The 57,671-nt window shown below is 43.4% G+C and carries 46 protein-coding genes, 1 tRNA gene and 2 pseudogenes (1 of these 49 running past the window's edge); 26 read left to right on the top strand and 23 right to left on the bottom strand.

The features are described 5' to 3' along the window. The first annotated feature begins 201 nt into the window (after positions 1 to 201). From C9I89_RS16320 to C9I89_RS16365, 11 genes are all read left to right on the top strand, one after another. Entirely contained in the window at positions 202 to 468 is a 267-nt protein-coding gene (locus C9I89_RS16320; RefSeq protein WP_107284386.1) for a hypothetical protein, read from the top strand. A gap of 50 nt (positions 469 to 518) precedes the next feature. Beyond that, complete coding sequence (locus C9I89_RS16325; protein ID WP_107284387.1) at positions 519 to 797, top strand: RebB family R body protein; 279 nt, start codon at positions 519 to 521, stop codon at positions 795 to 797. 60 nt (positions 798 to 857) lie between these two features. Beyond that, entirely contained in the window at positions 858 to 1,049 is a 192-nt protein-coding gene (locus C9I89_RS16330; RefSeq protein ID WP_107284388.1) for a RebB family R body protein, read from the top strand. 18 nt (positions 1,050 to 1,067) lie between these two features. Continuing rightward, positions 1,068 to 1,349: a hypothetical protein gene (locus C9I89_RS16335; protein WP_107284389.1), complete on the top strand. Its 282-nt coding sequence runs from the start codon at positions 1,068 to 1,070 to the stop codon at positions 1,347 to 1,349. 205 nt (positions 1,350 to 1,554) lie between these two features. Further along, a complete protein-coding gene (locus C9I89_RS16340; protein ID WP_107284390.1) occupies positions 1,555 to 2,607 on the top strand; it encodes a hypothetical protein in 1,053 nt (350 codons plus the stop codon). Between the two features lie 51 nt (positions 2,608 to 2,658). Then, positions 2,659 to 3,978 (top strand): hypothetical protein, encoded by a 1,320-nt coding sequence (locus tag C9I89_RS22850; protein WP_245905507.1) that lies wholly within the window; start codon positions 2,659 to 2,661, stop codon positions 3,976 to 3,978. Between the two features lie 82 nt (positions 3,979 to 4,060). Continuing rightward, positions 4,061 to 5,251, top strand: a complete 1,191-nt coding sequence (locus C9I89_RS16350) for a DUF6765 family protein (protein ID WP_107284391.1) — start codon at positions 4,061 to 4,063, stop codon at positions 5,249 to 5,251. A gap of 433 nt (positions 5,252 to 5,684) precedes the next feature. Beyond that, positions 5,685 to 5,822 (top strand): hypothetical protein, encoded by a 138-nt coding sequence (locus tag C9I89_RS22560; protein WP_170107720.1) that lies wholly within the window; start codon positions 5,685 to 5,687, stop codon positions 5,820 to 5,822. A 33-nt stretch (positions 5,823 to 5,855) separates the two neighbouring features. Continuing rightward, positions 5,856 to 7,190, top strand: a complete 1,335-nt coding sequence (locus C9I89_RS16355; RefSeq protein ID WP_107284392.1) for a hypothetical protein — start codon at positions 5,856 to 5,858, stop codon at positions 7,188 to 7,190. 172 nt (positions 7,191 to 7,362) lie between these two features. Then, entirely contained in the window at positions 7,363 to 7,569 is a 207-nt protein-coding gene (locus C9I89_RS16360; protein ID WP_107284393.1) for a hypothetical protein, read from the top strand. Between the two features lie 252 nt (positions 7,570 to 7,821). After that, the gene (locus C9I89_RS16365; RefSeq protein WP_107284394.1) at positions 7,822 to 8,958 is read left to right on the top strand and encodes a hypothetical protein; all 1,137 of its coding nucleotides are present in this window, start codon (positions 7,822 to 7,824) and stop codon (positions 8,956 to 8,958) included. Between the two features lie 137 nt (positions 8,959 to 9,095). Here the strand turns inward: C9I89_RS16365 and C9I89_RS16370 are convergent, their stop codons facing one another. Then, complete coding sequence (locus C9I89_RS16370; RefSeq protein ID WP_107284395.1) at positions 9,096 to 10,631, bottom strand: helix-turn-helix domain-containing protein; 1,536 nt, start codon at positions 10,629 to 10,631, stop codon at positions 9,096 to 9,098. 471 nt (positions 10,632 to 11,102) lie between these two features. On the opposite strand from C9I89_RS16370, the gene C9I89_RS16375 reads away from it, so the two are divergent. From C9I89_RS16375 to ald, 3 genes and pseudogenes are all read left to right on the top strand, one after another. Continuing rightward, positions 11,103 to 11,783 (top strand): HAD family hydrolase, encoded by a 681-nt coding sequence (locus C9I89_RS16375; RefSeq protein WP_107284396.1) that lies wholly within the window; start codon positions 11,103 to 11,105, stop codon positions 11,781 to 11,783. A gap of 350 nt (positions 11,784 to 12,133) precedes the next feature. Continuing rightward, a pseudogene (locus C9I89_RS16380) lies at positions 12,134 to 12,389 on the top strand (hypothetical protein). Between the two features lie 624 nt (positions 12,390 to 13,013). Then, positions 13,014 to 14,129 carry an alanine dehydrogenase gene (gene ald, locus C9I89_RS16385; RefSeq protein ID WP_107284397.1) on the top strand — a complete coding sequence of 372 codons (1,116 nt, stop codon included), beginning with the start codon at positions 13,014 to 13,016 and terminating at the stop codon, positions 14,127 to 14,129. A gap of 327 nt (positions 14,130 to 14,456) precedes the next feature. Here the strand turns inward: ald and C9I89_RS16390 are convergent, their stop codons facing one another. From C9I89_RS16390 to C9I89_RS16400, 3 genes and pseudogenes are all read right to left on the bottom strand, one after another. Beyond that, on the bottom strand, positions 14,457 to 15,104 hold the full coding sequence (locus C9I89_RS16390; protein WP_107284398.1) for a murein L,D-transpeptidase catalytic domain family protein: 648 nt from the start codon (positions 15,102 to 15,104) through the stop codon (positions 14,457 to 14,459). Positions 15,105 to 15,720: 616 nt separating this feature from the next. Then, positions 15,721 to 18,033, bottom strand: a pseudogene (locus C9I89_RS16395) (chitinase C-terminal domain-containing protein); the annotation flags it as partial. A gap of 628 nt (positions 18,034 to 18,661) precedes the next feature. After that, on the bottom strand, positions 18,662 to 19,294 hold the full coding sequence (locus tag C9I89_RS16400) for a YccT family protein (protein ID WP_107284400.1): 633 nt from the start codon (positions 19,292 to 19,294) through the stop codon (positions 18,662 to 18,664). A gap of 218 nt (positions 19,295 to 19,512) precedes the next feature. Between C9I89_RS16400 and C9I89_RS16405 the strand changes: the two genes are divergently transcribed. Next, entirely contained in the window at positions 19,513 to 20,271 is a 759-nt protein-coding gene (locus tag C9I89_RS16405; protein ID WP_107284401.1) for a sulfite exporter TauE/SafE family protein, read from the top strand. 105 nt (positions 20,272 to 20,376) lie between these two features. Here the strand turns inward: C9I89_RS16405 and C9I89_RS16410 are convergent, their stop codons facing one another. Both C9I89_RS16410 and C9I89_RS16415 read right to left on the bottom strand, forming a co-directional pair. Next, positions 20,377 to 21,567: a class I SAM-dependent methyltransferase gene (locus C9I89_RS16410; protein ID WP_107284402.1), complete on the bottom strand. Its 1,191-nt coding sequence runs from the start codon at positions 21,565 to 21,567 to the stop codon at positions 20,377 to 20,379. Between the two features lie 114 nt (positions 21,568 to 21,681). Further along, positions 21,682 to 23,082, bottom strand: a complete 1,401-nt coding sequence (locus C9I89_RS16415) for a methyl-accepting chemotaxis protein (protein ID WP_107284403.1) — start codon at positions 23,080 to 23,082, stop codon at positions 21,682 to 21,684. A 95-nt stretch (positions 23,083 to 23,177) separates the two neighbouring features. Between C9I89_RS16415 and yccX the strand changes: the two genes are divergently transcribed. Continuing rightward, positions 23,178 to 23,450, top strand: a complete 273-nt coding sequence (gene yccX / locus C9I89_RS16420; protein ID WP_107284404.1) for an acylphosphatase — start codon at positions 23,178 to 23,180, stop codon at positions 23,448 to 23,450. A gap of 28 nt (positions 23,451 to 23,478) precedes the next feature. On the opposite strand, the gene tusE is transcribed toward yccX, so the two are convergent. The 3 genes from tusE to C9I89_RS16435 all read right to left on the bottom strand — a co-directional run bounded on the left by tusE (position 23,479) and on the right by C9I89_RS16435 (position 25,851). Further along, positions 23,479 to 23,808: a sulfurtransferase TusE gene (gene tusE, locus C9I89_RS16425; RefSeq protein ID WP_107284405.1), complete on the bottom strand. Its 330-nt coding sequence runs from the start codon at positions 23,806 to 23,808 to the stop codon at positions 23,479 to 23,481. A gap of 136 nt (positions 23,809 to 23,944) precedes the next feature. Next, a complete protein-coding gene (locus C9I89_RS16430; RefSeq protein WP_107284406.1) occupies positions 23,945 to 24,610 on the bottom strand; it encodes a Bax inhibitor-1/YccA family protein in 666 nt (221 codons plus the stop codon). 335 nt (positions 24,611 to 24,945) lie between these two features. Continuing rightward, a complete protein-coding gene (locus tag C9I89_RS16435; protein WP_107284407.1) occupies positions 24,946 to 25,851 on the bottom strand; it encodes an SPOR domain-containing protein in 906 nt (301 codons plus the stop codon). A gap of 193 nt (positions 25,852 to 26,044) precedes the next feature. Between C9I89_RS16435 and C9I89_RS16440 the strand changes: the two genes are divergently transcribed. Both C9I89_RS16440 and C9I89_RS16450 read left to right on the top strand, forming a co-directional pair. After that, a tRNA-Ser gene (locus C9I89_RS16440) sits at positions 26,045 to 26,135 on the top strand. A 793-nt stretch (positions 26,136 to 26,928) separates the two neighbouring features. Further along, the gene (locus C9I89_RS16450; protein ID WP_107284409.1) at positions 26,929 to 28,164 is read left to right on the top strand and encodes a RidA family protein; all 1,236 of its coding nucleotides are present in this window, start codon (positions 26,929 to 26,931) and stop codon (positions 28,162 to 28,164) included. A 208-nt stretch (positions 28,165 to 28,372) separates the two neighbouring features. Here the strand turns inward: C9I89_RS16450 and C9I89_RS16455 are convergent, their stop codons facing one another. The 5 genes from C9I89_RS16455 to C9I89_RS16475 all read right to left on the bottom strand — a co-directional run bounded on the left by C9I89_RS16455 (position 28,373) and on the right by C9I89_RS16475 (position 34,004). Beyond that, positions 28,373 to 28,732 (bottom strand): VanZ family protein, encoded by a 360-nt coding sequence (locus tag C9I89_RS16455; protein ID WP_170107721.1) that lies wholly within the window; start codon positions 28,730 to 28,732, stop codon positions 28,373 to 28,375. Positions 28,733 to 28,932: 200 nt separating this feature from the next. Then, positions 28,933 to 29,838: a UTP--glucose-1-phosphate uridylyltransferase GalU gene (galU, locus tag C9I89_RS16460; protein WP_107284411.1), complete on the bottom strand. Its 906-nt coding sequence runs from the start codon at positions 29,836 to 29,838 to the stop codon at positions 28,933 to 28,935. A gap of 135 nt (positions 29,839 to 29,973) precedes the next feature. Further along, the gene (locus tag C9I89_RS16465) at positions 29,974 to 31,254 is read right to left on the bottom strand and encodes an O-antigen ligase family protein (protein ID WP_107284412.1); all 1,281 of its coding nucleotides are present in this window, start codon (positions 31,252 to 31,254) and stop codon (positions 29,974 to 29,976) included. An 86-nt stretch (positions 31,255 to 31,340) separates the two neighbouring features. Then, positions 31,341 to 32,468, bottom strand: a complete 1,128-nt coding sequence (locus C9I89_RS16470; protein WP_170107722.1) for a glycosyltransferase — start codon at positions 32,466 to 32,468, stop codon at positions 31,341 to 31,343. A 51-nt stretch (positions 32,469 to 32,519) separates the two neighbouring features. Then, on the bottom strand, positions 32,520 to 34,004 hold the full coding sequence (locus tag C9I89_RS16475) for an undecaprenyl-phosphate glucose phosphotransferase (RefSeq protein WP_107284414.1): 1,485 nt from the start codon (positions 34,002 to 34,004) through the stop codon (positions 32,520 to 32,522). A 521-nt stretch (positions 34,005 to 34,525) separates the two neighbouring features. On the opposite strand from C9I89_RS16475, the gene C9I89_RS16480 reads away from it, so the two are divergent. The 3 genes from C9I89_RS16480 to C9I89_RS22350 all read left to right on the top strand — a co-directional run bounded on the left by C9I89_RS16480 (position 34,526) and on the right by C9I89_RS22350 (position 38,139). Then, entirely contained in the window at positions 34,526 to 35,080 is a 555-nt protein-coding gene (locus C9I89_RS16480) for a polysaccharide biosynthesis/export family protein (protein WP_107284415.1), read from the top strand. Positions 35,081 to 35,082: 2 nt separating this feature from the next. Then, positions 35,083 to 37,323, top strand: coding sequence for a GumC family protein (locus C9I89_RS16485; RefSeq protein ID WP_107284416.1), 2,241 nt, complete (start codon positions 35,083 to 35,085; stop codon positions 37,321 to 37,323). Between the two features lie 360 nt (positions 37,324 to 37,683). Then, positions 37,684 to 38,139 carry a hypothetical protein gene (locus tag C9I89_RS22350; RefSeq protein WP_146155079.1) on the top strand — a complete coding sequence of 152 codons (456 nt, stop codon included), beginning with the start codon at positions 37,684 to 37,686 and terminating at the stop codon, positions 38,137 to 38,139. Positions 38,140 to 38,178: 39 nt separating this feature from the next. Here C9I89_RS22350 and C9I89_RS22565 read toward each other — a convergent pair whose 3' ends face one another. Next, positions 38,179 to 38,373 (bottom strand): hypothetical protein, encoded by a 195-nt coding sequence (locus C9I89_RS22565; protein WP_170107723.1) that lies wholly within the window; start codon positions 38,371 to 38,373, stop codon positions 38,179 to 38,181. 112 nt (positions 38,374 to 38,485) lie between these two features. On the opposite strand from C9I89_RS22565, the gene C9I89_RS16495 reads away from it, so the two are divergent. The 5 genes from C9I89_RS16495 (at position 38,486) to C9I89_RS16515 (ending at position 50,192) form a co-directional block, all read left to right on the top strand. Beyond that, on the top strand, positions 38,486 to 39,028 hold the full coding sequence (locus tag C9I89_RS16495; RefSeq protein ID WP_146155080.1) for a hypothetical protein: 543 nt from the start codon (positions 38,486 to 38,488) through the stop codon (positions 39,026 to 39,028). Then, positions 39,021 to 41,192: a lipopolysaccharide biosynthesis protein gene (locus C9I89_RS16500; RefSeq protein ID WP_107284419.1), complete on the top strand. Its 2,172-nt coding sequence runs from the start codon at positions 39,021 to 39,023 to the stop codon at positions 41,190 to 41,192. Before C9I89_RS16495 ends, C9I89_RS16500 begins: the two co-directional genes overlap by 8 nt. Positions 41,193 to 41,251: 59 nt before the next feature. Further along, the gene (locus tag C9I89_RS16505; protein ID WP_107284420.1) at positions 41,252 to 42,829 is read left to right on the top strand and encodes a nucleoside/nucleotide kinase family protein; all 1,578 of its coding nucleotides are present in this window, start codon (positions 41,252 to 41,254) and stop codon (positions 42,827 to 42,829) included. 378 nt (positions 42,830 to 43,207) lie between these two features. Further along, the gene (locus C9I89_RS16510) at positions 43,208 to 47,401 is read left to right on the top strand and encodes a metallophosphoesterase (RefSeq protein ID WP_107284421.1); all 4,194 of its coding nucleotides are present in this window, start codon (positions 43,208 to 43,210) and stop codon (positions 47,399 to 47,401) included. Between the two features lie 226 nt (positions 47,402 to 47,627). Continuing rightward, positions 47,628 to 50,192, top strand: a complete 2,565-nt coding sequence (locus C9I89_RS16515) for a hypothetical protein (protein ID WP_107284422.1) — start codon at positions 47,628 to 47,630, stop codon at positions 50,190 to 50,192. 187 nt (positions 50,193 to 50,379) lie between these two features. Here the strand turns inward: C9I89_RS16515 and C9I89_RS16520 are convergent, their stop codons facing one another. The 8 genes from C9I89_RS16520 to punC form a co-directional block, all read right to left on the bottom strand. Next, positions 50,380 to 50,616, bottom strand: coding sequence for an HP1242/YdcH family protein (locus C9I89_RS16520; protein WP_107284423.1), 237 nt, complete (start codon positions 50,614 to 50,616; stop codon positions 50,380 to 50,382). Between the two features lie 258 nt (positions 50,617 to 50,874). Further along, the gene (gltS, locus tag C9I89_RS16525) at positions 50,875 to 52,098 is read right to left on the bottom strand and encodes a sodium/glutamate symporter (RefSeq protein ID WP_107284424.1); all 1,224 of its coding nucleotides are present in this window, start codon (positions 52,096 to 52,098) and stop codon (positions 50,875 to 50,877) included. Positions 52,099 to 52,913: 815 nt separating this feature from the next. Next, entirely contained in the window at positions 52,914 to 53,252 is a 339-nt protein-coding gene (locus C9I89_RS16530; RefSeq protein ID WP_107284425.1) for a hypothetical protein, read from the bottom strand. 283 nt (positions 53,253 to 53,535) lie between these two features. After that, positions 53,536 to 54,207: an arginine ABC transporter permease ArtM gene (gene artM, locus C9I89_RS16535; protein ID WP_107284426.1), complete on the bottom strand. Its 672-nt coding sequence runs from the start codon at positions 54,205 to 54,207 to the stop codon at positions 53,536 to 53,538. Next, complete coding sequence (artQ, locus tag C9I89_RS16540) at positions 54,204 to 54,893, bottom strand: arginine ABC transporter permease ArtQ (RefSeq protein WP_107284427.1); 690 nt, start codon at positions 54,891 to 54,893, stop codon at positions 54,204 to 54,206. Before artQ ends, artM begins: the two co-directional genes overlap by 4 nt. 1 nt (position 54,894) lies before the next feature. Beyond that, a complete protein-coding gene (locus tag C9I89_RS16545) occupies positions 54,895 to 55,626 on the bottom strand; it encodes an arginine ABC transporter substrate-binding protein (RefSeq protein ID WP_107284428.1) in 732 nt (243 codons plus the stop codon). Positions 55,627 to 55,821: 195 nt separating this feature from the next. Beyond that, on the bottom strand, positions 55,822 to 56,550 hold the full coding sequence (artP, locus tag C9I89_RS16550) for an arginine ABC transporter ATP-binding protein ArtP (protein WP_107284494.1): 729 nt from the start codon (positions 56,548 to 56,550) through the stop codon (positions 55,822 to 55,824). A gap of 606 nt (positions 56,551 to 57,156) precedes the next feature. Then, positions 57,157 to 57,671, bottom strand: the 3' end of a protein-coding gene (gene punC, locus C9I89_RS16555; RefSeq protein ID WP_107284429.1) for a purine nucleoside transporter PunC. Its footprint extends 694 nt past the window's final position; only the last 515 of its 1,209 coding nucleotides appear in the window; its start codon lies beyond the right edge, outside the window — the gene reads right to left on this strand; its stop codon occupies positions 57,157 to 57,159.

Consider the following 57,671-nt stretch of genomic DNA (forward strand, 5'->3'; position numbering starts at 1 on the left):
GAGGGGGGGAATGGGGGTAAAAGCGGGGGCTAAGCTGGAATCCATTTATCCGCAAATAAGGGCAGATAAGTCAGAAAAAGCCAATAGTAATAGCGATCAGCCAAAAGAGACCGATGCAAAAGGTTTTTCCAGACTGGTCGGTAAATTCAGGAAAAAAAGCTAGAACAAATCAGACATATTAATGAAAAGAGAGAGGCAACTATGTCAGAACCCGCATCACAGGAAACATTCGATGCAGAGGCATATTTGAGCCGCATAATGGAGTTTTCTCAGCAGCAAATAGAGAAAACAGAATCGTTGATTCAGCAAACGCAGGAAAAATTAGATAATTTTTCAGCGTCAGAACAATCCGTGGCGGCCAACTTAGATAAACAAATGGAAAGTATGGTTAATTCGGTGAATACCGAACTCGATAAAGCAATGAAGTCAGTCGATAACAAACTGGATAAGTTAAATAGTAATCAATAAATAGTGTTTCCAAATCGGAACAGGAAGTTTAACAACTCAGGAGAAAAATGATGGCGGGAAAAAATACAACAGTTAACGATCAGATCACAGATTCGGTTACCCAGGTCAATACCAATACGCTGGCCAGTACCCCGGCGATGGCAATGTCTAACTTATACACCGCGATGGGGCAAGCTCTGGCCACTGGTAGCCATAATACAACAATGGCCCAACAGCAAGCGAACGTAACCATGCAGGCAGCAACGGTTCAGGGGGTAAATTCACTGACATCTATCGGAAGTGCGGTGATTGGACGGGCATCGGAAGGGGTGCTGGAAAAAGACAGCTGATACCCAATCAACAAGGTAAATTGTCACAATTTACCTTTTTTCATGGAGTTGGTATAGATAATGTCAGGAAGCCAAAGTCAAAGTAACAATCAATCAATCCCGCATAAGCTTGCGGAAGCTGTATCTGAAGATGCGATCAGTTTGATGCTAGAGAATGCGATAGCCAGTCAGCAGGGGATGCAAACGATAGCGAACACTGCGATATCGACAACGTTGGCACTGATTATTAAAAAAGGCAGTAGTGGTGGGTAACCCTCAGGTTAATACAACATGGCTAGTACAGAGAAGAATAAAACAGCGACCACCAATGCTCAGCTTGCCATTGCCCAGTCAACAACTATGGCTGTACAAGACGCTGTCGATAATCTCAGAAACCTCAATACATTAACCTCGACTGCAATGGGGATTGCTCTGGCCCAGCTCCTGGCTACCGGGGACCCTAAATATTCGAAAGTAATTGAAGAATCGCAAAAAGTGGCAGCGAAAGGTGTGCAGCATATGGCTGAAGTGGGTAAAGAAGCCGCAAAAATTCTGCAAGATTTTTCAAAATAAGACCTTCTAAGATCTATTATCCAATATCATCATTTTTATCTATTTATTCTTAATTAAATCTGACCAGTTTATCGTGGATTTGCCAGAGATAAATTAATGTGATGCCATCACAATCATACTATTACGGCAATAAAATGGTATCTGTCGGTAAAATTCCATTCATATTATTAATTGTTGTCGGTAAACCAGCTGGAGGTACTTCCGAGTGAAAAAACCTGCATCCTTTGAAGTCACACCAGAAATGGTGCGTGCCATATATGGTGCTCAACGCTTGCTTTCGCATATAGCAACCGATGGCGATTCATCACTGGAGCGTGATATCGCAGATCAAATTGTTAAAGCCAAATACCGGCTGATCGCTGATTGTTGGGGACCCGATGCTGAAAGTGAATTTTTATTTAACTACGATTTGCTGGCTAAACTGGCATACCCTGTAACCCTAGAAAGTCTGGATGCTATTCTCCCGGAGCAAACGGAAGGTGATAGCGAAGACAAGCGATTGAAAACCAAAGCTGAAATGACCGTGCGCAATTACCGGCGTATTACGTTTTATTCCTTAATAATGTTGGTTTTTTTGCAAGCCTATTGGTTGTGTGGCGCAGAGTTGAGGGGGAATTTAATCAAACTGCAGAGTGGCTATTATGAATTGGTTGCGCAACCGGAAAAGTTAGAGAACAAGTCATTTCTTGAACTGCATATTCTTGAACAAGAGATTATTGCAAATTACCAGGTCTTGAAACGATGGAACTTGTTTTATGTGCCTGATGAACAAGATTCAACGTCGTACTTCGCAATTTCAGCAGATCCCAAAACCGAGGTTCCGGCAGGATTTATTCTTGAGCAGTTGAATACCTCGTTTTATTCTCATTTAGTCGCGGCTAATTTCGTCTTAAATACATTTCAAAGCTATCTCTTGCCCTTGCTGTATGGGTTGTTCGGGGCATTGATTTTTGTATTACGGGGATTACTAAATGAAATTCGCATGCTTACCTACACGCGTCACACCGAATTAAGGTATCGGCTCAGGTTAATCTTAGGTGCCCTGGCCGGCATGATCATAGGATGGTTCTTTAAACCCGATGAAGCCGAAGCTCTGGCGTCTCTATCTCCCATGGCCATGGCTTTTCTGATGGGATACAACGTCGATGTGCTTTTTTCTATGATGGACAAAGTGGTGGATTCAATTAGGCGGCAGACAGTACAGCAAGGGGGGCCTACATCGATACCGTCTGTTGCAAAAGATAATACACGCGAATAACTCGAATTAATTGCAGTTTACGAAATGGACAGAGGCCGCCGAGAGGGAAACATGACTAAAATATATCAGCGTGTTCGCATACGTAAGGTTCGTCGTTCAGTCCGGTTACGTGTCGCTCAACCACGGTTTGTTCGTCAATACCGCATTGTTCAGAGCCAATCAAATAGTCGCCCCATTGAGCAACATGTGCTCGATAACCAAAGTGAAATAGATAAGGCTGAATTGACAAATAAAACGCAGGAAAATGAGTCGAAGCCAGAGCAAGAAGAACAGAGTCTGGCGTCTTTTACTGCCGAGCAAAACCCGTACCTGCAATACCTCCAGCAGATCCCCAATATGCTGTTTGCCATCCCGGATCTACTAATCACCGAGCCACAAGACATTCAATCTGAAAAAACATTACCGCAGCCAACCGATACCGAGAGTGAAAAGCCGGTAGAAGAGAATAGTGTTCAACCGCCGTTACCCCCCAACAATGTTGAAGACCTAGCGGTGCGCCCGGCATCAATTAAAGCCTCTGAACCAAAACCTGAAATTAACCGGATTTGCGCAGATAATGACCGAGTTGGTATAAAAAGCAAATGGCATAGTGATGGTCAGAAGCCATTGCACAACTTGTTTGGCGATGAGCAGAAACGACATAGTTTACTGAATCAACCAGCGAGAGAGACTATTATGCCAAACCTCACTTTCAGGGCGGGAACCGCCATTGACGGAACTCGATTCGCCCTTCTTACTGATCAAGGTGATATCACCGATCCATTCGATAATGCTTACAAAATTTCTTATCGCGACAGAGGGCTTACTGAAAACAGCTACCAGTTACCAACATGGGAGGCTGCATATACGGCAAGCTCTAAGCCATTTGAAATGATCCCGGAAAGCCGCGAGTTGCCGCAAAGCGTGCAGGATGGATTTACTACGATGGTCGCAGCGTTGATCAAAGGAGTAGATGTATTTTTTTGTGATTACAATCTGGCGATCTCTGATGACCACCCGATGTGTAACGAAATTATGGATAAGTACCGTAATACAGACTTTGTCTTGTTCTCTTGTGCAGATATTGTCGGCAGCGATCCTAGCCAGCAACCTTATTGCGTTTCTTATGCGGCACCTCGCTATGACAGCAAAACCAATCCTGCGGTTCAGCACCGTATTTATTGTAAAACCGAAGCGTTTGCGTTTCTTCAGGCGGTAAATGCCATTGTTCATCAACGTACCATTGACCAGTACGCAGGCGGCAATATTCGTGAAGAGCACCGGGATCCGTTAATTAATGCCAGTGATGCGACCCGCGAGTTGAATCAATTTATCGACGTGATTGGGCGGTTGCAGGGTGAGGTTAAAGCCTTGCCGGGTGCCTCGTCGTGATCAGCAAATAGTCGATCAGACAGAAGAACGACTCTGATAACAGCGCAATCATGTTATACAAACTTGAGGTAGCGAGCACAGAATGACTTACGATTTTCACTACTACGGCACCTACTGCGCTGCACGCCTTGCAGGAATGGAACACCCGAGCGCTCTGAAACTGGCATATGCCTGTCAGGGCGTAGCGGAATTTCAGCCAGATTCGCACTGGTTATCACCACTAAAGGCAGGAGATTATCAGTTTACGCCTGTCAGTACAGCGCTACCGAAAACCTTAACCGGCACACTTACTACACCGCCTAATCCAGATGGGAATAGCTCTGATGTGAATGACCCCGACCATGTGGATATCCCCAATGCACCATGGTTAGCTTTTTATTATCTGCCAGCAGAATTACCACAACATTTTGCGGGGGGGCATTTGAGTCAGCCTTTCGACCAGGCCGATGAGCGCGGAAATAATGGAAGGGGTTATTACCATCCGTTAAAAGATGTCGACTGGCAGAACCGCTGTCTGAGAAGGCAGTGCAATAAATCTTCAACCACTGGTAACGTAAGAGATCAGCATACTAACCAGCGGCAAAAGAAACGGCCCGTTTTACAGTGCCAGCAAAACAGCGAGCTGGCTCGGCACATGATTAATGACAGCATTGGTAAGCAGCAGCAACACGGTTTGCTCAGTATTCCGTTGCTGGGTGTACGGTTGTTCAGTTACCAGAACACCTGGTTTTACCATAATAGGCTGCCGCAACGGCTAAATACGTTGCAACAAGAGCTGGCATACCACACCACGGATGTGCTGGATGCCTTTATATGGACGCGTTATGTTATTCAGTGTTATCTCGCAAACCAACGAATAAGCGAAAAGCCAGACAACCCGTATCATTATTTCAGCCAGATAGAGCAGGTTGCTCAAGTTCTGCAGCAGGGCACTATCGCCCCGCAGCGTGAATATGCCTGGCAGCGTGAAATAACCCAGCTTGTAGAGCTGACTGATGAAGAACGTGTGCAATTAACCTATCAACCTCAGCGGTTGTTGGGCGAAGCTTTGCTACAAGGACGGCATTATAAAAATTTACAGAGCAATCCACAAACTTGCGGTGTAATTGATAATCCAACTCGCTTTAAACAAAGTGACTATTATGCTTTGTGTAAAGCTTGCGAATTTCAAACCGAATGGTTGAATTACGGCTTGAAATATTCCAATTTTGCGGATCAAATTCGTTGTGAGAGTAACGTCGGTGATAAATCCATGTGGACGGGAATTAATTAAAAATCAGGAGGTAAATGATGAGGATATTAGATATTATTTCAATATTATGGCTGGCCTTAATTTCAGTTCATGTGTTTTATATGCCGCTGGACTTGCTTTTAAGCTGAGGCTGTAGGCTGCTGGGTTTAACTATCTTGTTAAGTGCTTAGATCTTACTGAATTCTGATGAATCAACACTAAGTTTCAATGAGGCAGATAATCAAGCCTTTAAAAACTCAATCTGTTTCTTTGGTGTAATTAAAGTTGGGACTATAATTGACTTTTATAATTACATGTTTGTAATTGTTAGTTATGGATATTTAATGATAGGTAAATGGTCCTTCTAGCATATAAAACACATAGTAATAATTCGTGAAGTTTTACTGTTAGGTCTTATGGCAGATAGACTTGCAGTGATATTTAAATCTTAAATGAAATCATAAAGGAGCTAATTATGCCAAACCCATTAACACAGCGGAGTTCTACCAGTGCTATAGTGCAACCCACTGGTGATATAGGTGATGTGTTACCAGAAGAAATAGTTGACTTTTGGGTAAGTACAGATCAAGAGGAAATAGAATCAGAAGGTTAATAGTGATTATTTCTAGTAATCAAGGAGCGTTTTATGAATGAGCAGGAAAAGCAAGAATGTGCTATAGCTTTACTTGAAAGTAATGTAATGGCTATAACTATTAATAATTTAGCTAAAAATATTGTAGATATAAGGCATGATTTGAATGCGCATATTCTAGATGTGCTTAAAGATAGTATTAATGGGTCATTGGCTGGAGTCTACCTTACTGATCCTTCAACAAGCTCTAAAGTTGGTTGGTACCTGGCGCAAACAGTCTTAAAGGTTGGTTTGAATATTGTCACAATGGGGCTCGGAGGGATTGTTCTGGATTCATTCCACGGACTTCTTGGTACTCATGGTGCTTCAATTTTTGAGTTGAATAAAAAAAAGGTTAAACTGGATGAAGGTGGAGTCGTTTATGTACGTAGTGACACAGATTGGGGGAGAACGGCCACCGGAAAAGAAATAGGTTTACAAATAGTTAGTGATTTGGGAGATATGGTGTTTGGTGATTCAGTAAGTTCAGCAAAGACTAACTATCTTCATGCAATGAAAGTTTCTGTAGGACTAGAATCGGAAAAATTAAAGAAACTTGAAAATACATGCGCGGTTGCTACTTTGGTAATGCCTGTAGCATTAATAGAGAGGGAAATAGAATTTATCAGAAATGCAACTATATCAATCGCTGCAGAAACAATTGGGCGAGAAGTTGAAAAGTCTAGAAAAGAGTTTTATGCATTCGATCAAAACATTATTGATGCTGTGAATAGAGATTTGGCTAGTTTTGGTATTACTGGTTATATTTCACATCTAATGCGGTTGATGACGGATTTACCTCGACCAAATAAAGATAACATTATGGATATATTACTTGCTGAAACATTGTGTGATAATGCTGGAATAGTTCTTAAAAATACTCGCCCTATGTCAAAAGGTATGTGGGATTATATGTCTGGCCGAAATTTAATTGCTACTGTAAATAATTCTGACATTACTTCTGCTTTAAGTAAATATGAGGGTGTTAGTAATGAAATGCTGGAATATGATTTTAAAGTGAGTAGAGAAAGTATGCTAACTCAATTTATTAAGTCTTCTAAGTATAATAAAGCATTAAATAAACAGAAGTCTTGGAAAATGAGTGTTTGTGCTCAGAAATATCGTAAATTCGGTGTTACATCCAAGAAGAAATTCGGTGTTTCAAGTACGTTAGGTACGTTAATTAGATGCCAGTATTTTGTTGATGAGCAAGTTCAAAGAAATGAATCAGCAATTAAAACACTTAAGGAAAATATTAGTTGGAAAAGTTACTTGACAAAGCTTAGAGTGTTGGATAGTCAAGAAAATATAAAGGTTCTTAATGATTTGAAACTTATCTCGAGTCCGTAAATGGTATGTGTTTAATAAAAAGCAGTTATTCCATTGCAGAAACTGCCCAGTTGCAACAAGACAGTCAGGGCGTTCGCCTGCAAAAACCAGATATAAAAGTCTTACTCGAACAAATCGGCAGCCATATTACACCGGAGTGTATTCATTTGCGGCTCTTTGCGGAGCTTCGGTAGTGAGCACTTCAGAGAATCCCTTTGGAATAAAACTCGTCGCCAAAATTAAATTGCAGCTGAAAAAAGTGGAGAAACTTGCGGCGATGCAACTTACCGATGTAGTGACGATAGAGCTTAACGATGATGTCAAGCGTACGAAACCTGAGTGGCCATTACCGGTTGCGACACCGTTATTCCAGCTATATGAAGATATTCGGCAAGAATAATGAGTAAATGAAGTAAAGACTGCCAATATCTGACTAAGTGGATAGGGCTATCTTGTGTAAATATCCTAAGCCGAGTGTATTAAATAACTCGGCTTTTTTGTCTGCAGGCATTTTTGTGAATAAGAGATTAATGTATTACTGATTGCCTATGCACTAACCCCATATTTTCCCGGTAAATTCATAACATTCAACGATTTAGTATTGTTTTATTCCTACATACTGATCCAGTTATCTAACTATTGCGGAGGGTGTATGAATATAGAAACTAACAATGGAAATAGATTTAATTGGCGCGAAAAACTGACTAAATCATACAAGAAAATATTGCTGGGGATCGGCGGGGCACTCACAGCAGCCATTCCACTTTGGCAAATTTATGTTGTAGAAACCGCCGATGTTGATGTGGAAATATCGTCTATACGCCGGATTGATGCTGATGACTTTAATGTGCCCTTAGATACTGATGAACTGATGCTGTTAGAGCCTTATATACCAGAGAGTTTATTGTATGAGTATGATAATAATGGCAACCGTGGCGACAAGCTGGATTATCCTAGTTTCACATTGGACGTATTGAATAAAGCCTTTGACAAAGCCAGGCTTGATTTTAAAAATATATCGTCGATAAATGCTGACCTGCATGGCTATTTGAACGAGCTTCAGCGCTACCTTGACCCAACAAATCAGAGTTTTCAGTTGTCAGAATTTCGTATTCGTGATTTACGATTGTGGAATTTAGGGAACTACATTGATGATGTAGAGGCACTCTATTATGAATCGCACCTGCTCAAGATCACCCGCAGTTATTCAGATATGACTTTTAATGAGAGTAATGAACCATATATCGACGAACAAGCACTGAGTTATCTGTTGTTGGATATCGAAGAAGATATCACCGATGTGATTAGTGAAAGTGGTGCAAGGTTAGAACATCTCAGAGACAATTTACGGGGCATTGAATCTCAACTGGATAAGCTCAGGCATATTCAACAAACACAGTACAGTTATTTCGAAGTAGATTTAGTGGTAACAAATAGTGGCCGGGCAAGCACATCATTGCGTTCGTTAGCCTTGATGCGGGTACAGATCAGCGATGACAACTATGTTGATATTCAGCTTACGATGGATGATTTCAGTCATCAGGCAGAATTAGAGGAAGCCTCAACGAATATTATTCGTTTTCGCTCTGCAGAGCTGCATACCTTCCCTAAAGCTGATCAAGTCATGATCAATACCTTTTGGGGTAGTACGGGCAGGGTTCGGACGTTTGCACTTGATACTGATTTGAATGTGCATGTTTCCAACCAGATTGCCTTTGTTGATAACCTGAACTATAAAATCATGCTAGACAAATTACGTGATATTGCTTCAAATACGGACCGTTCTTGAAGGATATAATAAAAGCCCCTGAAGGGGCTCATTGAAACTAATTTATCAAGATTACTTTCAATGATAATAAGCATTATCCTAAGGTATCATGTGATTTATTCATCTATGTTGGGTAAGATATTTGTTTTCAAATAGTGTCAGTTGTTTACTCTATGTCGGTTTTGATATTCTCTTGGCGTGATTTTTGTGTGACGTTTAAAGATTTTTTCGAAGTGACTTAGGTCACCGAAGCCGACATCAAAAGATACATCGGTAATGCGCGAGTGTGGGCTGCTTGCCAATATTTTTTTTGCTTTTTCTATTCTTAATTCGGCTAGGATTTGTTTGAAGCTTTTCTTAACATACAATTTAAATAAATAGGAAAGATGAGAGGAGCTGAGACATGCATTGCTTGATAAGCTTGCTAATGTGATCTCATTACAGTAGTGTTCAGCCAAATATTTTAATGCTTTTTGAAGGCCAGGATGTAAATGACTAATGTCTTCATAGCTTTTAGTAAGTAAACTAGTGATAAGGTCAAAATGTTTGTGGTTGTTATTGCTTGTTATAATTCCATCAGAGCATGTTTCAGCTGTTCGGTTTAATGTTTCTGGCGAGTATTTTCTTAAGTCAATTAAATTTATGGGGTTGGAATTGGCCAGAACAAGTAACTTAGCGACAATACGTTCTAATTCTGCATGATTCTCAGGCCAGTGATAGTTGTATAAAGCTTCCTTAACTTCAGTTGATAAACATTGCTCTTGAAATGAATGATATTTATCTAACATTTTTTCCAAGATATAAGGAATGTCGTCTTTACGGTCTTTAAGGGGGGGGATCGTTGTGTTTAAAAAATTAAGTTCTGTATAAAGTTGACGTGAAAAGGTTCCATTCTCGACAAGAGCTGATAGTGGTTTTGTTGTGGATACAATCAGTCTGACTTTAGGAGCGTTTTTGATAGGAACGCCTGATGGTTCATGCTCTGTTTTTGCTGCAAGTATTTCAATCAATAAGCATTGCTGCGAACAAGTCAGCTCATCGACGCCATGTAAGAAAACGGTGCCACCTTTAGCTTCTTGAAAACTAAGTATTAGTTTTTGTTGAAACTCTTCGGTATTGGTGGATGAGCAGATGACTTCAATAAAGGGCTTGTGTCTAATCTCGCTGTTGTAGTGAATTGCACAGGCAACTGAGAGCTTTTCGCAACCAAATTCAGCATGAATTATTGCCGGACATTGAGAACTTGCAGCCTTTTCTATGAAGGCTTCTAATTTAAGAACTTGTTCACTGTAGCCTGCTAATGACAGGTCTTTGCCCAAGTAATGTTCGGATAGTTCTCTTGTCTCATAGCGCTTGACGACCCAAGCAATTTTCTTAGTTAATGCCGGAAGTAGGTCAATGACATCTGCTTTTAGCTCTTCTTGCTTGGGGAAGTGAATATTACCTATTGGCTTTCTTTGGTAAAGTATTGGATATGAATTGTTGGTTAACTCTATAGTGGACATTTCAAGACTTTTAGCAAGGCTTAAGTTGATATTATTAGCCTCGATATTGGAGTGATAAATGTCGATGGCAGCATGTTTCAGGTTTTCAGTGTTTAACGTCGAATTTAGGTAATGCCTGAGTTGTTTATTTTCAGAGATATTACGAGTTTCAATTTTTCCTTTTGGATATGATGTCGAGTAATTATCCATTTTCGCTCCAATAAAGTTTTGTCGAATAGAGGCGTGTCGAAAACTTGTAAGGAAGTTGGGAATACCTAAAGGTATATGTCTGCATTGTGTTCTTAACTGTTCAACTACTATTACCTGCAGTTGAACGAAGCTTCCTTTTTTGATTTATCCGTTACAAGTCATCTTTTGATTTATTCGATACGCTCAATGTATATGGTGTTAAGTTAGATGATTGAACGACATGTTAATCGGGGTAATATGTTATTTATCAAGGCTTTTTTATGGATTGTTGGTGCAGGTTAACGCTTAATGCCAGTACCGGAGCATACTTTGTTAGACTCATTTAACATACACCTTAAGATTGTTTGCCTATTTAATGCGCAGTTTAAGCAACAATAGAGATACGGTATTAACGATAAATTGTTAAGTTGCTATCAAAGTGCGGAACTTCTAATATAGCGCCTTCGCATTAAGTTAGGGATGTATAGTTCTATGCAGGCAATTTGTTTTGACTTCGATGGTACGCTTGTCGATTCTGAAGTTTTCCATGCCGATAATTGGTCAACTTTCTTACAAAGCTGGAACATAGATTTCTCGAAGTCATTATTTATGACTGATTATGCCGGTGTAACCTGGGATAAAGTCGCACTAGATCTGAAGCGGCGATTTACTATTGAACTGTCCGCCGAGGACATGCTGGAACAGATGGAATCGATAACCGAACAGGCTTTATTAGTCGGTAATATTCCAGCCAAGTCAGGCGTTGATGCGTTATTAAGAACGTTAGTAGGTAAAGTACCTTTGGCTGTTGTGACAGGGGCGCCGCGAATTTATGTTGAGGACATTTTGTCCCGGCACGGTTGGCGAGAATTGTTCGATCACGTCTTCAGTGGTGATGATGTTGCGAATAATAAACCCGCACCGGATATCTATCAGTTAGCTTGTGAGACGCTAGGCTTTGCTCCTCAAGAGGTGTTGGCGATTGAAGACAGTATCACGGGAGTGACATCCTCAGTGGCTGCAGGGTTGAAAACGGTGTTAGTTAACGAAGTGGAACTGGAGCATAACCAGCCGCTTGATTATTCTTTTTCTTCAATGGATCACGCACATTCTTCGGTAATGGCGTTAGTGATGCTATCAGCCGAGTCATCTGTTTCAAGTGATATGGTCTAGCATAAAAGACTAGTACTTAATCACAGCAGTTTCGACCAGTTCAGCCACAAAACTTCGTCATTCCGTAAAGTGAGGAACGAACTTATACGGAATCTAAGGTGCACACAGCTAGAGTTGGATCCCGGATATCTCGTTCCTCAATTCCGGGATGACGTGCTGAAACAATTCAACTATTTATAATTTATGTGAAAGAGTACTAGCCGTATCAGTATGTGCTCTCTTTTTTGCCGAATTTTGCTTGTTTTCTCATGGTCTTTGAATCTTGAGGGTAGGGTATGCTTAAATACTCAATATAACGGTGGTGTGAAATAGTATAAAATTCGTCATAATTATCTATGTAGGCGCTAAAGATGCGAAATGAAGAAATCATGACTGGCGATACGCTGGTTGAAATCGTGGAAAACCAGCTTGCGGATAGCACCCCGATCAAAGTTAAAGAAACTTTGATGCGTTTGATGATGACAGGAACAGCGCGTGATGAAGCCGTGCAGATGATTGCGTGTGCATGTGTTTGATGTGGCCAAAAACGAAGGTAGCTTTGATCTTAAGCGTTATACAGAGAATCTGACGGCACTTCCGGATATGCCATGGGAATTCGAAGACTGACGATCAGTTACTGTTCATCCACAATGAATCAGTGAAAAGAAGCCGTTATTTTAGCGGCTTTTTTATGAATCTGGTTGGAATTCTTTGCATGGCTTGCTTCTACCATCAGCTTAATCTCCCTTTCTAGCCCTACTTTTCAATAATTTCTATTTATACCCACGCGGTTTCAAGTATCAGCCAAAACTGAGGAGCAGGGTCTATGACCTGTATTTCGCCCTGTTAGTTTTATGTTGTTTTTGTTGTAAATCAGAAGTGTTCGCGACAATTTTGTTTCAGCCAATATTGACTCAAACAGCATTTGATTCTATATGGAGAGCACAAAACCTCTTTCTAATTACTTGTAATAACACAATTTCAACCTGCTTTTGGTAGTGGTTACTTCTGCTTGGTTCTCACATATTGGTTTTTATGTCCAATTTTGGACTGAAGCTTGGTCTACTGGTCTGCTTTGTGTCCTTAATGTGAGTTTTTGTAATGTGACGCGCTTCAAAGTCGGTTTATTCTGCTGTGGCAGGACAAAACTCCAGGCTCAATTGTTGAATTTAGGTTAAAATACGGTGACACATTCCGGGTGAAATTATTTATTGTTTACTCAACACTAAACAAGGCAGCAAGGAAACGAAGATGATTATTGGTGTACCGAAGGAAATTAAAGTTCATGAGTACCGTGTTGGTATGGTTCCAGCTTCTGTAAGTGAAGCGGTTGCCCATGGTCATACTGTGTATGTTGAGACGCTAGCGGGTTCTGGTATCGGCTTCAGTGATCAAGATTACATTGATGCTGGCGCACAAATTCTGCCAACTGTTGAAGCCGTGTTTGCAGAAGCTGAAATGATTGTCAAAGTAAAAGAGCCTCAAGCGGTTGAGCGCGCAATGCTTCGCGAAGGTCAAATTTTGTTCACTTACTTACACCTTGCCCCAGACCCAGAACAAACAGAGGATCTGATCAACAGCAAAGCAGTCTGTATTGCTTATGAAACAGTTACTGATGATCAAGGTCGTTTACCACTGCTAGCACCAATGTCTGAAGTTGCTGGCCGTATGTCGATCCAGGCTGGTGCTTTTGCCCTTGAAAAATCAAAAGGTGGCCGCGGCATGCTACTTGCCGGTGTCCCAGGTGTTGAGCCAGCTAAAGTGGTTATTATCGGTGGTGGTGTTGTCGGTGCTAATGCTGCTCAGATGGCAGTGGGCTTGCGCGCAAATGTTGTTGTGCTAGACCGTAATATTGACGTTTTGCGCAGCCTGGATACTCAGTTTGGCGGTGCTGTTCAGTGTGTATACTCAACGAAAGACGCGATCGAAAAACATGTACTGGAAGCTGACTTGGTTATCGGAGGTGTACTAGTAGCAGGTGCTGCGGCTCCTAAGCTGGTAACCGCTGAAATGATAAAAAAAATGAAACCAGGTTCAGCAATTGTTGACGTCGCAATTGACCAGGGCGGTTGTGTAGAAACTTCACACGCAACAACTCACAGCAATCCAACTTACATTGTTGATGATGTTGTTCACTATTGTGTTGCTAACATGCCTGGTGCTGTTGCCCGCACATCAACATTTGCCCTAAATAACGTAACGTTACCTTATATCCTTAAACTTGCAGATAAAGGGTATAAAACTGCACTACAGGAAGATAAGCATCTTCGGAATGGCCTGAACGTATACCGAGGTCAGATCACTTGTGAAAGTGTCGCTACAGCGTTAGATTTAAAATATGTAGCGGCAAAGCAAGTACTTGCTTAATTAGCCGTATCGTTCCATGTTGTATAAATCCCTGCTTCGGCGGGGATTTTTTACCTATCCCCAAACCCTAATCAATAAAAAAGCCATTTGTCTTATTAATGTTTATTAAACTAGATGATGGAGCCTATCTCATTTCATTTATATTTAATAATATATTGAGTTTTTTACTGATGGTTTAGTCGTGTTAAATGTTTGATTTATACGCTTGTATGAATAATAATCGCGGACTCAGGGAAAGAAAGGAAATATTTTTATTATCAAAGATTAAAGTCATATATACCCAAGTTACTTTAAGATGCAGAATCTTGAGGTAACTTGGGTATAACCTCAAGCGTGAGCGTAAATAACGCTACCATTTTTAATGGTATCGATTATTTTCCTGGATAAACCGGTAGGTAATGCTGGGCAACCCCAACTGCGTCCTAAATAGCCATTTCGTTTGATAAAAGCTTCCGTTGCGTATTCTGCACCGTGTACCACAATATAGCGACGGCGGGCGTTATCATTAACACCTTTGGTCAGGCCATTGAGTTTTAGTGAATAGCCATTACCACCATTGTAAGTTGTATCAGTAAGAAAAGTGCCCAGTGATGTCTGCCTTGAGCTTACGATGTTAGAAAAACGATTTGCGACCCTGCCGCCACTGTTCACACCATGGGTTACGTACGTATGATAAAGTAACTTATTTGTTTTTAAATCAATAACAAAGAATCTTTTTTCTGTTGATGGCCTGCTGTAATCAATAATTGTAAGAATCGATTTTTTCCTGCCTTTAGTTGCAGTATAGGCTGCATAACCTTCAGCAAAGACTTGAAAATCCATGATGTTATCGAGTTGGGCTTGTTTGTATACGTATTTGATAACAACATCTGTACTGGTACTTTCCGTGTATGAATGACCTCTAACGTTACTTGCCGTTGCCTGAATTGGCAAATAACAGAGAATCAAAATGCATAGGCAAATTGCTTTGTTCATCGTCCTTACTAAAGCTCTTTTTATTTTTGGGGTTAATGGGGAGGTGACTTTAGCATAAAACGAACTAAAATTGATTGTTTAGGATGTAAAGCAACATATAGTTTTTACTTTATTTAATAGGATAAATTTTACATTTGGTGTTGATATTTATTTTTATAACAGAGAGTTATTTACAGAACATGGTTTAATTGTGCTTTTACTATAAACACAATCAAAAAATGTAATAAAGTTGGAATTAATTTTCAATGCCATGGTTTAATCTATTGTTATTAATGAATAATTAAAAGCGTAATTTACAAACAGTATGATAAATACAGGGTTAAACTGTTTGATTAAAAAATGAGCACAATATCTCATTTTTCTCTCTTTTGAGAAGAGTGAGGTATATAGCATACGCAACATTAGTCACACGTATTTATGAGGGTGTTTATCGATGTTTAAATGCCGTGTTTAATTGAGAAGAAGTGATATGTAATATACTGGTATTTTATGTGTTTTGGCGAAAAATAAAAGCGCTGGTGATAGGGCAGGCTGAACATCACCCTATTAAAACTACCACCTGCGCTCTTGTTTTCATTACTTAGCTGTGACTTATCAACTGCTAAGTAAACTGTTCTTAAATGATGCAGACTTTAGCCCAGCTACCATCATTGCCAGGTGTTGCACTTGTCCACCAGTTAGCCTGATAAACAACACCGTTATGGATGATTTTATCACCTTGGTTTGCATGGCTTGGGTTACCGGCCCAATCAGTTTGTGGCCAGTTAGGGTAAGTGTTGATACCTGTAGTGACACAATCCCCTGGATTTGGATTTGGATTTGGATTTGGATTTGGATTTGGATTTGGATCTACTGGTAAGTTCGGTTGCTCAAACTTAAACGCGTAATCTACACCATTTACATTCACAGTATAGTTAGCAGGACCGGAGATTGGCAGGTAGTACACCATATCTAACTCGTAGGAGCCGCCGGCCGGTAAGCTTTTCCAAGCTGGCAGAGAGAAAGATACACGGTGCATTACACCATCTAAACCACCGATGTTATCGGCACGAGTGTGACCAGAAGAGATAACCTTCAGACCGCCACCAGACTGATCTTTAGCATTATCAGGCGCTGATACGGGGATATCAAACTGGAACTCAGTGCCCCCCGGCAGTTCCTTACCAGTATTGTTGGTGAATGTGATTTTTGGATTGATTGGGTAGTTTTGATCGCCAACCTTAAATCCGCCAACCGATACTGCAATATCAAGCGTGTGCGTAGGTATAGGGCCTGTAGCGATGGTATTACCGTAAGGTGTCGCTGACTTGAATTTATCGTATATAGCCTTGGTCATGGTGTTACCCATGTGGTATTCACCATTCCCCGATGCACAGGCGTTTTCTGTTGCGTCGACAGTGGTGCGGTTACCATTGGCATTAAGTACATAACAGTTGTAATCACCCGCTAGTTCCCAGAACATGATGCCGCCAATTTCTTTATCAATGACGTAGCTGGCTTTGGCGTTGATTGACTCTTTATCTTCAGTTGAAAGGAAGACCTTCTTCTCAGCATTCCACAGCCAAGGAGCAATCGCGACATTATCGTAATGTCGGGTATAGGTGCCAGTCAGTTGATGCTGAGGATTATTGACGGGATCTAAACCATTGGCAGCGAAATAACTACCGAAGATACCCTTAGCCAGGTTCATAGCATGCCACATAGGGTTCGAACCCGCGGCCATTTCGTGACCTTTGGTATTTTTATCATGCCATAGGTTATCGATACCTACTGCACCGTTACCGCAATTGTTTTTCTCGCCTTCGCCTGTACCTGGTGCACAGTCTGCCTGGTTAGGAAGTGCCGCTCTGCCCCAAAGGCCATTGGTACCGCCAGTGACATCTTTCCAGCCTCGGGTGTAGTAAGGCACGCCGATGTTGATCCGGCCAGCAGGCATAGATCCACGGAAATAGTGATAAGCCCAGTCGGTATTCAGGTAACCAATACCGCCGTAGGCAGCAGTACCATAAACGTTCCATGCAGCCAGCTCTGAGTCTTTTCCTGTATCGTAGAGGGCTGCATTGTGGCCAACGTGGTCATTCCATGCCCCATGTAAGTCATAAGACATGATATTAACGTAGTCGAGGTATTTAGACACATCATGGGTTTCCATACCACGGAGCAGATAACCAGATGATGGTGCGGCAATTGTTAACATGTAGTGCACGCCGTCAAGAGCACTTGCCTGATCCAATTTTTCACGCAGTACACGCATTAACTCTTGATATGAACGCCATAGATATGGACGACGAGACTCAGAAAACGCTTTATCGTAAGGGTTACCGGCACCCGCCATGCTGGTTGGGTATTCGTAATCGACATCAACACCGTCGAATCTGTATTTACGGATCATTTCAACGGCAGAAGTAGCAAATTTCTCGATCCCAGCTTGGTTGATGCTGCCGTCAGCATTGGTAGTCATGCTATAGAATCCGCCGTCGGCAATGCGGTTACCATCAGCACCGAAGTGACCGCCTGTTTCAGCCCAGCCGCCGATTGAGATCAATGTTTTAACGCCATATTTCGCTTTAGCTGTTGCTAACGCACCAAAGTGACCTTTAAAACCAAGGGCCGGATCTATTTCGACACCATCCCACTCCATCCCAACAGCCGGGTTTGTTGGATCTGCTACATCGCCAATATTCACATTTCCATCAGAACCAATACTGACGAATGCATAGTTGATATGTGTGAGTTGCTCCCATGGTATATCTTTTACCAGATAAGAACTTTGTGGATCATTGCCAGCACGCCAGCTGGTAAAATACCCAATGACACGACGAGGGTGATCGGCTCCCATGATTTCACGACCATCTTGATCATAAACAGTACAGTAAGGCACAGTTACGCCTTCAGTCTGGTACAGTCCGTCAGGGCGACAGTTATTAGCAGTGTTTGCTGCTTGTGCATTGAATGCAAGTAAGCATGATGCGGTGAGGGCACTGAGCGAAAAAAAATGCTTGATCACCTTGTGTTTCGAATGATTCATTTATTTATCCTTCAATCGTGGTTTAAGTAGGTAAGAAATTATAACGGCTCGTTTTGCTTTAATTGCGCCGAGAAACAACTATAGGAGAGGTGACTAAAAAAGCATCAGTTGTTGTCTGTTTTTCTATGCCAAATCTCAAAAAAATGTCATGCGAATGAAATTCAAGCTCACTTATTTTGCGCTAACAACTTATTGGTTTGCCTAATGAAAAAGTACAAGTTCAGAAGCGGTAACTTATTATTAATAATGAAGTCGATGTGCGTATAGGCTGATGTTAACTCGGTATGATTTGTTGCGGTGTAATTGATCGGCGATGAAAATAGTAAAATTACGTCCACAGCACCTTGAGGTTACTTGGGTATAAATGTGGATTTCTACAAAGGGGATTTGTTTTAAAAGCAGAATGTGGTTGATATCAGAACAAATAAATTAAATATAGAAGCCCTATTTCCGCAGAACTGGTATCACACCTCTATTATACCCAAGTTACCTCATGATGCAGGATTCAGAGTGATACCAGCCAGTTCAATTACGGTTGATTGATACGAGATTTAAAGCGAATACGCGTTGCTTCATCAGCTTGTTCATACCAATAATTAAGCATATTTTCTGCAACATTTTCACCTTGCGCTTGGTTTGCCGTATTGGTATTTATATTTGTTGCTAACTGTGATGTAGCCTGAAGCGAAATGGCGGCAACGGCTGCAGGCTGCGATGTCTGGTTGTAAGCAGCAATCTCTGCTTCAAAATCACGACCAAGCTGCATACCATTTTTCATCAGTTTTCCTTGCTCGAACGTTACTGGAGTCCCGCTCTTATCAGTTAATGTTAGCGCAGGTTTACGATTAAATTCCCGGCCTTCTAAACTTGAGCGTAGCTTAGGAAGTGTAAGCGAATAGTGGGTATCAATCCCTGTAAATGTCATGATAACAACATCTGATCTAAATAAGCTGTACTCACCGTTTTCACGAAAACCGTCATCGTATCGGAAAGCGATTTGGTTTTGGCCATTTTTCAAAGTAAGTGTATCGTTCCCCTCCGCTTTTACACCATTGACTAAGATAAGTTCAGCACTGTCAGGCAGGTCAATATTCATGTCTGCTAAGGATGGGAAACTTAGTCCACATGCTGTCAGTGCTAGAATGGCGGTACGTAGTTTCATGTTTATTCCTTGATCATTTTTGTTGTGCATTTATATCAAAATTAATAAATAGCTTATAGTACAGTAAGATCTTAATAGCTGATTTTGAAGGCATAACCTTAACCTAAACTGAATGCTGAATATTTATAGCGTGTGGAACGACGGGACATAAAATATCTGCAGAGTGACTTATAAAATACGTTAACATAGCCTGATATGTTAAAAGCTGGCGGTTTGATATGGATATAACGCTTATACAAGTTATTCTGTTATTGGTGACCGGATTTCTTGCCGGTATCATTAATACGCTTGCGGGGGGCGGTTCAAACCTAACCTTGCCTGCACTGATGCTAATGGGGATGCCAGCGGAGGTAGCGAATGCGACTAACCGACTGGGGGTGCTAATGCAAGCCGTTACAGCCGTCGCAGGTTTTAAGCGTCACAAAAAAATGGAATCTGACGATATTATTCCAATTCTTATTCCTTCGGTGATTGGTGGATTATTAGGGGCGGGCGCAGCAGCGTATATGCCCTCCAGCCTCATCAAGCCGCTGTTATTAGGCACGATGTTAACAATGGCATTCGTTATGCTGGTCAAACCTTCAGTGATTGCGCCTGAGCCTGGCACACCAGTTAAGAAAGTGATGCAGACGCCACATTCATGGTGGGGGCTTGGGATGGCGGGTTTTTATGGCGGATTTGTTCAGGCAGGGGTGGGGTTCGTGTTACTTGCCGCATTGGCAGGTACTCTACGTTATGATCTGGTTAGGGCAAATGCATTAAAGATGCTTTGTACGTTAGTGTTTACTCTTGTCGCTTTGGTATTGTTTATTGCTAAAGGGTTAGTGTTGTGGGTGCCAGGTTTGATTCTGGCATTTGGGACTATGTTTGGTGCCCATATTGCCGTCAATATGGCGATTAAAGCGAAGGCATCGACGTTAAAGTGGTTTTTGTTTGTGATGACGTTGTGCGGTTGTATTGCCGCGATGCTGCATTAGCCGCTTTCAAAGGTCTATTTAAGGTCCGTCTAGTTTAGATAAACTGGCCCCTTAGACTGAATAGAAAGCCTAACGGGTGTCAGGCTTTCTAATTTATCGTACTGCTTATTTAACGTAGCAGGCAAAACCTTTCAGATAGAAACCCTCAGGATATGCACTGTCTAGCGGGTGATCGGCAGCCTGACTAAAGCGTTCGATAAATTGTACTTCACGCTTCGCATCAAGAGCTGCATCGGCAATGATCTTCTGGAACAGATTATTGTCCATCAGACCTGAGCATGAGTAGGTCAATAGTGTGCCACCTGGCTTCAAGATCTGCATCGCCAGCATGTTAATGTCTTTGTAACCACGGCATGCACCCATTAGCTGCGATTTTGACTCCGCAAACTTTGGCGGATCCATAATTACCACATCAAACAGCTCGCCGCGCTCACGGTATTCACGTAGCAGTTTAAAGACATCAGCGTTAAGGAATTCAGCATTTTCAACTGGCAGGCCGTTCATCTCGGCATTCATGCGGGCTGTATCAAGTGCCGGTTGAGAAACGTCAACATTGACAACCTGGCTTGCACCGCCTTTTAGGGCATACAAGCCAAAACCACCGGTGTAGCAGAAGCAGTTGAGAACGCGTTTGCCATTAACATATTTCACAGCTGCCTGGCGACTATCACGCTGATCAAGGTAGAAACCTGTTTTGTGGCCACCAACGATATCGACGTTAATTTTTATGCCGTTTTCTTCGATGACGACAAATTTAGGTGGTTCCTCACCAGAAAGTACGCCTGTACGTTGTTTCAGACCCTCTTTCTTACGTACCGCAACATCAGAACGTTCATAGACACTACAATCCGGGTAGCAAATGTTAAGTGCTTCAATCAAGGTGTCTTTTTGTGCTTCAGCTCCCGCGCTTAGTAGCTGACAGACAAGGAAGTTCTGATAACGGTCGATAGTAATACCAGGCAAGCCATCCGATTCAGCGGCGATCAGGCGGTAACCTGTCAGGCCATCACGAGCGGCTAAAATATCACGCAGGCCTTGCGCTTTTTTCAGGCGATTAACAAAAAAATCGACATCAATAGCTTCATTTTTATTGAATGTCCATGCGCGAACACGGATCTGAGACTGTGGAGAATAAGCACCGCGTGCTAACCATTCACCTTTGTTGTCGTAGATATCGACGGTTTCACCCAGTGACGGCTTACCGTCAATGCGGTCAATGCCGCGAGAGAATACCCAAGGGTGGCGGCGGCGTAGTGATTTTTCACGGCCTTTTACCAGATAAATAGAAGCTGTCATGACTTGCCCAGTGTGGAATTCGAATGGGGGCGTATTATGTTGCTCGTTGTTCTGAAAAGCAAATGAAAAAGCCGCCAAATCAGGCGGCCTTAGGTACTTAGGCTGAACTCAGGATTAAGCTTTCAAGCCGTTCATCAGAGATTCCAATACTTGCGCTTGCTGATTTAAACGCTCAATTTCATTGGTTGCTTGTGAAATGACGTCGCAGATCTGGTGTGACTGCTCGCGAACCTGCTCAACATTAGAGGCAATATTATCGGCAACGGCACCTTGCTGCTCTGCAGCGGCTGCAATTTCAGTACTGCGATCGGAGATTTGCTGGTTGCGATCTGTAATCTGGCTGATTTCTCCGTCAACTGAATCCATCATTTGCTCACTGTTTTGCGCATTATCAACGGTATTTTTCATTACTGACATTAGCTGCTGGCTGTTTTTTTGCAATGATTCAATCATCTGCTGAATTTCTACCGTAGCACTTTGTGTACGGCCTGCCAGAGTACGAACTTCATCGGCGACCACAGCAAAGCCACGGCCTTGCTCCCCGGCGCGGGCGGCCTCTATTGCAGCATTCAATGCCAGTAGGTTCGTCTGCTCTGAAATACTATTGATGGTAGTCACCACGTCATCAATCTTAGCAGCATTGTTATCTAATTCAGTGACAGCATTTGCTGCCATGTTAATTTCAGAAGAAAGCGTTGAAATAGCTGATTTGGTTTCACCGACCTGAGCCCGGCCATGTTCAGTAACCTGCTGAGCTTCACGAGTCTGATCTGAGGTCTGATGGGCATGAGTTGCGACTTCACGAATCGATGTGGCCATCTCTTCGGTGGCACTGGCCAGAGAATCCAAGTGCTGTTGCTGAATAGCTGATAACGATTCACTTCGCTGACTGCTTTGGCGCAAACCGCTGCTGATCTGCTGCATCATTGCCGTTGCTTCTTGCGTTGCCTTAACCAGCTTTTGTTCACGTTCGGCGACACGGTCAATGGTTATTGCAATGGTGCTGAACTCATCACGAACTTGAAAGAAGTTCATACGGCCAGTCAAATCGCCATCTGCAAGGTTGAGCAGGGCTTTATTCATAGTGAACATTGCACCGCCAATGAACGTCATAATATAGTAAACAGACGCTAAAACTACAGTCAGCAAAGTGAGTGTCAGGCTGATTTGTATCGATGAGAGGTAGCTATATAAGCTTGGTGCATCGGCAGCTGAGAGCGAATAATTTAATCCGGCCACCGAGGTGGAAAAATCACCGCTCCCCAGTTTTAAGCTGCTCTCACTCAGCAGCACTGAGGCATCAGACCTACTGACATTGTACTTTGCAAATAGCGCTGCGGTTGTATCGAGTTGTTTCGTCGTGATTTCAGTACGCTGATCTTGGGCAGCATCAACTAAAATTGCACTAACACTGATAATTGCTATCAATGGAAGTAGAAATAAAAGATAAAACTTTTCTTGCAGCTTTAAGTGAATGAGGTACTTATCAATCCATCGAAATGCGATTTCTTTCATTGGGGCATCCTATTTACAAAGAGTACTTTTGTTCTAATTGACAAATTACTATATAAGAGCGTATCGGAATATAAATAGATTTCTTGAGGTGATTTATGTCACAAATTTGTGTAAAGGCTAATGTGAAAGGCATAGTACAAGGCGTCGGGTTCAGGTTTCATACTGCGCACGAGGGGCTAAAGGACGGGTTGACGGGGTATGCGATGAACCTTCCAGACGGAAGTGTTGAAGTATTAGTTTGTGGCCATGAAGAAAATGTGAATAAATTGCTGGCTTGGTTAAAAGAGGGGCCCAGAATGTCAAGGGTTGATAAGATTGAAGCAGAAGAACTTGAGTGGCGGCATGTTGATGGTTTTGAAATCAAATAAAACAGGGCGTGAACGCCCTGTTTTTATGCTAGATACATTTGACCGGCTTAGGTAATCCGGCCAGTTTCGTCGCCTGCTTGGCCGGGCCTTTCGGGAAAAGCTTATAGAGATAGCGAGAGCTACCTTTGTCTTCACCGTATTTCTTAGCCATGGCTTTAACCAGCATACGGATAGCTGGCGATGTATTGAATTCCAAATAGAATTCACGAACAAAGTTAACCACTTCCCAATGTGCTTCGGTTAGCTCTATGCCTTCTTCTTGTGCCAGAAGAGGAACGAGCTCGCTTGACCAGTCATCAATATTCTTCAGGTAACCCTGAGCATCGGTTTCTAATTGTTTGCCTTCGAATTCAAGCATGATGTGCCTCGATATTTGGAACGCAGAGAGGATAGTGATTCAGAGACTTTGCTGCAAGTAAAAGTAAGGAATTAGGCGTTCGCAATAAAAAAGCGCCCACAAATGGACGCTTTAGAAATCAGTCTGCGACTAACTATTAGTCATCACCACCCATAACGCCTAAGATTTGTAACAAGCTTAGGAACAGGTTGTAGATAGATACGTACAGCGTAACTGTTGCAGAGATGTAGTTAGTTTCACCGCCACGAACAATTGATTGTGTGGTTAGCAGAATCGCTGCAGATGAGAACAGTACAAACATACCGCTAATTGCCAGAGAGAGCATCGGCATCTGCAGGAAGATGTTTGCAATCATGCCAACAATAATCGCGATGAAGCCTGCTAGCAGCATACCGTTCAAGAACGATAAATCACGTTTTGTCGTAAGTGCATACGCAGAACACGCCAGGAATGTCAGTGCCGTTCCGCCTAGGGCCGGAACAATAGCATGGCCTAAACCTGCACCAAGGTACATGTTAAGGATTGGCCCAAGGGTATAACCCATGAAACCCGTTAATGCGAAAGTAAAGACAATGCCTAAGCTACTGTCACGGTTTTTTTCTGTCAGGAACATTAAACCGTAGAAGCCAACTAAGGTGATGATAATGCCAGGATAAGGCAGGTTCATTGCCATAGAAATGCCAGCAATAGCAGCAGACCAGATCAGCGTCATGGATAACAGGAAGTAGGTGTTTCTTAAAACCTTATTGGTTGAAAGTACGCTATCGTATGAAGCACTACGATTGACAATACGATCGTTCATAAGTTGTCCCCTTAGGGTTAGTTATATTGATATCTAATAAGACATATATGAGGGTAAAAGTTCATAAATGCAAGTTATTCATGTGCATTTCAATGATCACTGTCCCGGAATGTCTTTGCTAGTGTCTTATCACGGATGATACTTAACATTTCATTATCTTTAAAAACAAAGTTGTAAAAATATGTTTCAATGCCGATAAAGCCTTCAAAAACAGACTCTTATTTTATGGGTTGTATGAAAAGCGAACACACTAAATCCATGCGGGGCATGGATCAGTGATCATAAATACGGATATTCAATTTAGCGAACAGGCGCAGCAAGTTGGGTATATAAACTTAGTCAGATACACAAGTCGTGTAAAGTAAGGCTGGTGGACGGTATTCATCGTATTTACCGTTTCTTAAGTTAAGAGTTTTAATCTCACCTGATAATGGATTGACAGAACTGCTCCAATAATTGACCTGAGTTGGCCATTGATACCGCAGCAGAAGGTGCTGCCCGTAACTTTGAAGCCGCTCTAATTCTTCAAAGTACGGTAAGCGCAAGCCAAAACGTTTACACCAACTCTCAGCAGAAGAGATATTAACCCGAGACCAATAGTTATCTTTTTCGTTGATAAACATTGGAGGCATAGTTTTTGTCGAATTGATATTTCGAGGTTGATGATATTTTAAGCCATTGAAAGTGAATGAGTAGATAATTGAATTTAAAATCACCCGATTTTCAATCAATGTCGTAAGTTGTGCATTTTCTGCTTTATTTTTCGATGGTTTCGCCGCGGGTAGGCTCTGCTGTTTTTTATTTAGGATATTGATTTTATTCGTTGTTTGACGAATAAAAGTACTTATATTCAGCTCATCTGAAAAGCGTTCTTTTGCTTTCAATGCTTGAGTGTGCGCGGGATATGGACCGACTAAACACCGAAATTTATCGTTTTCTTTGATCAGATAAGCTTTATTACTAAACAAAGTGTTTACCTTTTCAGTAAACGCCTTGCCAGGTAAAGAGCGGCTGTAATTGCACTGAACCCAGAAGCTTCCTTCTTTAGGCTTGGGTTTTTTTCCCCATAATCCGGAACCAATATCGCATTGATCATTTAGTTGCCGCCAATCACCAGTCTGAGGTGATGAAACTGTGTGGCAAAACGTTATCTCGGTCTCAGTGGCAAGGGCTGAGTGCGCAAATAACAAACAAGGCAACAACGAGCAACAAACAGCAAGGGGTTTCATATTGCTAGGCATGATGGCTTACTAATAATAATCACAACAACGAATTTTAAGATATATAAGAGCATAAAAAATATCGTAAGTAAGTGTAAAAACGCTAGAACAAGTGTAACTATACCATTTTGTTTTTATTTTGAGCGGTTGAGCAAAGAATAAAGAAAAAGAGTTTACAACAAAAACAGAGGTGCGTAGTATCCACCGCACTTACGGAGAGATGGCTGAGTGGTTGAAAGCACCGGTCTTGAAAACCGGCATACGTTTATAGCGTATCTAGGGTTCAAATCCCTATCTCTCCGCCAAATTAAAAACAAAAAAGCCGTTGATAATCAACGGCTTTTTTTGCATATGGGCATTGCAAGCATCCATCATAGGATTGACTGAGACAATGTACCTACTCCCCGCATCTGCCTGCCAAAATCCTTGAAAAAATCTCACGTCGCGGACGGGCTTCTTTTCTGATCTCGCTGCTGCAGCAATGACGCATATTTGAATACCCAGCGGTTCAATGTTGAGTGAGTAACATTGATGTCTGACAGAAAGTGGTGACCTGAAAAATAGATACTCATTATACGAGAAGTTGTGGGCTGTGGCGGAGATCATAACTTACTGCTCCGGCTTGCGACAGAACCTTGATTTTAAAGACATACATATCTCTGTCGAAAAACTTTTATTACTAGGAAGAGGAACTGAGTGAAACGGATCAGGGATTTTATGCATTTATAACGACATAAATGATGCACCAATAGAGCTTAAGTTTGAATTTTAATGAACTTATTGTGACCAACTTATCAGAATTGGACTAGATTCAGCTAATCGAGGGTTTAAATCACTGAGATTATATTCACAATTGACGAATCATTCGTAAATAAAGTGTCATGACAGCCAGACTATTGACATAATTGCGGATAATTAATCGTAAAGTGACTATTCATTCTATTAGTTCGCTATTCCTAGCGAAATGATATTTTGATGTTTGTCACATTCCCTCTAAATAAATTCACTTACCATAGCGCCACTTTAATCATTCTTTCAAATACGATCTATTAAAGATAAGAACGTATTTATGTACTCTATAAAAAGGATAAATGTCTAATGAGCGGCGATATCATTAAGTTTTCAAGAAACACTGAAAATGCACCCAAAAGTTCAGTATCTACACAAACTGTAGCTTTTTCTCATTATAATAATATTTCAGCTCAGTTACCCGTAGACCCTAAAACTGGTGAAATTGTAGTTGGTTGTGTAAAAGACCAGGCAAAACAGTGTTTAGACAATATTAAAGCAATTGTAGAAAGTATCGACCATGTTATGGACGACGTTGTTAAACTAAATATCTTCGTTAAAAATATCTCAGATATTGACGCGATAGACGAAGTTTATACAACTTTCTTCCAAGATGCTCTTCCTACACGTACGGTTGTTGCTGTTGCAGCTTTACCTATGAGTGATGCTCTAGTACAAATTGATGCACTTATTTCAAACGGTGAAGGTACAACTCCACAAGCCCCTTGCGCCCTAATTAAAGTTTCAAGAAATACAGAAAATGCACCCAAAGGTCTATACTCACAAACGGTCGCTTTTTCTCATTACAATAACCTTGCGTCTCAATTACCTGTCGATCCAAAAACGGGTGAGTTGGTAGTTGGTGGTATTAAAGAGCAGACTGAACAGTGCTTAAACAACATTAAAGCAATTTTAGAAAGTATCGACCACGTTATGGATGATGTTGTTAAAACAACTATCTTCCTTAAAGATATCTCGGATGCTGAAGTTGTAAACGAAGTTTGTGCAAAATTCTTCCCAAGCTATGTTCCTGCACGCACAGTTGTTAGCGCTGCGGCTCTACCAATGGGCGCTTTGGTACAAATTGATACATCTGTATCACACGGTGATGGTACACCACCACAGCTTCCTGAAGATACGCGTTTACTGGTTATTGAAGCAAACAATACGGAAAATGCACCAAAAGCGTCATACTCACACACTGTCGCTTTCTCTCACTACAACCATGTTTCTGGTCAATTACCTTTAGACCCGAAAACGAATGAATTAGTTGCTGGTGATGTAAAAGCGCAAGCGGAACAATGTCTAAACAATATTAAGGCAATTATTGAAAGTGTTGACCATGTGATGGACGATACCGTTAAAATCAATATTCAACTTAAAAATATCGCAGACATTGATGCTGTAAACGAAGTTTACACTACCTTCTTTAAAGGCGATCTTCCTGCAAGAACAGTAGTTGGCGTTTCAGCTATCCCTATGGATGCTTTAGTACAAATTGATGCTGTTGTTTCTAATTGTGAAGGTACACCTCCACAAGCATAATAAGTATCTGATTGCACCTGATTCGTTATTCAACTTTTATCAGCTGCATTTATTTTACAAATATTGGGCAGGTTTTTATTATTTGACTGTTTGAATAACGGTCAAATAAAAAACTGCCCATTTTTATTCCCCGTCAGTTATAAATAGCTCGAACGTTTATTCCTGTTTCTGACTTAAATGGCAGTGAAAATATACTCGCTTAGTTTTACTAACGATGTTCATGATCCTTAGTCGTGGTTTTTAGCAGCAAGCCGCTTATTCCCCAACCCAGAAGCAGGCCAACATAATTGGCCGCCAGATCTGCAAAGGAGAAATGACGATAACTGGATAATAACTGCAATAGTTCATCGGCCGAGAATGAAATGAACAGGTAGATAAACACTGGATTGATAAATTTTGTTGATAATTGGTTTCGGGAAGTATTTACCGCTAAGCTTACCAATAATGAAATATAAAATGCCGCAATCAGGTGAAGTACTTTGTCCCCGCCTACAACGCCCTCAGCAGCTTGAAAAAATGAGATTTTCCAGCCAATGCTTTTTAGCAGTGAGGCGCAGGCGAACAGCATAACTGATATCAGTACAAACGCTCTAAAGAGTAAGGTTGGTAACATTATTTTCTGTGGCTCCACATCGTTTTACTCTCGTGTTTTCAAATATCAATAGTGTTTACTCAAGTCCACTTTACCAGAGCCTTGTGTTACCGAACCTGCCAACAAAGAAAGTCAACAGGTTGGCAACGATCGTAAGGTAAAAAGAAAATCCACCGCTAGCCATTTGAAATTAAGGGTGTTACGTCAGGGTTGGCTTCAGTGACAGAATCCGCGTTTTGGCGGTGACTCTGGACTGTTTCGGCTAGATATATATTCTGGTAACAGTAGTTGGTGGCGTCGATAAAGCCTTCGACACTGCCACAATCAAACCTTTGCCCCTCAAATTTGTAAGCTAATACACAACCATTTTTTGCCTGCTCCAACAACGCATCGGTGATTTGTATTTCCCCATTTTTGCCGGGTGGGGTATGCTCCAGGATCTCAAAGATATCCGGCGTTAGAATGTAGCGGCCGATAATAGCCATATTGCTGGGTTCGGTGCCGGGGTCCGGCTTCTCGACCATGTCTTCAACCCGGTACAGGTTATCTTTGATCTTCTGGCCAGCAATAATCCCATATTTATGGGTTTCATCATCTGGTACTTCTTCAACTGCAACGATAGAGCAGCGGAACTGTTTATACAGTGCGACCATCTGTGCCAGCACACCTTCATGCTGGTTGATGCAAAGATCATCAGCTAACACTACTGCGAACGGTTCATCACCAACTAGGTCTCGCCCGGTCAGGATAGCGTGGCCTAAGCCTTTCATCTCATGTTGGCGAATATAGGTAAAACTTGCACTTCCGATGGTTCGGCGAATATCGACCAGCAGCGCCTCTTTGGAGCTGCCACTGATTTGATGTTCCAGCTCATAATTTTTGTCAAAGTGATCCATCAGGGAGTGTTTACCCCGGCCAGTCACAATACACATGCCTTCTATGTTTGCTTCCAGTGCTTCATCAACACCATATTCAATCAGTGGTTTGTTGACGATAGGCATCATTTCTTTTGGCATCGACTTTGTGGCAGGTAAAAAGCGGGTACCGTAACCTGCGGCCGGGAAAAGGCATTTTTTGATCATATTCCAGTCCTGAACTATTACTCTATGTATGAATGATAATTTGGAGAATGACACCATTTTGGTAACGTTACTTATTGTTTCGTCGTTATCAGAACGAAGTTATAAGTATATTTTCACCAGAATAATATATCGGAGTCACTGTCCGCCCCGGATATTTCTTTCGTTTTCAAAATCAAGTAGATGGGTTCTTGTATTGTGCTGCCCCCCTAACGCAGAATGATATTGAACGGCTGTAACAGACATACTTGAATGTACAGAAAGATAAGCGACAAAAAATGCTAAAAAGAACACTGTTTGAGGCCCCATGGAATCACTCATCATATTGGCTAGTATGTATGCAAATATCGATAATTTGCATACCATCGCCCGATCATTCTCGACTCTGCTGTTCGCCTGCTTGGTACGATAAAAGACCAAAGAGCAGAGGAAGCAGCTTATAAAAAATGTTCCGGCTGGGCCGAAAATACGCAGATAATCAATGAATAAATTATGACTGTGAGGAACGGATGGCGGCAGGCTGCTGTTAAAGCCTTCCCCAAGATAAGGGTAGCTTGTGCCTACACCCCAGGAGTAATCCCATAACTCTATTCGTGAAACGATGGTCCGGTATTCGAGCAAGTCATCGAGCGACAAAGTTGTCAAGACTTCAAACAGGCGTGGGTTGACACGTAGTAAAATATTAGATTGTGTAATTAAAATAGCGGCAAATGACAAGAAAAGGATACCACCTAAAAATTTAGCGATATTTCTGCTGGATATAGGAAATGAAAAATAGGCGATAAGGATGACGAGGGAAACAACGACGTTTGTCTTTGAGCCAGCCAGAAGCATCATCATGAAGCAGGCAGCAACCATGACAATCGCGAATGTTTTTTTGAATAGCCTGGCCTGCGCCAAGAAGTTAGCGACATAGAAGAGAAAAGTAGTCGAAACCATAATAGCCAGTTGATTTGGGTGTGAAAATAGCCCTGAATAACGATCTCCGTCATAGTATGAAGAGGCTAAGCTAAGCCCATTTTTTTGTAGCAAAACCACGAAAAGGTTGAGTATTAAGCCTATCGTTATTAGGTAATAAAACCGTTCGAAAAGACTTTTATCGTTGTAGAAAAGGAACGATAAATAGAGATAAGAAGTTGTAAATATGATCACGGCAGTAAACGATCTGGACATCACGCCATCATCAGGGCTGATCATAAAGCGAACAATATGCAAAAGATAAAGTACCAGCACGCAAATAAAAAGCAGTTTGTTTTTCCGTGCTTCGTAGTGGAAAAACGATAACATGGTTCTGTCTTTTAGCACCGTAACAAATAATATGGCAAGGCACATGATGATATAAACGTAGCTCAGGCTTGCCCTGGAGTCTCCTAGCCGCAAAAAACTTGGCATGCACGCAAGCAGCAAAGCAATGCTCATTAATACCTTGAATACATTGGTTAAATGGTGTTCCCTAGTCATAAATGTCGTCCCGCATAATGAATCATGAATCGGGGAGGGTACATTTAGCGAGTGTATTCACTGTTAAGCTCTCCCTTATATAAGTCCAGCCATCTCTTGTTCGTTACATTTACATTGAACTCTCTTTTTGCAAGGGTATAAGACGCTTGGCTCATTCGTGCGAGGCGTTTGGGATCGTCTTTCATTAATTTGATTGCGTTTACATATTCTTCAACTGTCTTGCATGCATAACCATTGTCATATTCCCCCCGACTATCCTTAGCGTCTCGCCTCGGGTGCAAGCAGTCGAGATTAGACTGACAAGTGGAGGTTACTATAGGTATTCCCAGTGCCAACGATTCGATAAGTGTTCTCGACAAACCTTCCCAGCGGGAGGGATGGAATATTAGCGAGGATTGGCTTATTTCTTCAAATAAATCAGATTGATCCATATATTCAATAATATTAATGTTATCCGGTAGCCCGCCCTTTTTATCGATAACACTTTGGCGATAATCAAGGTCAGAAGATCCGATCCATGTAAACTTGATTTCACTCAGATTCTTTGCGACATCAACGAAAGTATCAAAGGCTTTCTGATGGCATATTCGACCGACAGAGATCACCTTAAATTCATCATCATTATTATGACTACTCGGTCTGTCCTTAATTACCACAGCATTATTAATGTTAAATATTCGTTTGGTGAATTTTTTACCTATATTGAATTCGGCCGGGCCACAGGAAACGGTACGTCCCAGAACCGACAAACAAATTTCTACGATGAGAAAAACTTGTCTGACTACCCAGTTGATATCTTGTCGAAGAAACGAGTAGGCTCGTGGCGAATAAAAAACATAAGGGACGTGTTTTCCAATTGATGCCAACCGAGCATACATGCCGCCATAACTACTATGACCGTGAATGGCATGGGTATTTTTATCGATAAAGGATCGTACTTTTAAAATATTAGCTATATGGCGAAACAGGCCTTCAGAGGACATCTCTACCCAAGTGATATCGGAATCAATATCTTTGATTTCTGATTCTGTTCCGTCCCGGCGGCAATAAAAAACAACTATTTCGTACTCATCTTTTAAAAGCCCACTTAATTGTTTCAGCGACTTGGCCGTTCCGTAGGCAAAGCATTCTGTGACTTGTATGACTTTTTTCTTGGGTCCGTTCTCTGCCATCATTTGCCTCCTGCGGGTAGCGACGTGTTAACTTGTACCTGTCTACAAAAATTAGTACGCATCATGTGATAATAGTTTAAATGGTGTGATTAAGAGAATTTTAAGATCGAGCAAAAGGCTCCAGTGATTAATATATTCAATGTCATGAGCGGCTCTTAACTCCATCCTATCAAGGGTTTTAGTGGTGCAATCATCACCACCACGAAAACCGCATATTTGTGCCAGGCCGGTAATTCCGGGCTTGATGCGATGCCGAAGCATAAAGCTAGGTATGTGTTTTGAATAAAACTGGTTCACCTCAATGGCATGAGGCCTTGGCCCAACCAAGGACATATTCCCTTGGATCACATTGAATAGTTGTGGCAGCTCATCAATGCTTGTCTTACGAATGAATTTACCCACAGCAGTTACTCTCGGATCATTGCGCTTTGCTAGCTCGAGTTTGTTCTCCTTGTTTTCCATCACATACATCGATCTGAATTTCCATATATCAATCTCCTTGCCATCCCAGCCATGGCGCTTTTGCTTAAAAAATACCGGGCCGGGAGAGGTTAATTTTATCGCTAAGGCGATCGGGACCATTAAGGGCAGCAGTATTATGAGTGAAGTTAGGGCAATGACTTTGTCCATCAGTGACTTCATCAGCATGGCTTTTACACTCGACATAGGGCTGCCCGATAAAACCAACAGTGGCAAGCCAGAGAGTTCCTTAATACTCTGGTTGATGGTTGTAATAGTAAAAGTATCGGGAATCCAGATGATATCGACGCATTGCTCGTCCAGCTCTTTAATAATATCTTCCACTTTACTGGACTGACTTAATAGCAACGTTAGATAGATGCGCCGAATATTGTGTTGCTTGAGGATATCTTTCAAATCATCAATTGTGCCAAGCACCGGCACCGGGCCATCCCATGACGATCTGGCTTCAGGATCATCATCAATGATGCCAACGATCTTATCGGGCAACCATGTGTTATTACTAAGTTTATTAACTAGTTGTTCGCCCAGTGCATTGGCTCCAACAACCAATGTCGGGATAGGTTCACGGAAGTGAAATAAATACTTTTTAGAAATCAGATAGGTAAGAAAATAGACTCCTGATTGAACCAATAATCCAATTGTTGCCCAAAGAACCAGTACTAACCTTGAATATTCAGCTGATGATTTAGTTATAAATGTAAAAAAGACTAATGACAGCACGACCAATGCCCAGGCCTTGCTCAGAACCCAGAGTCCAAATAGAAAGCTTCTACGGCGTCCTAAGAGATTACCGTCAGACTGGTGATACACGCCCATTAACTGGTATATGATGTAGACGAGAAGGCCATTAACGACAGCAAGAGGTTGATACTTTTCCGCCACTTGCCCTTGGTTCCAGTAAGCACAACCCATCATAATCGCTATGGAAGCGAGAATACTGCCGTAGAGTTGCCCATAGACCAACAAGGTGTCGTGAAAGCGGTAAAGCTTTTTGTTAGGGCGGGCATCAACAAAGTATCCCGACTTATTGTTTATGTTCTTCATTTTTGACATCTTCTGTAGTTCCCGAATAGCTCAATGCAGCCAAGCTATTATGTAAATAAAGTCCCTTTGTATTTGCTAGATCCCTCTTTTGTTACTAATTTAATATCAGTGATGTTACTAATTTAAGATAAGCAAATGGTTAAGATGTTGTCGTTTTCATTTTTGAGATTCACTTGCAATAATTAGAAATGAATTAGGTAAATTACTGAATGTGAAAGAATTAAAATATAAAGCTGTGGAGATGAGATATCGGTGAGAAATCAAAAAGGATATTTTACGTAATGATTTAATTGTCTGACGGATTGATAAACTGCGTCGAAGTATACGAATAAATTGCAGTTTGTTATTGACTAATTGTTTTTTATTCAACAAGACTTAAACATTGACTCAGGTTTGAGGCTCTAACAGACATTAATGGATGCGTAGCTTGAATTTTCGGGCATCGGGTGTTGAGGGACGACATCTAATTGTAACATCGACAGAATTGAATTGATCGTCGTATTTTTTTCAATGGAGGTCAACGTAACTATATGAAATATTATGATAGGTTTTTCATTCTGGGCATAGTGCTTATCACACTCCTTAGCTCGCTTCAGGCTTTTGGCCAGGGTCGGGGTGACGATTCCTATATTCTTGGTTCCGGTGACCGAATTGCGATTAGTGTTTTTGGTGAAGACGATCTAAGCACGGATGTCGTGATCCCGGATACCGGCAAGATTAAATATCCGTTCATTGGCGAATTGCAGGTTGCCGGGTTAACAATATTTGAACTCGATAAGCGCATTACTCAGAGGCTCAAAGGTCCTTACTTTGTCAATCCAGAAGTCATCGTTTCTATTAAGGAATATCGGCCCTTCTATGTACATGGCGAGGTAAACGCTCCTGGTGGATTTCAATACCGGCCGGGGTTGAGCGTACAGCATGCCGTTGCTCTGGCGGGCGGGTTCACTAATCGTGCCGCTCGCGACAAAATTACCATAGTCCGAGCTGGTAAGCAGGGTAATAAATATAATTCTGTCCCAGTTAAGCTGAATGATTCAGTCAAAGCGGGTGATTTGATCACTGTAGAACGGAGCTTCTTCTAATCATGAATATAAGCAATTCACCAGCTTCAAACCCAGATACGCCATGGAGCAGAGAAAACGAGGTGTCACTTCGGCAATACCTGAGCGTGGTCCGCCGTTCGGGGTGGCATATTTTACTATCGGCTATTGCCATAAGCTTAATTGTCGCACTGTTGGTTTCTGTTATGACGCCGATTTACCAAGCCACGGCGACCGTCATGATCGAATCCCGAACGGCGAAGGTGATATCTATCGAAGAGGTTTATACCCCCGATAGTAATAGTCAGGAATATTATCTGACTCAATATGAAATACTAAAATCCCGACCGCTGATTGAGCAGGTTATTGGTGAACTGGATCTGTTGAATAATCCGCAAAATAACGTTTCACAAAATAGCATTCTCGATTCAGGTTGGAGTGAGCGGATAGCGTCAGCCGGCTGGCCTAAATTCAGAGATTGGATTGTCCAACTGGCAAAAATTGACTTAGAGCCGACTGACATTGAAAAACCGACAGACCAGATGCAGTTTGTCGTCATGGATTATATGGAGAACCTTAAGGTAACGCCAGTTAAGAACACCCAGCTTATAGATGTGAAATACAGCTCGCCGGATCCTGAGCTTGCCGCAGCTGTGGTTAATGCCCACGCCGATGCCTATATCCAGAGTATCCAGGAAGCGAAGTTTTCTATTACCCAGTCTGCGGAAAAGTGGTTATCGCGAAGGGTTGATTCTTTAAAAAACAATCTTGAGGAGTCTGAAAGAAAACTGCAGGCTTTCCGCGAAAAGGAGCAACTGGTTGATGTCGAAGGTTTGCAGCATCTGCCTTCGTTGGAGATAAATGAACTGACGATGAAGCTGGCAGAAGCCCAACGAGCGCTGTCAATGGCGAAAAACGATTATCAACAGGTTAATCGAAGGGGCAGTGTTTCGTCAGGCGATTTCGATTCGAATCCTGCCGTACTGGATGATCCATTGGTACAGGAATTCAAAAACCAACTGGGTGCCGCACAACAAAAACTGACCGAGCTGGAAAAGCGCTATGGTCCAAACCATCCTAAGATGATCGCGGCCCAGACAAACGTGAACACAATAAACAGAAATTTATCACGACAAATTAATAATGTTATTCAGGGGATAAGGAAAAAATACGAAGTGGCCCAGGCTAATGAATCTGGGTTAAAGCGAACAATTGAGTCGGCAAAAGAACAGTACCATACAATAGGTCGAAAGGAATCGGAATTGAGTTCGCTTCAGCGGGAAGTTAACGCAAATCGTGAACTCTATAATCTATTTTACAACCGGCTAAAAGAAACGGCCGAGACAGGATACCTTCAGTCTGCGAATGCTCGGATTATATCGCCGGCTGTCATTCCCATGACGCCTATCAAACCGCAGAAAATGCTCACTATTATTATCGCATTCGTTCTCAGCGTGATCGCAGGCGTGATTATAGCGTTTGTGCGTGATGCGCTTGATAACAGTTTGACCAATATCGCCGATGTCGAGTTAAAGCTCAAATATCCACTGCTTGGTGTTGTCCCTCTACTCAGGAATTACCGCAAAAAGCAACTGATCAGTCATTCACAAAATGATGCGAAAGCACGCAGATTTAATGAAGCTATACGCAGTATTCATACGGGGATCGCAATAAGTGCAATGTCTAAACCGAATAAAATGCTGATGATCACCTCGACTGTTAGCAATGAGGGAAAAACCAATCTGGCAATAAATCTGGCCTATAGATGCGGGATGTTAGAGTCAGTTATTTTGATTGAGTGCGACATGCGCCGACCAAGGTTGAGTAAGGAATTAAAAGTAAAAGAAAATACACCGGGACTTGCGGAACTCTTGGCTGATACTGCCCCCCTGGAGGACTGTATCGTGGAGAATGAAAATATTCATTTGATTACGGCCGGCGGAAGAATTTCTGATCCACTAAAGTTAATCAGCTCTGCCCGTTTTAAAAATCTGCTGACAAAACTGGCATCAACATACGATAGAGTCATTCTCGACTGTCCTCCCGTCTTGCCGGTGAGCGATGCGGAAGTCATTTCAACGAATGCTGACATGGTGGTATACGTGGTGCGTGCAGATTCTACCCAGCAAAGCCAGATAAAAAACGGTCTAGAAAAATTGGCGCGGGTGAAAGAGATGCAGATCGGGATTGTAGTGAACGGACTCGATTTTCGAAAGGCTGAAACATACGGTGATTACAGTGACTATAGTGATGATCTCTATGAGCCATTGAATGCTGAAAAATGATGACAAAGTATCACGATTTATTATTGGTCTAAATCGCGTTTAAGGAAATAGTCACCCTTGAAAATAGAATTAATTGGTTGCACAAGTGCTGGTAAATCAACGTTGCTGAAAAATATGATAGCTTCTCATCGTAATAGACAGCAGGAGATTATTTCGGGCGATGACTTTGTTTTACGGCAAACGCTCTTGGCATGGCTACCTCATCGTATTTTGCGAGTGTCTGCTATTAACATGATCGGAATTATATGGTGTATTTTAAATTGTCGAAAACAACGAAATCTTCTGAGTTTTTCATATCAGTATTTATCTCGGCTGCCGTCGACTATTACTCTTCGAGAGCGATTAAAGATCGCTAGAATCTTGGTTCGGAATATTGGCATACATGAATTTATCGCATGTCAGGATACAACAAATCGCATCATTATTATCGATGAAGGCATACTTCATATCGCTCATTATCTGTTTGTCCATGAGTCCATCGAGCCAGATCTAAAACAGCTGCAAACATTTATCGAGCTGGCACCATGCGAAGACGTGGTGGTCTATTTGTGTACCTTAAAGAATACGCTGATTGAAAGAACTCGGGTTCGAGGTCATAAACGTATTCCTGACGGTTCGTTAGAAGCCATTGAATCGTTTATTAATCATGCCATAACTACCTTTAATTTCTTGGGGGTGAACCCGAAAATAAATCCTAAACTACTATTGGTTAGCCCCGGCAGGGAGGTGTCGATGGCCTCGGACAAAGACTTTAGCCCGATGGTTGAACAAGCGAAGCACATTATTCTGACTGGGCTGGAAGAGGAATCACTATAACTTTAGATGCTTGTAATGAATGGCACTGCAGGAGTGGACTCAACACTGGTGCTTACGATCACGGTGCAGGAAAAGATTAACGCTGAAAATCAGAGTGGAAACTATGACAGAAAACAGAGCGAAAAGTAGCGATGCTGCCGTTATCGCATTGGTCGGACCGGAGGCCACCGGCAAGTCCACACTGGCGAATGAAATAGGGGCCTGGCTGGGAGAGTCATATAGCGTACGCGTCATTCATGCAGGGAAACCTCCCGCGACCTGGAGCACCTGGCCGATACATGCATTATTACCCTTAATGAGAAAAAAAATGCCTTCTTTACGAACTTCCCGAATAGAGGGGCATGTTATGACTCAAGAACAGGTTGGCAGCCGTACCGCAGAGACTGTGAAGTCACGTAAAAACACCCAAAAGCTCGCATCAATAATCTACGCCATTCGTGCAGTCTGTGTTGCCTGGGAGCGTCGTCAGCTCCTGGTCGGGAGCCGAAGGGCTGCAGGTAGTAAGGGATTTATTATCTGTGACCGCTACCCGTCAAATAGGCCAGGAGGCATGGACAGTGCCCGTCTTGTCGTCGATGCTGATCATAAAGGGGTTATATCGGCGTTATATAATCTATTAGCCCGTCTCGAAAGCAAAATATATCAACAGATCCCACCTCCGGATATCGTTTTACAATTACAGGTTTCTTTGGAAACGGCCAAACGACGCAATCGAAGCAGAGTCAAGGCGGATAAAGAAGGGGACGGATATATAGAATCCCGCCATCAAAAAGTCCGCGGTTGGCATCGTGTCGGAGCAGAGACTGTGCATTATATTGATACCGAACAGTCATTGAACGACACGATTCAGAGTGTAAAAGAAGCGATTGAGAGCACATTAAATGACTGATAAGTCACATTCATCCCATGTACTTGACGGGGCCGTAATAACAACGGCCGCCGCTATTATTCAGGGGTTGGGTCAAATATTGGTGCTGGCAGTATTAGCACGTTATATAACCCAGACGGAATTCGGTTTGGTAACCGTTACTATGGTGGTGATTGGACTAGGACGCCAGTTCGCGGAGGCACTGATCAGACCCGTGATCGTTCAGCGAGAGAGTCTGTCGACGCGAGACATAGGAACCGCATCGGTACTTTCCTGGGTGTTTGGTGCCGTTGCGCTGATCTCAATGTGGCTGCTTGCGCCATTCATCGGAAGGTGGTTCTCCGAGCCTGATATAGTACCAATTATTACGGCGCTTTCTTTCGTGTTTTTGCTGCAGGCACCGTCGTTGGTCGCAGAAGGACTGCTCCATCGGGAACTTAAATTCACTGTTCTGGCTTTTGCTGAAGTGCTGTCATTTGTCTTGGGTTATACCTTGGTGGGGGTGACACTGGCGCTGGCAGAAGTCGGTGTTTGGGCGCTGGTGTGGGCTTGTATTGCACAGGTCGGGATCAAAAGTTTAATCCTAATTTGGAAAAAGCCGGATTCTCTAAAAGTGGCTTTTGATCGTGATTCATTCCGCCATATATTGTGGATGGCTGGTGGTTTTAGTTCCGGCAAGCTGTTGGGGTATGCCGCGACTCAGGTTGACTACTTAGTGGTTGCGGGAGCGATGAATTCAACTGCAGTAGGGATATACGGGCGGGCTTACCAGTTGGTTACCATGCCGGTTATGTTGTTCGGGCAGGTATTGGAACGAGTCATGTTTCCTGTCTATTCACGGTTGCAAAGTGACCTGCAGAGAGCCACCGAACATTATGGCCATGCGATAGCGCTCAGCGCAATACTGATGGCACCGACATCGGTATTGTTAGTAGTTTTGGCTCCGGAGATCGTGCGCCTGATACTCGGGCCTGACTGGTCTGAAACGGTGGTTCCACTGCAAATTTTGGCATCCACATTGCTGTTTCGAATGGGATATAAGCTTAATGATTCGTTAACCAAGGCATTCGGACTGGTGTATCAAAGAGCCTGGAGGCTGGCGGTCTATACTGGGGCGGTTGCTATCTTCACATCCTTTGGCGTGCAATGGGGGTTGCCTGGCGTTGCTGTGGGTGTGTCTTTTGCCATTTTGTTAAATTTTATTTTAATGGCTCAATTGTCATTAGAACGATTAAATATTTCCTGGAGTTGGTTTGCCATTAAACATGCCCGGGGGACTATTTATGCGCTTTGCTTATTGCCGCTTGCGCAAGCGGCAGCAATGATTATGCGGCATTATGGTGTCGGCTATGTGGGAATTATATTTGGGGTGATTGGCACCGTCTGTGTCAGTATTAGCATAGCCGCAATAATTAGTCCTGCTCTGGTCGTGGGGCCTGATGTGCGCTGGCTTGCCAGGGTGGTGGCTTGTCGTCTCAAACCAAAGTCAAATGACAGTATCTTACCTGAGTCAAGGAACGGCATAGTTGTTGAGTTTTGTGGATTAACCCCGGAAGAAAAGACGATTCTGCCAGGAATAGTCATCAACTTGTTAAAAGATCAGGGGATCCCAGCGACTGATATGTTGCAGCATTTGGCCCGTCGAAATTCAGGTATTGAGTACCGAATAGGATGCTTACGCCTTGCCTTGAAGGCGTTGAAGCGGGCGCCACGAGCAACTCTTTATCAAACATTGCTAATGATCGGATCTGAAAACGAGGGTCAAGAAAAAGGACTTGCCAGAACAGTGTATTGGCTGGCACTAGGGGAGCTTGTGTCAAAGGCTCAGATTACGCCGGGCGTGCATTTGTTGATTGACGGCCCTATGCAGCAGTTGTCAGTCAAGAAAGGGGATTATGATAGCAATGCGTTTTTGCCTCCACAGAATCTTTTGGTAGATCGCCTTAGCCCTGATCTTTTCTTAGATCTGCGCGTGCACAGATCTGCACCTCTCAATAAATTCTTTAGTCAGATTCAAAATGAAATTGGTGGTGCCCGTACACTGGTGGTGGATTTTACTGAACGTCATAGTGATATGAGGTCACGCGCGCACTATGTGGCGGAATACCTCGCCACAAATTGGAGAGGGCGAGTACCCGAGGGACCCGTGACTGACAAAAATGGCTCGATAAAGAACTCGCTATGAGATTTTTTTATTAACGAGGTGCATTTTTTGCGTCTACTATTTTATACGATGGATTGAATATGAATGAGGATACAATGGAATCATCCTATATCTCAGATCTAAATATTGATCAGGTCTACCCGGATAGCATTGATACACCTCTTCGCGTATTCAAGGAATTCGCCAGAGAGAGTGTGGTGTATTGCCATTGGGAAAGTAATGCAGAGCTACAAGAAGGACTTCTTGGTTACAAGGATCTTGATGTTCTTGTTGAAAAAGGATGTAGCCGTAGCCTAAACAACGCATTAATAGAAGCCGGATTTAAACGGTTTCAAGCGGTAGCGACTAATGGCTTTCCCGCGGTTGAAGATTATCTCGGGCTCGACCTCGAAACCGGAATGCTATGTCATTTGCACTTGCATCATCAGATAGTGATGGGTGAAAAACACCTAAAAAGTTACCATCTGCCTTGGGAGCAGAAAGTGCTTGCCACACGGGTGTTTGATCATAAGGAAAAGGTTTATATTACTGACCCCAATATGGAAATATTGTTGCTACTGGTAAGTGCCGCTTTAAAACTCAGAATAAGAGATCGTATATTCTATTTTTTCCGGAAAAATTATTTCAGCAATGCAGAGTTAAGTGAATTTCACTGGCTGCAAGATCGACTGGATCTGGATAAAGTGATCGCGAATGCCGAAATGCTGTTGCCAAAAAAATCTATTGAGCCATTCAAAGAAATCATTACAACATCTCAGCCCACAATTCATCAGATTACTCAGTTTCGCAAGCACACTAAACCAGAGATGCAGTTATACCGAACCTATACCGCTTTCGGTGCCGGATGGCGGCAATACTTAAGGGAGTTGGTTTGGATTGGTCGTTATATAAATAAGAAATATCTCCATACGGCAGTGCCCCTCAAACGGGTAAATGTAAAAGGGGGGCTTCTCGTTGCGGTGTTAGGGTGTGACGGCGCAGGCAAGTCGACACAGATAAAAGAAATTCAGAAGTGGCTCTCTTGGAAGGTTGACGTGCTACCTGTTTATTTCGGCAGTGGGGATGGGTCAAGTTCCTTGTTGCGCTGGCCGATGAAATTGGCCGCAAAACTGTTACGAAACCGGACAGGAATAAGAGCGGAAAAATACCAGAATGTCAGCAACCACCACGAAGATGATGCGAGCGAACGTCGTTCAGGTTCCAGGTTAGGATTAATTGCTAAAGTTCTTTGGGCTTCGGCCCTTGCGTTAGAAAAACGTCGTAAATTACGCAAGGCAAATATGGCTCGAAACCGCGGTATGGTGGTGATTTGCGATCGGTATCCGCAAAATCAAATTATGGGATTTAACGACGGGCCGCTGTTATCCGGTTTGCTTGGCCATCGGTCGAGCATATTGCGCGCAATCGCAAGGTGGGAAGGGCGTCCATATTCTCTGGCTGAAGACTATTCGCCGGATATTGTCATAAAATTGACCATCACCCCAGATCTTGCAGTAGAACGCAAAAAAGATATGTGTATTGAGGAAAGCTGGCGACGTGTTGAAGCCATTAATAATTTGCAATATGGTTCTGAGACTAAAGTAAAAGTGATTGATGCAAGTAAACCTTTGGATGAGGTATTGCTGGAAATGAAGCGCTGTATATGGGAAGAGTTCTAACCATTACTGAAACGCCGGTAGATAACCAGCCTTGCGGGACAAAAAATATTTAATGGTGGAACTTAAATTTTTCACATTAAGCTACATACTCAAACCACCTCAAGATGCGAGATTCAGCGTTTTCTCTGAGAGTGCCCGAGTTAAAGTACTCAAGGTTTCAGATATTCATAGCGAAACTTATGGGTGTCGCTGTATATCTGAATGCTGAGAAATCGTAATAGATATTGAGAAAAGCGTAATGAATATCTAAGCTCAGCTTTTGATGTTTTATATCTGTTCTATATTAAAACTAATTATATTAAAGCAATATGTTTTCGGCAGTTTATCTCTTCCTCAAGAGGTAGGGATGCTAACGCATGGCGAAAATCAGGTGACGATATGTATGGAATTAATCTAACAAAAAGAAAGACTAAACTTTCGTTTTTATTCTCGTCGTTAGATAAAGCTATTTACTATATTTTTGTCATTCCTGTAATTTTTTGCCTGCTGACTGTCGAGGTATCTGCAGAGCCCACTATCTTGGAGGTGCGTGTCTCTGCAAGTACTGATGATGCGGAAGAAAAAACGTCAGGCGGAATGAGGCTGACCAGCAGCGACCTGGAGTTTGTCTATGATGGCGGTGATCAAACTGTTGGTATGCGTTTTAATACGGTGACTATTCCGGCAGGTGCCAGCATTACGGATGCGTATATTCAATTTCAGGCGGATGAGACCAATTCAGAAACCACGTCGCTCATGATAGAAGGTGTGGCAGAAGACAGCACGCCAACGTTTTCAGGGACTTTCGGGAACCTCTCATCAAGAAGCAGGACGGTGAGCTTTGTTTCGTGGGCTCCGGCACCATGGACAGTGGTGGGGGAAGCGGGGCTTGCCCAGCGTACGCCCTCTATTACCTCGATTATTCAGGAGATTGTGAATCGTCCCGGATGGTTGAGTGGCAACTCCCTGGTGATCATTGTCACCGGGACAGGTGAGCGTGTAGCGGAGGCGTTTGATGGGGTGCCAGGAGCTGCGCCTTTACTCCATGTGGAGTACACCGGTGCGGGAAATAGCACCCCCACGGTGAGCATCACGGAGCCAGCAGATAATACGACGTTCCCGGTTGGTGATCCTGTCACATTTGCCAGCACAGCCAGCGATAGCGAGGATGGCGACCTGACCGGGAGTCTGGCGTGGAGCTCTAGCCGAGACGGAGGCATCGGCACGGGCGGTTCGTTCTCGATCAGCACCCTGTCGCAGGGTACACACACCATCACAGCGTCAGTAACCGACAGTGGTGGCCTAGCAGGGACAGATCAGATCACGGTGACGGTGGGGGATGTGCCTGCTATGCTGGACGTGCGCGTGGCTTCGAGTTCCGATGATGCGGAAGAAAAAGCGTCAGGCGCAATGAAGCTGGCCAGCAGCGATCTGGAGTTAGTCTATGATGGCAGTGTTCAAACTGTTGGTATGCGTTTCAATGCGGTGGCCATCCCGCCGGGTGCCAGCATAGAGCATGCTTATATTCAGTTGCAGGTGGATGAGACCAGCACTGGTACGACTTCGCTCACGTTAGTGGGCGAAAACAGCGAGGATGCCACGACGTTTACTTCGTCCAGTGGCAATATTTCATCGCGAAACAGGACAACTAACACTGTATCATGGTCTCCGCCGTCGTGGACTACAGTTGGAGAAGCCGGGCCAGACCAACAGACACCTGACATTGCCCCAATTATTCAGGAAATAGTGAATCAGCCCGGTTGGTCGAGTGGCAACTCCCTGGTGATCATTGTCACCGGGACGGGTGAGCGTGCAGCGGAGGCGTATGATGGGGCAACAGGTGCGGCGCCTTTACTCCATGTGGAGTATACAGCAACGGGGAACACCACCCCGACGGTGGGGATCTCGGCCCCGGCCGACAACGCCAGCTTCGCGGCAGGTGATGCAATCGCCTTCAGCGGCACGGCCAGCGACAGCGAGGATGGCGATCTGCTCGGCAGCCTGTCATGGATCTCGAGCCTGGACGGCACCATCGGCACCGGCGGCTCATTCTCGACCAGTAGCCTGTCGGCGGGCACCCACACCATCACCGCGTCGGTGAGCGACAGCGGGGGGCTGGCAGGCAGCGCCCAGATCACGGTGACGGTGACGGTGGTCACGGGGAACACCGCCCCGACGGTGGGGATCTCGACCCCGGCCGACAACGCCAGCTTCGCGGCTGATGATGCGATCACCTTCAGCGGCACAGCCAACGACACTGAGGATGACGACCTTGGCAGCAGCCTGTCGTGGAGCTCAAACCTGGACGGCACTATCGGTACGGGCGGCTCATTCTCGACCAGCAGCCTGTCGGTGGGCACCCACACCATCACCGCGTCGGTGAGCGACAGTGGGGGGCTGGCAGCCAGCGCCCAGATCACGGTGACGGTGGGCACGGGGAACATCACCCCGACGGTGGGGATCTCGGCCCCGGCCGACAACGCCAGCTTCGTGGTTGGTGATATGGTCACCTTTAGCGGCACGGCCAATGACACTGAGGATGGCGACCTGGGCAGCAGCTTGGGGTGGAGCTCAAACCTGGACGGTATCATTGGCACGGGCGGCGCGTTCTCGACCAGCAGCCTGTCGGCGGGCACCCACACCATCACCGCGTCGGTGAGCGACAGCGAGGGGCAGCCAGCCAGCGCCCAGATCACGGTAACGGTGACGGTGGTCACGGCGAACACCGCCCCGACGGTGGGGGTCTCGGCCCCGGCCGGCAACGCCAGCTTCGCGGTTGGTGATACGGTCACCTTCAGCGGTACGGCCACCGACGCCGAGGATGGCGACCTGGGCAGCAGCCTGGCGTGGAGCTCTAGCCTGGACGGTGCCATCGGCACTGGCGGCGCGTTCTCGACCAGCAGCCTGTCGGAGGGCAACCACACCATCACCGCGTCGGTGAGCGACACCGGGGGGCTGGCAGGCAGCGCCCAGATCACGGTGACGGTTGGGGAAGCGGCAACCACGCTGGATGTGCGCGTGGCTGCGAGTAGCGATGATGCGGAAGAAATAGCGTCTGGCAGAATAAGGCTGACGAGCGCTGATCTGGAATTCGTCTATGATGGCAGCGAACAGACTGTCGGCCTGCGTTTCAACGGAGTGACCATGCCGCAGGGGGCCAGTATAGAGCGAGCCTATATTCAGCTGCAGGCAGATGAGACTAACTCGGATACAACGTTGCTCGCGATAGAGGCCGAAATTACCGACAATGCCAGCACGTTTACTTCATCTGAAGGAAATGTCTCATTGAGAAAGAGGACGTCTAACAGCGTATCGTGGTTTCCGCCGCCGTGGACTACGGTGGGAGAAGCTGGACCTGACCAGCGGACACCTGACATCGCGCCTATTATTCAGGAGATTGTGGATCAGCCAGAATGGGTGAGCGGCAACTCCTTGGCGATTATTATCTCAGGAATAGGTGAGCGCGTAGCGGAGTCGTTTGAAGGTAAGTCCGCTGCGGCACCTTTACTCCATGTCGAGTACCGCGGCGGTGAGGATAATCTTGTGGAACCACCTGAAATTACGTTTTTTACGCCGGCTAGTGCTCAGGTTGCATCGGTGGTGGAAATTACAGGTAGCAATTTTAGAGAAGCTATAAACGTGGCTTTCAACGGGATCTCGTCCACGTTCAGGGTGGCATCAGGCAACACAATTTATGCCACAGTCCCCCCCGGTGATGCCTCGGGGCCAATTACTGTAAGCGATTTGAAAGGTAACGCGATAAGCGCCACAGAATTCAGCCTTGTACCAAGCCCACCCGTGTTGGTAGGTGCTGGCGACATTGGAGAATGTGTTGGCGTTGATAATGGAGCAACAGCAAGTTTGCTAGACAACATAGCCGGTACGGTTTTTACCGCTGGCGATAATGTGCATGGCAACGGAACGATAGAAGAGTTTGCTGATTGTTTTGATCAGACATGGGGGCGTCATAAGCACCGTACACGTCCGGCGCCTGGCAATCATGAACATGAAACGATCGGCGCTGCAGATTATTTCGAATACTTTGGTCCGGCAGCGGGTGAGCTTGGCAAGGGATATTACAGCTACGATGTTGGTGATTGGCACATCATTGTCCTCAACTCTGAATGTCATAAAGTAGGCGGTTGCGAGAGTGATTCTCCCCAAGGCCTATGGCTGCAGGCCAATTTATTGAAACATCCAAGTACTTGTACACTAGCAATCTGGCACCAACCTCGGTTTAGCTCCGGCCATATTGGAAATAATCCAGGGTTAAGTGATTTCTGGCAAATGTTATACGATGCCGGAGCAGAGCTTGTTATTAGTGGCCATAGCCACGGCTATGAGCGTTTTGCCCCACAAGATGTGAATGGCGCCATAGATACCCTGCAAGGTATTCGGCAGTTTGTCGTGGGAACGGGGGGAGTGAATGTTGTGACGATCCCCGAATCCGAGATTGCACCTAACAGTGAGGTTCATGACGGCGATACGCATGGTGTTATCAAATTGACGCTGAATCCCGGGAGCTACGAATGGGAGTTTATCCCGGTCGAAGGCAAGGTGTTTAGTGATTCAGGCAGTACGCCCTGCCATTAGGCTAACAAAGAGCAAAATCGAGTCTAGATGAGAAATTCGTTGTGATGTTGGCCTACTAATTGTCAGAGCAATATAATTTCGGATTCTCACTCTTCTTACTTGTTTACTCTTAGATCAAGACTATTCTTTGTCCTAGACAATAGTCCCCCGTGTTGTGCCTTTCCAAGGCTCAATCACGAGAGTACCAGCAACGATTTTTTATCATGTTACTGCAGGAAATAAAATCATGAGCAGACAACAGAGTCTTTTTGTAAGCTGCTGCTTCGTAGTAGTTTTTCTCGCCAGCATTTCTTCTGCCTGGGCCGCAACTTACTACGTTGCGACAGATGGTGACAATGACAATGATGGCTCCATGGATAAGCCCTTCTCCAGTGTTAATTACGCCGTTAAGAAATTACAGCCAGGAGATACATTATATTTGCGAACCGGAAGCTATTTTGAAACCGTCGAAGTCGAGGTTAGCGGTACAGCAAAGTCACCTATTGTGATTGCATCCGCGCCAGGTGAGAGCGCCGTAATTGATTCTGGTTACCCAGAATTTCGAGTTTTAGGCAATAGCGATTGGGAATTAGTGAATGCTCAACTTGGTGAATATCGCTCCAAGATTGGCTGTGATGACAATGAAGCTTACGCGTATGTGTTGGGTATTCCAGGTTATGAAAACGAGCGGGTACAATTAGTTCCATATCTGGACGTTGACCATTTTCGAGCTACTACAGATAAATATGAGGGCAGTAGCAGTAAATTTTATGTCGGTCCCGGCACCATTGAAATTGATGGAAGATGCCATATTCGTCTGTCAAAGACGACTGCGATGAGAAACGCGGAGGCTCGCTACGGAGAAGTGTTTTCAGCTGAAAATGCCGATCCGAGCAACTATCAGATAGTGTTGTCCCAGGAATCTAATACGCTAATAGTCACGGGATCTTATCTGACATTCAAAGATCTTACCGTTAATCAAGCACAAGATAGTATTGAGCTTAAGTCAGATGCCCACCACGTGGTGTTTGAGGGCATTACGGTCTGGATGGGTGATACTGCAATTACAACTGCCTCCTCTAATGTACATGATATTACCGTCACTCAATCTCGGATCCTCGGCGATGCACCTTACTGGATTTATTGGAGTGATATGAAGGACGACCCCACGCCTGCCAATCGCGCCCGTGGCACTTCAATTAATTTAGAAGGCGGAACGGAAGGTTGGGTTATATCCTGGAATTTGATACGTGGTTCAGGGCAGGACCTGATAGGTACCAACAACGGTGAAGATCGAATCTTTGTCCATCATAACCGCCTTGAAAACTGCGGTGATGATGCGTTTGAGATTGAAGGTGCAGCTAAAAACGGCGGCACTGCCAATATTCGGCAAATTGTGATTGATCACAACTATATCAGGAATTGCCTGACGGTAGTGGCTGTGGGCCAGGATACGGTAGAAATGGCAGGCCCCTTACTATTTTACCGCAATGTGGTGACCCTACTTCGTGATCACCCTGTTAATCGTAAGAGCGGTATAAACAGCTGGAATGGTGGTGGAGAATTTGGTTATGGAAAGATGTTCAAGCAGGCAGGCAGTGATTATGCGACACGTAATGTCCACTATTATCAGAACACGTTAGTAATGCTGAATTCATATAAAGGGATAGTTCCGACGCCAGCCAAGCCGGATGGCAGCACGTTTGCCAATAATATCGTGGTGATGGTTAACGGTGAAATCAATAAATCCTACAATCTAGGTGTAAACCAACTGATTGACGGAAATTTATATTGGAAGGTCAATACCCAGGATAATGAACCTTTGGTGGATGACGAGGATACGGTGGGAGAGCTTAAAGGTATTGAACAGAATAGTATAGGAGACACTCCTAAGCGCGGTACTGATCCGAAATTTGTCAATTTTAAATTAGACGTGGTTGATCGCGACAAAGAGTACTGGGCATTGAAGCCAGGTTCTGAGGTTTTTAAAATGGAGGATTTCATTCTGGCGGATAATAGCCCAGCGACGGCTAAGGCCGTCCCGGTTACTTGTCGAAATATCAATGCTATAAGCGAGTCCGGGAACAGTATGTGCTCGAATGGAATACTTATAGGCTCTATTCTATCAGGAGCAACAGGGGCTATCGGGGCAATACCTACTACGGCAAAACCTAGCGATTATCAGAAGTTTCCATTTGATGCCACTTTACCGCCAACGGATAAACCAGATGTTCCAGATGTTCCAGATGTTCCAGACGTTCCAGAAGTGGGTGAACAGGTGGTGAGCAAATCTGTCGAAGGCTCTTCAGATGATGCTGAAGAGAAAGATGGTGGTAGGGTGGACATTGACAGTAGTGATTTAGAACTCGTCTATGACAAGAGGGACCAGATTGTCGGCATGCGCTTCAATGCTATGACCATTCCAGCGAAGGCAACAATTACCAATGCTTATATCCAGTTTCAGACGGACGAAACGAACTCTGATACGACATCATTAACTTTTGTGGCAGAAGCAACAGACAATGCTGCAACTTTCCGGGAAGAAGATGAAAACATCTCGTCTAGGAAACGTACGTCGGCCTCAGTATCCTGGGAACCTGCACCATGGTCATCTAGAGGTGAGGCTGGTTTGAACCAGAGAACACCAAATATTAAATCACTGGTTCAGGAAGTCGTCGACCGTGAAGGATGGACAAGCGGTAACTCGATCGTAATAATCGTCAGCGGATCCGGTGAACGGGTTGCAGAATCATACGATGGAGATCGTAACGGAGCACCACAGCTTTACGTGGAATATAAAACGAGTGAATAAGAGCGGTGCCTGTAGAACGGCCCCGGTATTCTGCTACCTCAATGGATTTCATGGGTATAGTGAAGTCCATTGTCCACTGGCGGATTTCGTATATACCCAAGTAACCTGATATAAAATATATTCGCATCCATTAATAAGCCCGGTTAAATCACCGGGCTTTGGATGGGAGATGTTACTCATACAGATGTTAGTTATTTAAAGCGCTGTATATTTTATCCTTTAACTGTGCACGTTCCATTTTGAGCTGAGTGTAATGCTGATCTTCGGTAGGTACATTATTACATTCTAACCCTCGTATAACATGATCGAGTTTATGATATCTGTCTGACATTGATTTGAAGTTTTCATCCGCCATTTTGAGCTGGTGGATTTTATTTTTCATTTCAGGGAACTCAATGAAGAGTGCATGATTTTCACCTAACATCTTAATACTCCATACGTTCTGTCTAGCGTTGATGCCAATAACCATTAACCGCTGTCTTCATAATTCAATTATTTTCTGACACAGAAGCAGTCGCAACCATATTGTCGACTTTAATGGTTACATATAAATAATAGGACTAAATTAGATAACGCGTTAGGTGAGGATCATCAGTATCTTGCTTATAGCAGGAGAAATAGAAAGTTGAAGTGGTTTGATATGGAGGGAGTGACAACGTCACACCCTCGGTGGTGCGTAAGGTTATTGAATGAAGGTGAGGTAGCCCTGAAGAACTATCAGGTTGGCAATATCAATAAAGAATGCACCAACAATAGGTACCACCATAAAGGCCTGTGGTGAAGGGCCGTTACGTGAAACCAAAGAGCCCATATTCATAACTGCGGTCGGTGTTGCACCCATTCCGAAGCCACAATGGCCTCCGGCGATGACTGCTGCATCATACGTGCGCCCCATAACCCTGAAAGTCACATAATAGGCAAATAAACCGAGCGCCACAGTCTGGAATGCAAGAATAACCAACATTGGCAGTGCTAGTTCTAATAAGTCCCAGAGTTGCAGGCTCATTAATGCCATTGCCAGGAATAATGAGAGCGATATTGTTCCTAGTGCATCAACGGTTTCTTTGTTGATCTTGTAAAGCTTAGTGGTTTCACAAAGGTTGGTAATGAAAACGCCGACAAAGAGGGCATAAACAAAATTAGGGATGCGTAACCATGCCACGTCAAAGCTATCTACAAACGTTTTGATATGCACCGCGCCCGCTACACAGACGAGTAAAATGAAGAGTACTTCGATGCTATTTTTTGACGTAATTCGGTCTTCTTCATGATCACTGTAGGTGACGAGATCCGGGTGCTTAATATGGTGGTGCTCGCCGTCACCAAATGAGGATTCCAGTTTATATTTGTTGATCAGACGTTGGGCAATAGGGCCGCCAATGATTCCCCCAACCATTAAACCAAAGGTCGCAGAAGCCATTGATAGCTCAAGAGTGTGCAGGCCAAAATCTGATGCGAACGTTTGTGACCATGCAGCTCCGGTACCATGTCCACCGGATAACGTGATTGAACCGACGATCAGACCAAGCAGCGGATCAAGGCCAAGCACAGTGCTTAGACCAACACCGACAGCATTCTGGATGATAATATATACGGTGGCTAAGCCTAAAAACAGGAAAACACGAGAACCACCTTGGGCAAGCAGTTTGAAACTTGCAGCTAAACCCACGGTGGCAAAAAACATCTGCATCAGTGTGTTTTTAATGCTCAGCTTAAATGTAATATCAACACCTTGTTGATGAATAACAGCGATTATCACGGCAATAATCAGGCCGCCTACAATAGGCTCAGGAATATTATATTTTCTAAGTACTTTAACCTTGCTATTAATAAAGTAGCCAAGAAAAAGCACGACAATCGCAATGAGCAAGGATTCGAGCTCGTTAATTTGAATATTTGAGTTCATTATTCTGTCTTTTCATACTTTTCTTAATGGCTAATTTTAACGGCTAAAATGCCCTGTGCCTATATTGCTTTTGTTTGATTAATAGTGTAGCTGCGCACAGATGCTTATATTTTTAATGTATGCTACCTGGTTTATTTATTAATTTCGGTTATTGATTTTGTATATTATGTTGGTGTCAATTGTATTGTTTTTGATGTTAGGTTCAAGGCGAGATAATTTGGATAATTATGTGTATTAATTGATGGGGTGAGTCGTACTAAGCCGCCAGATGTATGTTAATGCGTCATAATTTCAATGTCTTAGGTTGTTGTGTATTGCAGCTATCATTCGGAAAAGATGAATGTTACCGGGAATTGGTTGTAATAATATTGTTAATTGCAATGCGTTTGTCTTTGCTTGGCGAGTTGGCGTTATTAACGCTATGAAACATGTAATAATTGTACGTTAAGTCGTCAAATTTCTTTATGTTTGTTCGTATATTTTTAATGATAAAAAATTAGATATTTTTAATATAGGTGTGATTTTGTTTAATAATTATACAGTATTGGCGAGAGACTATGATTAAAGAGAAAGCAATATACGAGATAATGAAGAGAAGAATATGCCCAAGGTAACCTCAAATCTCGCCAAAACGAGCATCTTGAGGTTACTTGGATATAAGCAAACGGCGTTAAAAATGACTCTTCCTGTGGATGTTTTTTCCAATCACTGAGGAATGATGACAGGTATGCTTAAGTTGGCGCTTTGAAAGTAGTGCGATGAATTTTTTTTTGGAGAGTATAATCAAACCAGTTCGTTACCAGCTTGATCGGTTCTTAGTCAGAGGGCTTTCTAAGCTTCAAGTCTTTTCTTAACTGCTGGATATAATCCAGTCTTGATTGACTGACGGGTGTCGGCGGCACTTGTTGTAATTCTAGGTTATAGGCTTCTTGTTCCGTGACACAACGGCCATGTATACGGACATGAGGTTCTTTAGTTTCAATTGTTGCACGTACCGAAGCGTCATCCTGTGCTTTTGCAATGGCTTCGCGCGCCTTACTCTGACCTGTCGCGTCTTGTATCGCAGGCTGGCGGCGATAAGACTGCCGAGTTGAAGACTGAGGTCGCTGATCGCGTTGTTTGATGAAATTATCTAAATGGTCACTAAAGCTCATAGGTTGCTGCCTTATTAATGTTACCTGAATATCTTAAGTCAGCCTGACGACTATTAGAAGTGTAATAATAGCTTTAGGGGGAAATTTTACTGTAAACGGTAGACTCTGCGCCTTCAACATCCTAATTTGGCTTGATATTGGCTTGGCAGGGCGCGCTGCTGTGATTTTTCCACCAATTCAGGGTTAAGCTTGTGCCTGAACGACGAAGCCAATAGCGGCTAGCTACTGGCTTTACGATATTGCTTGATAACTGGATAAGGGGATTATCGAATCAGGATAGGTGCTAATGTGCGTTTTCAAATGCTAAGGCTTTTTTTTCGACTTTACGAAATACCAGAGTCAGAACGCCGTTAACCGTCAGGTAAAATGCGCCGGCAACACCAAAGACGACTAATGTGTCATAGGTCTGTGCATTAATACGCTGCGCGTAGCCCATGATATCCATAATCGTAATTGTGCTCGCCAGAGAAGTCCCTTTAAACAGCAGAATCACTTCATTTGAATAAGCCGGAACTGCTCGACGAATGGCAAAAGGCAGTAAGACTCTTAATGTTGCCACCTTATCCATCCCCAACGCCCGGCAAGCTTGCCATTGGCCGGATGGAACCGCATCAAAGGCACCCTTAAACAGTTGTGTACTGTATGCGGCGGTATTCAATGCCAGTGCAAGCATGGCACAGAACCAAGGTTGACTTAGCCAGATCCACAACATGCTTTCACGTACTATTTCAAATTGCCCAGGCCCGTAATACACCAAAAAGATTTGCACCAATAATGGTGTGCCGGTGAATAATGTAATGACTCCACGGCTCAGCCAGTGAATACCTGTTGTTCGCATGATTAACGTTAATGTCATAAAGATTGCAATAATACAACCCACAAACAGTGAAACGACGGTTAGTTCAATACTGGTGAGCAGGCCTTCAAGCATTTTCCAGACATGCTGTTCATTCATGCGCTCGCTCCTTGTGGTGCGTTAAGGCCTTGAACGGTGAATTTTTTATCAATCATTTTGACTGCACGTTGGGTTAATAAAGTAATAATCAAATAAATCGCAGCCGCACTCGCATACCAAGTAAAGCTTTCGTGCGTGGCAGCCGACGTTAACTGTGCCTGTTTAAGCAGATCGGTGACGCCGATCAGTGAAACTAATGCGGTATCTTTTAACAGCACTAACCATTGGTTGGTTAATCCGGGTAGGGCATGTCTAATCGCCTGTGGTAAAACAATGCGTGTAAAACCATGAAAGCGGCTGATCCCTAATGCACTCGCGGCTTCCCGCTGACCATTTGAAACCGCTTTTAATGCCCCCCGCAATGTTTGCGCAGCATAAGAGGCAAAAATTAAAGACAGCGCGATGACACCTGATAAAAATGGGCTGATTTCGACATAGTCACCCGTGATCATAAAGAAGATCTGACCTGAGCCGAAAAAGATGAACAGCACCACTAATAGTTCAGGCAAACCACGAAGAACGGTTACAAGTGCCGTCGTCGGCCAAAAAATTGCGCGCTGACGTGACATCTCGCCACCTGCAAACAAAACCGCTAGCACTAAGCCAACCAATAAGCTGGTAAATGCAAGCTGAATGGTCATCCAGCTTGCTTCTACGAGCGACAAAGAGTAACCCGAAAACGCCATATTACTTACCGAAATACTTATCGAAAATAATCTGGTATTGGCCGTTTGCTTTTACTGTTTTAAGTGCAGTATTCAGCTTATCAACCAACTCCTGATCGTCTTTGTTAATTGCAATACCAAAGCCGTTGCCAAAATATGCCGTATTGGTGACTGGTTGACCGACGTAGCTTAGCTTATCGTTGGTCTTAAACCATTCAGCGACAACAGCAGTATCACCAAAGACAGAGTCGATACGGCCATTTTGCATATCAATGAAGGCATCCTGATAGCTTGCATATGGCACTGCGGTTACGCTTGCCATTTGTTCAAGCAGATAGCTTTGGTGTGTTGACCCGTTTTGTACACCAACCCGCTTGCCGTTAAGGTCGGCCTGATCGGTAACGTTGTCATCGAGTGCAATAAATGCCGCAGCATTATCATAGTACGCATCGGTGAAGCTAACTTGCTTATTACGGGCTTCAGTGATGTCCATGGCAGAAATAGCAGCGTTGTAACGACGGAACTTTAACGCAGGAATTAGGCTGTCGAATGCTTGATTATGGAAAGAACATTTTGCCTTGATTTCTTCACACAACGCGTTCGCTAAATCAACGTCAAAACCTTGGATTTGATTGTTTTCATCAACGAATTCAAATGGTGCATAAGTCGCTTCCATCGCAAACTTTATCTCTTCCTGTGCAACTGCATTAGCTGAAGCCAGGCCAATTAACGTTGCTAATAAAATTTTTTTCATTGCGATACTCCGTGCGTTATTGTTTTTCATCAAACATTATTTAATGAAAAATCAGCTTTCAGCAGGCTCTTTTTTAAGAAGAGACTAGGCATTGTTACGGCTGCTGAAATATCTGGGTTAATAGAAATAAAAAAGGTGTCATATCAATTTATAGGAATATCTGAATCGCCAAAGGCTATACAAATTAGCTATTCATCAGTGAGTCAGGTATTCCGCAAATTCAGGGGTTGCTGGCGTATGGAACGCCTCTTTTGTGCCATGTTCTACTATGTATCCCTTTTCAAGGTACAGAACATGACTTGCAATTTTTTTTGCAAAATCAACTTCATGAGTGACTACAATTTGAGTAATGCCGGTTTCACTTAGTTCGTTAATGATCTGGACGATTTGATTGGTGATTTCCGGATCCAATGCCGCTGTCGGCTCGTCAAAAAGCAGTACATCAGGTTTCATCATTAAAGCTCGGGCAATCGCAACACGTTGCTGCTGACCGCCAGAAAGTTGCATCGGCCAGGCATCCGCTTTGTCTGCCAGTTGCAGCGTCGCAAGAATTTTCATTGCTTCTTTATGTGCGTCTTCTTTATTCATGCCAGCAACTTTCACTGGGGCTTCCACTAAATTTTCCAGAACAGTCATGTGTGGCCACAGGTTATATTGTTGGAAAACCATGCCAACCTTACGACGTAGTCTTAAGCCATCCTTTTCTTGTACTTCAGTGGCGAAGTTAAATGCCTCGTTGGCGATATTCAGTTCACCGCTGTTTGCCGTTTCCAGTAAGTTCAGTACCCGCAGTAGTGAGCTTTTACCTGCACCACTTGGACCTAACAACACGAGGGTCTCTCCTGCGTGGCAGGTGAAATTCACATCGTGAAGAACCTGCGTGTTTCCATAGAATTTGTTGATACCGCTTACTTGAATACTCATGCCAATATGCTGCATTAATTGTCACCAGGGGTTCATACTACCCATAATGGGTTCTTATGCAAGAAAAACGTATAAAAAATCGATTTTGTTGCATTTTTGTATATCAATTGTTCGTTATTCAGCGTTAATAACTGGTTTGACCGCTCAATTAGTTAGGTGTTGTCAATGAAACAAATAATCCAACGTTTATATATTTATGGTGATATTTTTGACTAATCACTGAGCCCATCATAGTAATCAGGAAATGATAAGCACGTGAACAAACCATTTTCAATAGTGCCTATCACACCTATGTGATTGGTTGGTAATCATTTCTCTCCTTTCGTCGCAGTATTGATTGGTCTGTTTATATAACTGGAATCCTGAAGCTTGAAAGGTGCGCGATTGAATAAATATTGACTGACTTATGAAAATAAAACTAGTCATAAGCTGCCGTATATTTGCTAATTGCTGCTTAATTGTATGGGTTTATGCCGGGGGGAGGGTGGTGGTTGCGGGAATTTAGTCATATTGACGCTTTAGAAAAATGAGGCTTCTAGGGTAAAAAAAAGGCTGCTCAAAGGCAACCTCAACTAATTATGCAAATTTAGCGCTTTGGTGGTGCAACTATGCAGTTTGTACCTGTTGCACTGTCTGACGACGTGCCTGCACCACAAATGCAAAACCGATTATTACGATAAAACCTGCAGCTAGCATTACTGTCGTTATCGTTATTAAGCCTTTTGCCGTGAAAGCAGAGACAATGCCGCTTGCCGCAAAACAGATAATGGTTTGCAGAAAATTCAGCAATCCTGCTGCAGTAGCACTGCAGTTTTTGAAGTCTTCCAGTGCCTGACTAACAACAATGGGATAAATCGCACCGTTGGCAGCAGCAAGGAAACAGAATGGAATAAGGATCGGCCAGATAGTCGTTGGCTCAGTATTGGTTGAAATAAGGAACATGACCAACACACTTGCGAAAAACAGTTTTAATAACCAAGGCAAAATCTGTTTGCCTTCGAAGCGGTTCAGTAGGGTACGACAACCATAGCCACCGATAATGAAGCCAACAGTTTGTGGCGCATAACTCAGGCCGATATCTGCACCTGAATAACCCATCGCTCCCATTACAAAAGGAGATC

It is taken from the genome of Photobacterium lipolyticum (assembly GCF_003026475.1).
Lineage (GTDB): Bacteria > Pseudomonadota > Gammaproteobacteria > Enterobacterales > Vibrionaceae > Photobacterium > Photobacterium lipolyticum.

What these genes read in the sequence shown, in the direction of transcription:
- C9I89_RS16320 (WP_107284386.1), top strand. Translation starts at nt 202, where the DNA reads ATGTCAGAACCCGCATCACAGGAAACATTCGATGCAGAGGCATATTTG.
- C9I89_RS16325 (WP_107284387.1), top strand. Translation starts at nt 519, where the DNA reads ATGGCGGGAAAAAATACAACAGTTAACGATCAGATCACAGATTCGGTT.
- C9I89_RS16330 (WP_107284388.1), top strand. Translation starts at nt 858, where the DNA reads ATGTCAGGAAGCCAAAGTCAAAGTAACAATCAATCAATCCCGCATAAG.
- C9I89_RS16335 (WP_107284389.1), top strand. Translation starts at nt 1,068, where the DNA reads ATGGCTAGTACAGAGAAGAATAAAACAGCGACCACCAATGCTCAGCTT.
- C9I89_RS22850 (WP_245905507.1), top strand. Translation starts at nt 2,659, where the DNA reads ATGACTAAAATATATCAGCGTGTTCGCATACGTAAGGTTCGTCGTTCA.
- C9I89_RS16350 (WP_107284391.1), top strand. Translation starts at nt 4,061, where the DNA reads ATGACTTACGATTTTCACTACTACGGCACCTACTGCGCTGCACGCCTT.
- C9I89_RS22560 (WP_170107720.1), top strand. Translation starts at nt 5,685, where the DNA reads ATGCCAAACCCATTAACACAGCGGAGTTCTACCAGTGCTATAGTGCAA.
- C9I89_RS16355 (WP_107284392.1), top strand. Translation starts at nt 5,856, where the DNA reads ATGAATGAGCAGGAAAAGCAAGAATGTGCTATAGCTTTACTTGAAAGT.
- C9I89_RS16365 (WP_107284394.1), top strand. Translation starts at nt 7,822, where the DNA reads ATGAATATAGAAACTAACAATGGAAATAGATTTAATTGGCGCGAAAAA.
- C9I89_RS16370 (WP_107284395.1), bottom strand. Translation starts at nt 10,631, where the DNA reads ATGGATAATTACTCGACATCATATCCAAAAGGAAAAATTGAAACTCGT.
- C9I89_RS16375 (WP_107284396.1), top strand. Translation starts at nt 11,103, where the DNA reads ATGCAGGCAATTTGTTTTGACTTCGATGGTACGCTTGTCGATTCTGAA.
- ald (WP_107284397.1), top strand. Translation starts at nt 13,014, where the DNA reads ATGATTATTGGTGTACCGAAGGAAATTAAAGTTCATGAGTACCGTGTT.
- C9I89_RS16390 (WP_107284398.1), bottom strand. Translation starts at nt 15,104, where the DNA reads ATGAACAAAGCAATTTGCCTATGCATTTTGATTCTCTGTTATTTGCCA.
- C9I89_RS16400 (WP_107284400.1), bottom strand. Translation starts at nt 19,294, where the DNA reads ATGAAACTACGTACCGCCATTCTAGCACTGACAGCATGTGGACTAAGT.
- C9I89_RS16405 (WP_107284401.1), top strand. Translation starts at nt 19,513, where the DNA reads ATGGATATAACGCTTATACAAGTTATTCTGTTATTGGTGACCGGATTT.
- C9I89_RS16410 (WP_107284402.1), bottom strand. Translation starts at nt 21,567, where the DNA reads ATGACAGCTTCTATTTATCTGGTAAAAGGCCGTGAAAAATCACTACGC.
- C9I89_RS16415 (WP_107284403.1), bottom strand. Translation starts at nt 23,082, where the DNA reads ATGAAAGAAATCGCATTTCGATGGATTGATAAGTACCTCATTCACTTA.
- yccX (WP_107284404.1), top strand. Translation starts at nt 23,178, where the DNA reads ATGTCACAAATTTGTGTAAAGGCTAATGTGAAAGGCATAGTACAAGGC.
- tusE (WP_107284405.1), bottom strand. Translation starts at nt 23,808, where the DNA reads ATGCTTGAATTCGAAGGCAAACAATTAGAAACCGATGCTCAGGGTTAC.
- C9I89_RS16430 (WP_107284406.1), bottom strand. Translation starts at nt 24,610, where the DNA reads ATGAACGATCGTATTGTCAATCGTAGTGCTTCATACGATAGCGTACTT.
- C9I89_RS16435 (WP_107284407.1), bottom strand. Translation starts at nt 25,851, where the DNA reads ATGCCTAGCAATATGAAACCCCTTGCTGTTTGTTGCTCGTTGTTGCCT.
- C9I89_RS16450 (WP_107284409.1), top strand. Translation starts at nt 26,929, where the DNA reads ATGAGCGGCGATATCATTAAGTTTTCAAGAAACACTGAAAATGCACCC.
- C9I89_RS16455 (WP_170107721.1), bottom strand. Translation starts at nt 28,732, where the DNA reads ATGCTGTTCGCCTGCGCCTCACTGCTAAAAAGCATTGGCTGGAAAATC.
- galU (WP_107284411.1), bottom strand. Translation starts at nt 29,838, where the DNA reads ATGATCAAAAAATGCCTTTTCCCGGCCGCAGGTTACGGTACCCGCTTT.
- C9I89_RS16465 (WP_107284412.1), bottom strand. Translation starts at nt 31,254, where the DNA reads ATGAGCATTGCTTTGCTGCTTGCGTGCATGCCAAGTTTTTTGCGGCTA.
- C9I89_RS16470 (WP_170107722.1), bottom strand. Translation starts at nt 32,468, where the DNA reads ATGGCAGAGAACGGACCCAAGAAAAAAGTCATACAAGTCACAGAATGC.
- C9I89_RS16475 (WP_107284414.1), bottom strand. Translation starts at nt 34,004, where the DNA reads ATGTCAAAAATGAAGAACATAAACAATAAGTCGGGATACTTTGTTGAT.
- C9I89_RS16480 (WP_107284415.1), top strand. Translation starts at nt 34,526, where the DNA reads ATGAAATATTATGATAGGTTTTTCATTCTGGGCATAGTGCTTATCACA.
- C9I89_RS16485 (WP_107284416.1), top strand. Translation starts at nt 35,083, where the DNA reads ATGAATATAAGCAATTCACCAGCTTCAAACCCAGATACGCCATGGAGC.
- C9I89_RS22565 (WP_170107723.1), bottom strand. Translation starts at nt 38,373, where the DNA reads ATGACGCGTACGCTATATGACTCTCCCAGCCAGGCCCCTATTTCATTC.
- C9I89_RS16495 (WP_146155080.1), top strand. Translation starts at nt 38,486, where the DNA reads ATGACTCAAGAACAGGTTGGCAGCCGTACCGCAGAGACTGTGAAGTCA.
- C9I89_RS16500 (WP_107284419.1), top strand. Translation starts at nt 39,021, where the DNA reads ATGACTGATAAGTCACATTCATCCCATGTACTTGACGGGGCCGTAATA.
- C9I89_RS16505 (WP_107284420.1), top strand. Translation starts at nt 41,252, where the DNA reads ATGAATGAGGATACAATGGAATCATCCTATATCTCAGATCTAAATATT.
- C9I89_RS16510 (WP_107284421.1), top strand. Translation starts at nt 43,208, where the DNA reads ATGTATGGAATTAATCTAACAAAAAGAAAGACTAAACTTTCGTTTTTA.
- C9I89_RS16515 (WP_107284422.1), top strand. Translation starts at nt 47,628, where the DNA reads ATGAGCAGACAACAGAGTCTTTTTGTAAGCTGCTGCTTCGTAGTAGTT.
- C9I89_RS16520 (WP_107284423.1), bottom strand. Translation starts at nt 50,616, where the DNA reads ATGTTAGGTGAAAATCATGCACTCTTCATTGAGTTCCCTGAAATGAAA.
- gltS (WP_107284424.1), bottom strand. Translation starts at nt 52,098, where the DNA reads ATGAACTCAAATATTCAAATTAACGAGCTCGAATCCTTGCTCATTGCG.
- C9I89_RS16530 (WP_107284425.1), bottom strand. Translation starts at nt 53,252, where the DNA reads ATGAGCTTTAGTGACCATTTAGATAATTTCATCAAACAACGCGATCAG.
- artM (WP_107284426.1), bottom strand. Translation starts at nt 54,207, where the DNA reads ATGAATGAACAGCATGTCTGGAAAATGCTTGAAGGCCTGCTCACCAGT.
- artQ (WP_107284427.1), bottom strand. Translation starts at nt 54,893, where the DNA reads ATGGCGTTTTCGGGTTACTCTTTGTCGCTCGTAGAAGCAAGCTGGATG.
- C9I89_RS16545 (WP_107284428.1), bottom strand. Translation starts at nt 55,626, where the DNA reads ATGAAAAAAATTTTATTAGCAACGTTAATTGGCCTGGCTTCAGCTAAT.
- artP (WP_107284494.1), bottom strand. Translation starts at nt 56,550, where the DNA reads ATGAGTATTCAAGTAAGCGGTATCAACAAATTCTATGGAAACACGCAG.